Source organism: Ochrobactrum sp. SFR4 (assembly GCF_019730395.1).
In the GTDB taxonomy this organism is placed as follows: Bacteria; Pseudomonadota; Alphaproteobacteria; order Rhizobiales; family Rhizobiaceae; genus Pseudochrobactrum.
This window is the reverse complement of sequence record NZ_JAAPBB010000001.1, coordinates 57672-115342: the sequence shown is the minus strand read 5'-3', so window position 1 is coordinate 115342 and position 57671 is coordinate 57672. Positions and strand designations below refer to the sequence as shown.

53 protein-coding genes (2 of these 53 cut by a window edge) are annotated in these 57671 nt (G+C 52.7%); 32 read left to right on the top strand and 21 right to left on the bottom strand.

All coding sequences use genetic code 11. From position 1 onward, the window contains the following. Positions 1 to 78, bottom strand: the 5' end (the start) of a protein-coding gene (locus HBA93_RS00455; RefSeq protein WP_221721958.1) for a helix-turn-helix transcriptional regulator. The gene continues 1092 nt to the left of window position 1, outside the view; 78 of the gene's 1170 nt are visible here — the first part of the coding sequence; the start codon lies at positions 76 to 78; the stop codon falls past the left edge of the window. Between the two features lie 368 nt (positions 79 to 446). Between HBA93_RS00455 and HBA93_RS00450 the strand changes: the two genes are divergently transcribed. From HBA93_RS00450 to HBA93_RS00420, 7 genes are all read left to right on the top strand, one after another. Further along, complete coding sequence (locus tag HBA93_RS00450; protein WP_502910007.1) at positions 447 to 1421, top strand: UDP-glucuronic acid decarboxylase family protein; 975 nt, start codon at positions 447 to 449, stop codon at positions 1419 to 1421. Then, positions 1418 to 2404 (top strand): UDP-glucose 4-epimerase GalE, encoded by a 987-nt coding sequence (gene galE, locus HBA93_RS00445; RefSeq protein WP_122007643.1) that lies wholly within the window; start codon positions 1418 to 1420, stop codon positions 2402 to 2404. Before HBA93_RS00450 ends, galE begins: the two co-directional genes overlap by 4 nt. After that, the gene (locus tag HBA93_RS00440; protein WP_221721956.1) at positions 2401 to 4254 is read left to right on the top strand and encodes a glycosyltransferase family 2 protein; all 1854 of its coding nucleotides are present in this window, start codon (positions 2401 to 2403) and stop codon (positions 4252 to 4254) included. The genes galE and HBA93_RS00440 overlap by 4 nt, the downstream gene beginning before the upstream one ends. 140 nt (positions 4255 to 4394) lie before the next feature. Next, the gene (locus HBA93_RS00435) at positions 4395 to 5840 is read left to right on the top strand and encodes a UDP-glucose dehydrogenase family protein (RefSeq protein ID WP_221721955.1); all 1446 of its coding nucleotides are present in this window, start codon (positions 4395 to 4397) and stop codon (positions 5838 to 5840) included. Next, positions 5837 to 6442, top strand: coding sequence for a DUF995 domain-containing protein (locus HBA93_RS00430; protein ID WP_286201680.1), 606 nt, complete (start codon positions 5837 to 5839; stop codon positions 6440 to 6442). Before HBA93_RS00435 ends, HBA93_RS00430 begins: the two co-directional genes overlap by 4 nt. 15 nt (positions 6443 to 6457) lie before the next feature. Continuing rightward, on the top strand, positions 6458 to 7414 hold the full coding sequence (locus tag HBA93_RS00425; protein WP_221721954.1) for a glycoside hydrolase family 26 protein: 957 nt from the start codon (positions 6458 to 6460) through the stop codon (positions 7412 to 7414). Between the two features lie 31 nt (positions 7415 to 7445). Beyond that, positions 7446 to 7955: a DUF995 domain-containing protein gene (locus HBA93_RS00420; protein ID WP_221721953.1), complete on the top strand. Its 510-nt coding sequence runs from the start codon at positions 7446 to 7448 to the stop codon at positions 7953 to 7955. Positions 7956 to 7988: 33 nt separating this feature from the next. Here the strand turns inward: HBA93_RS00420 and HBA93_RS00415 are convergent, their stop codons facing one another. Continuing rightward, positions 7989 to 8366, bottom strand: coding sequence for a hypothetical protein (locus tag HBA93_RS00415; protein ID WP_221722203.1), 378 nt, complete (start codon positions 8364 to 8366; stop codon positions 7989 to 7991). Between the two features lie 824 nt (positions 8367 to 9190). Here HBA93_RS00415 and HBA93_RS00410 point away from each other — a divergent pair. From HBA93_RS00410 to tdh, 11 genes are all read left to right on the top strand, one after another. Further along, entirely contained in the window at positions 9191 to 10300 is a 1110-nt protein-coding gene (locus HBA93_RS00410) for an extracellular solute-binding protein (protein WP_022709484.1), read from the top strand. Between the two features lie 116 nt (positions 10301 to 10416). Continuing rightward, complete coding sequence (locus HBA93_RS00405) at positions 10417 to 11403, top strand: ABC transporter permease (protein WP_286201679.1); 987 nt, start codon at positions 10417 to 10419, stop codon at positions 11401 to 11403. After that, positions 11403 to 12197 (top strand): ABC transporter permease, encoded by a 795-nt coding sequence (locus HBA93_RS00400; RefSeq protein WP_022709486.1) that lies wholly within the window; start codon positions 11403 to 11405, stop codon positions 12195 to 12197. The genes HBA93_RS00405 and HBA93_RS00400 overlap by 1 nt, the downstream gene beginning before the upstream one ends. Then, on the top strand, positions 12197 to 13273 hold the full coding sequence (locus HBA93_RS00395) for an ABC transporter ATP-binding protein (protein ID WP_122092322.1): 1077 nt from the start codon (positions 12197 to 12199) through the stop codon (positions 13271 to 13273). The genes HBA93_RS00400 and HBA93_RS00395 overlap by 1 nt, the downstream gene beginning before the upstream one ends. A gap of 78 nt (positions 13274 to 13351) precedes the next feature. Further along, entirely contained in the window at positions 13352 to 14851 is a 1500-nt protein-coding gene (locus HBA93_RS00390) for an NAD(P)-binding domain-containing protein (RefSeq protein ID WP_221721952.1), read from the top strand. Next, positions 14851 to 15354 (top strand): CMD domain-containing protein, encoded by a 504-nt coding sequence (locus tag HBA93_RS00385; protein WP_221721951.1) that lies wholly within the window; start codon positions 14851 to 14853, stop codon positions 15352 to 15354. Before HBA93_RS00390 ends, HBA93_RS00385 begins: the two co-directional genes overlap by 1 nt. Next, entirely contained in the window at positions 15347 to 15922 is a 576-nt protein-coding gene (locus HBA93_RS00380) for a peroxidase-related enzyme (protein WP_221721950.1), read from the top strand. Before HBA93_RS00385 ends, HBA93_RS00380 begins: the two co-directional genes overlap by 8 nt. A 29-nt stretch (positions 15923 to 15951) precedes the next feature. Beyond that, complete coding sequence (locus tag HBA93_RS00375) at positions 15952 to 16557, top strand: helix-turn-helix domain-containing protein (RefSeq protein ID WP_121993936.1); 606 nt, start codon at positions 15952 to 15954, stop codon at positions 16555 to 16557. Positions 16558 to 16615: 58 nt separating this feature from the next. After that, complete coding sequence (locus HBA93_RS00370) at positions 16616 to 17698, top strand: NAD/NADP octopine/nopaline dehydrogenase family protein (protein ID WP_221722176.1); 1083 nt, start codon at positions 16616 to 16618, stop codon at positions 17696 to 17698. An 86-nt stretch (positions 17699 to 17784) separates the two neighbouring features. Beyond that, positions 17785 to 18972, top strand: a complete 1188-nt coding sequence (locus HBA93_RS00365) for a glycine C-acetyltransferase (RefSeq protein WP_116086659.1) — start codon at positions 17785 to 17787, stop codon at positions 18970 to 18972. Between the two features lie 10 nt (positions 18973 to 18982). Continuing rightward, positions 18983 to 20017 carry an L-threonine 3-dehydrogenase gene (tdh, locus tag HBA93_RS00360; RefSeq protein WP_121993938.1) on the top strand — a complete coding sequence of 345 codons (1035 nt, stop codon included), beginning with the start codon at positions 18983 to 18985 and terminating at the stop codon, positions 20015 to 20017. Between the two features lie 81 nt (positions 20018 to 20098). Here the strand turns inward: tdh and HBA93_RS00355 are convergent, their stop codons facing one another. Then, positions 20099 to 20758 (bottom strand): TetR/AcrR family transcriptional regulator, encoded by a 660-nt coding sequence (locus HBA93_RS00355; RefSeq protein WP_221721949.1) that lies wholly within the window; start codon positions 20756 to 20758, stop codon positions 20099 to 20101. Positions 20759 to 20904: 146 nt separating this feature from the next. Between HBA93_RS00355 and HBA93_RS00350 the strand changes: the two genes are divergently transcribed. The 7 genes from HBA93_RS00350 (at position 20905) to HBA93_RS00320 (ending at position 28384) form a co-directional block, all read left to right on the top strand. Continuing rightward, positions 20905 to 22416, top strand: coding sequence for an ABC transporter substrate-binding protein (locus HBA93_RS00350; RefSeq protein WP_121993940.1), 1512 nt, complete (start codon positions 20905 to 20907; stop codon positions 22414 to 22416). A 179-nt stretch (positions 22417 to 22595) separates the two neighbouring features. Continuing rightward, complete coding sequence (locus HBA93_RS00345; protein WP_022709497.1) at positions 22596 to 23600, top strand: ABC transporter permease; 1005 nt, start codon at positions 22596 to 22598, stop codon at positions 23598 to 23600. Positions 23601 to 23605: 5 nt separating this feature from the next. Continuing rightward, a complete protein-coding gene (locus tag HBA93_RS00340) occupies positions 23606 to 24460 on the top strand; it encodes an ABC transporter permease (protein WP_221721948.1) in 855 nt (284 codons plus the stop codon). 53 nt (positions 24461 to 24513) lie between these two features. After that, positions 24514 to 24873 (top strand): RidA family protein, encoded by a 360-nt coding sequence (locus HBA93_RS00335; protein WP_022709499.1) that lies wholly within the window; start codon positions 24514 to 24516, stop codon positions 24871 to 24873. A 40-nt stretch (positions 24874 to 24913) separates the two neighbouring features. Continuing rightward, positions 24914 to 25276, top strand: a complete 363-nt coding sequence (locus tag HBA93_RS00330; RefSeq protein WP_022709500.1) for a Rid family hydrolase — start codon at positions 24914 to 24916, stop codon at positions 25274 to 25276. A gap of 31 nt (positions 25277 to 25307) precedes the next feature. After that, positions 25308 to 27068 carry an ABC transporter ATP-binding protein gene (locus HBA93_RS00325; RefSeq protein WP_221721947.1) on the top strand — a complete coding sequence of 587 codons (1761 nt, stop codon included), beginning with the start codon at positions 25308 to 25310 and terminating at the stop codon, positions 27066 to 27068. A 113-nt stretch (positions 27069 to 27181) separates the two neighbouring features. Beyond that, a complete protein-coding gene (locus tag HBA93_RS00320; RefSeq protein WP_221721946.1) occupies positions 27182 to 28384 on the top strand; it encodes a cyanate transporter in 1203 nt (400 codons plus the stop codon). A 9-nt stretch (positions 28385 to 28393) separates the two neighbouring features. Here the strand turns inward: HBA93_RS00320 and HBA93_RS00315 are convergent, their stop codons facing one another. From HBA93_RS00315 to HBA93_RS00265, 11 genes are all read right to left on the bottom strand, one after another. Continuing rightward, entirely contained in the window at positions 28394 to 29077 is a 684-nt protein-coding gene (locus HBA93_RS00315; protein WP_122092311.1) for a phosphoribosyltransferase, read from the bottom strand. Continuing rightward, entirely contained in the window at positions 29064 to 30245 is a 1182-nt protein-coding gene (locus HBA93_RS00310; protein WP_221721945.1) for an amidohydrolase, read from the bottom strand. Before HBA93_RS00310 ends, HBA93_RS00315 begins: the two co-directional genes overlap by 14 nt. 5 nt (positions 30246 to 30250) lie before the next feature. Then, positions 30251 to 32032: an adenine deaminase gene (locus tag HBA93_RS00305; RefSeq protein ID WP_221721944.1), complete on the bottom strand. Its 1782-nt coding sequence runs from the start codon at positions 32030 to 32032 to the stop codon at positions 30251 to 30253. Next, a complete protein-coding gene (locus tag HBA93_RS00300) occupies positions 32029 to 32955 on the bottom strand; it encodes a nucleoside hydrolase (RefSeq protein ID WP_221721943.1) in 927 nt (308 codons plus the stop codon). Before HBA93_RS00300 ends, HBA93_RS00305 begins: the two co-directional genes overlap by 4 nt. Positions 32956 to 32963: 8 nt before the next feature. Further along, a complete protein-coding gene (locus HBA93_RS00295) occupies positions 32964 to 33986 on the bottom strand; it encodes an ABC transporter ATP-binding protein (RefSeq protein ID WP_221721942.1) in 1023 nt (340 codons plus the stop codon). Then, positions 33979 to 34776 carry an ABC transporter permease gene (locus HBA93_RS00290; RefSeq protein WP_075654281.1) on the bottom strand — a complete coding sequence of 266 codons (798 nt, stop codon included), beginning with the start codon at positions 34774 to 34776 and terminating at the stop codon, positions 33979 to 33981. Before HBA93_RS00290 ends, HBA93_RS00295 begins: the two co-directional genes overlap by 8 nt. After that, a complete protein-coding gene (locus HBA93_RS00285; protein ID WP_022709509.1) occupies positions 34773 to 35600 on the bottom strand; it encodes an ABC transporter permease in 828 nt (275 codons plus the stop codon). The genes HBA93_RS00290 and HBA93_RS00285 overlap by 4 nt, the downstream gene beginning before the upstream one ends. A 110-nt stretch (positions 35601 to 35710) precedes the next feature. Then, the gene (locus HBA93_RS00280; protein WP_221722175.1) at positions 35711 to 36727 is read right to left on the bottom strand and encodes an ABC transporter substrate-binding protein; all 1017 of its coding nucleotides are present in this window, start codon (positions 36725 to 36727) and stop codon (positions 35711 to 35713) included. A gap of 5 nt (positions 36728 to 36732) precedes the next feature. Beyond that, a complete protein-coding gene (locus tag HBA93_RS00275) occupies positions 36733 to 37782 on the bottom strand; it encodes a LacI family DNA-binding transcriptional regulator (RefSeq protein ID WP_221721941.1) in 1050 nt (349 codons plus the stop codon). 102 nt (positions 37783 to 37884) lie between these two features. Beyond that, on the bottom strand, positions 37885 to 39018 hold the full coding sequence (locus HBA93_RS00270) for a sterol desaturase family protein (protein ID WP_221721940.1): 1134 nt from the start codon (positions 39016 to 39018) through the stop codon (positions 37885 to 37887). Continuing rightward, complete coding sequence (locus HBA93_RS00265; RefSeq protein WP_221721939.1) at positions 39015 to 39635, bottom strand: phosphatase PAP2 family protein; 621 nt, start codon at positions 39633 to 39635, stop codon at positions 39015 to 39017. The genes HBA93_RS00270 and HBA93_RS00265 overlap by 4 nt, the downstream gene beginning before the upstream one ends. 176 nt (positions 39636 to 39811) lie before the next feature. On the opposite strand from HBA93_RS00265, the gene HBA93_RS00260 reads away from it, so the two are divergent. Genes HBA93_RS00260 through HBA93_RS00245 form a run of 4 tightly spaced genes read left to right on the top strand, consistent with a single transcriptional unit; the run spans position 39812 to position 43926 of the window. After that, on the top strand, positions 39812 to 40834 hold the full coding sequence (locus HBA93_RS00260) for a 3-oxoacyl-[acyl-carrier-protein] synthase III C-terminal domain-containing protein (RefSeq protein ID WP_221721938.1): 1023 nt from the start codon (positions 39812 to 39814) through the stop codon (positions 40832 to 40834). Beyond that, positions 40834 to 41811 (top strand): NAD-dependent epimerase/dehydratase family protein, encoded by a 978-nt coding sequence (locus HBA93_RS00255; protein ID WP_121993952.1) that lies wholly within the window; start codon positions 40834 to 40836, stop codon positions 41809 to 41811. Before HBA93_RS00260 ends, HBA93_RS00255 begins: the two co-directional genes overlap by 1 nt. After that, positions 41795 to 42655: an MBL fold metallo-hydrolase gene (locus tag HBA93_RS00250; protein ID WP_221721937.1), complete on the top strand. Its 861-nt coding sequence runs from the start codon at positions 41795 to 41797 to the stop codon at positions 42653 to 42655. The genes HBA93_RS00255 and HBA93_RS00250 overlap by 17 nt, the downstream gene beginning before the upstream one ends. Further along, positions 42652 to 43926 (top strand): F390 synthetase-related protein, encoded by a 1275-nt coding sequence (locus HBA93_RS00245; protein ID WP_221721936.1) that lies wholly within the window; start codon positions 42652 to 42654, stop codon positions 43924 to 43926. The genes HBA93_RS00250 and HBA93_RS00245 overlap by 4 nt, the downstream gene beginning before the upstream one ends. A gap of 34 nt (positions 43927 to 43960) precedes the next feature. On the opposite strand, the gene HBA93_RS00240 is transcribed toward HBA93_RS00245, so the two are convergent. Together HBA93_RS00240 and HBA93_RS00235 are read right to left on the bottom strand one after the other, a co-directional pair. After that, complete coding sequence (locus tag HBA93_RS00240; protein ID WP_221721935.1) at positions 43961 to 44773, bottom strand: arginase family protein; 813 nt, start codon at positions 44771 to 44773, stop codon at positions 43961 to 43963. Positions 44774 to 45063: 290 nt separating this feature from the next. Beyond that, on the bottom strand, positions 45064 to 46851 hold the full coding sequence (locus HBA93_RS00235; RefSeq protein WP_221721934.1) for a monovalent cation:proton antiporter-2 (CPA2) family protein: 1788 nt from the start codon (positions 46849 to 46851) through the stop codon (positions 45064 to 45066). A 330-nt stretch (positions 46852 to 47181) separates the two neighbouring features. On the opposite strand from HBA93_RS00235, the gene HBA93_RS00230 reads away from it, so the two are divergent. After that, a complete protein-coding gene (locus HBA93_RS00230) occupies positions 47182 to 47865 on the top strand; it encodes a lysozyme inhibitor LprI family protein (RefSeq protein ID WP_221721933.1) in 684 nt (227 codons plus the stop codon). 140 nt (positions 47866 to 48005) lie between these two features. Here HBA93_RS00230 and HBA93_RS00225 read toward each other — a convergent pair whose 3' ends face one another. The 5 genes from HBA93_RS00225 to HBA93_RS00205 all read right to left on the bottom strand — a co-directional run bounded on the left by HBA93_RS00225 (position 48006) and on the right by HBA93_RS00205 (position 56086). After that, positions 48006 to 50402: a TonB-dependent receptor gene (locus tag HBA93_RS00225; RefSeq protein WP_221721932.1), complete on the bottom strand. Its 2397-nt coding sequence runs from the start codon at positions 50400 to 50402 to the stop codon at positions 48006 to 48008. Between the two features lie 178 nt (positions 50403 to 50580). Further along, positions 50581 to 51540, bottom strand: coding sequence for a FecR family protein (locus tag HBA93_RS00220; RefSeq protein ID WP_221721931.1), 960 nt, complete (start codon positions 51538 to 51540; stop codon positions 50581 to 50583). After that, positions 51537 to 52067, bottom strand: coding sequence for an RNA polymerase sigma factor (locus HBA93_RS00215; RefSeq protein WP_121993961.1), 531 nt, complete (start codon positions 52065 to 52067; stop codon positions 51537 to 51539). Before HBA93_RS00215 ends, HBA93_RS00220 begins: the two co-directional genes overlap by 4 nt. 211 nt (positions 52068 to 52278) lie before the next feature. After that, complete coding sequence (locus HBA93_RS00210; protein WP_221721930.1) at positions 52279 to 54549, bottom strand: OmpA family protein; 2271 nt, start codon at positions 54547 to 54549, stop codon at positions 52279 to 52281. A gap of 205 nt (positions 54550 to 54754) precedes the next feature. Continuing rightward, on the bottom strand, positions 54755 to 56086 hold the full coding sequence (locus HBA93_RS00205) for an aminotransferase-like domain-containing protein (protein ID WP_221721929.1): 1332 nt from the start codon (positions 56084 to 56086) through the stop codon (positions 54755 to 54757). Positions 56087 to 56188: 102 nt separating this feature from the next. Here HBA93_RS00205 and HBA93_RS00200 point away from each other — a divergent pair, with 102 nt between their 5' ends. Both HBA93_RS00200 and HBA93_RS00195 read left to right on the top strand, forming a co-directional pair. Then, positions 56189 to 57151, top strand: a complete 963-nt coding sequence (locus HBA93_RS00200) for a substrate-binding domain-containing protein (protein ID WP_221721928.1) — start codon at positions 56189 to 56191, stop codon at positions 57149 to 57151. A gap of 46 nt (positions 57152 to 57197) precedes the next feature. Next, positions 57198 to 57671 carry the 5' portion of an ABC transporter substrate-binding protein gene (locus HBA93_RS00195; RefSeq protein WP_121993964.1) on the top strand. 411 nt of this gene lie beyond the right edge of the window, so the window shows 474 of its 885 coding nt (coding positions 1–474); its start codon is at positions 57198 to 57200; the stop codon falls past the right edge of the window.

Sequence of the window (57671 nt, the reverse complement as noted above, 5' to 3'; positions counted from 1 at the left end):
GCGCTCAACCTGCGGCCATGTTATTTCAGCTCTCAGCCGGTCAGTGTTTTCTTCCGGGGTGTCAGACTGCTTATGCATCCGCTTCCTCCCGTCCACTGCATCTCTTCGCAGTGAAAGCCCGTGAAATCTCTCAGCACATCATCTTCGGGCAATATCTTATCATATAAAATAAGAAATGTACGAAATGATAATTTTCAGGATGCAGCGATAACGACAATCCTTTGACGGAGCAGTATATAGTATATGAAAGTAATTTCGTTAAAATTCCGTTTATATTTTGAGTATTTTTAGTAAATTTACTTAAGTAATTTCATTAAATTTCTTTTTACATCAATGCAGATTTAAAGATGAATTTGATGGAGTTGAAGATGAGTGAACTTAATCAACACATTGGTAATCAGTCTGGCAGAACACCTGTACGTGAGCTTTATACTGTTCAGTCGGATATATTACATAAGCAGATTATTGTTACAGGCGGAGCCGGTTTTCTCGGTTCGCATCTCTGTGAGCGTCTTCTTCGTTCAGGCCATCGGGTTATCTGTGTTGATAATTTTTCAACCGGTAGCAAGCAGAATATTATGCATCTGCTTGGCTATGACACTTTCAGTGTTATTGACCATGATATTGTTGAGCCATTCGATCTGGAAGCGGATGAGATCTACAATCTCGCTTGTCCCGCATCGCCGCCGCATTATCAGGCCGACCCTGTGCATACAACGCTGACCAGTGTGCTAGGCGCGTATAATCTGCTGACACTGGCTGCCCGCTATAATGCCCGTATTTTTCAGGCATCAACATCAGAGGTTTATGGCGACCCGCATATTCATCCGCAGGTCGAAACCTATTGGGGCAATGTCAATCCGTTCGGCCCGCGCTCCTGCTATGATGAGGGAAAGCGCTGTGCGGAAACCCTGTTTTTCGACTTCCACAAAGCTTATGATACCGAAATAAAAATCGTCAGGATTTTCAATACTTTCGGTCCGCATATGCGGCCGGATGACGGGCGTGTGGTCTCCAATTTTATTGTTCAGGCGCTGAAAGGCGAAGACATTACGATTTACGGTGACGGCACGCAGACCCGTTCCTTCTGCTATGTGGATGACCTGATCGAAGGTTTTGTCCGTTTGATGGCGGCCGATGCATCTGTGACAGGACCGGTTAATCTGGGCAATCCCGGTGAGTTCATGATCGGTGAACTGGCGAAGATCGTGATTGATCTGACAGGCTCCCGCTCGCGTATTGTTCACCATCCGCTGCCTGTAGATGATCCGCGTCAGCGCCGTCCTGATATCTCGCTTGCAATGCGTGAACTGGGCTGGCAGCCGCAGGTGCAACTGACCGAAGGTCTGGAAAAGACAATCACCTATTTTGACAGTCGTCTGAGCCTCTCCGGATACAGATTACGGGAGATGGCCAGATGACAGCAAAGCGCATTCTGATTACGGGTGGTGCCGGTTATATCGGGAGCCATACAGCCAAGCTTCTGAAATTCCGGGGTATTGAGCCGGTTGTTTATGACAATTTATCCACGGGGCACCGGTCTTCCGTGCGCTATGGTCCTCTTGTTCAGGCGGATATTCTGGACACGATGCTGCTGACGGAAACGATCCTGCGCTATATGCCGGTTGCCGTTATTCATTTTGCCGCGTCTGCTTATGTTGGGGAATCCGTCACAGATCCTGCAAAATATTACCGTAATAATGTCTGCGGAACTTTGTCTTTACTGGATGCCTGTCGCGAGACAGGGCTGGATAAGGTTATCTTTTCTTCGAGTTGCGCCACTTATGGTGTGCCGGCAAATCTGCCGGTTGCGGAAACTGCCGCCCAGATCCCCGTCAGCCCTTATGGTCAAACCAAGCTGATTGCTGAACATATGCTGGCTGATTATGCCTCGGCCTTCGGGCTGCGTTATGTGGCTTTGCGCTATTTCAATGCCTGCGGCGCTGATCCGGAAGGTGAACTGGGAGAGTGGCATGATCCGGAAACCCATCTCATTCCGCGCGCGCTGTTGGCAGCAGCCGGAAAAATCGCGCAGCTTGAGATTTTCGGAGATGATTATGACACCGAAGACGGCACCTGTGTGCGGGATTATATTCATGTCACCGATCTCGCCCGCGCGCATGTTCTGGCTTACGACTATCTTGCCGGTGGCGGTGACAATCTTGCTGTCAATCTCGGTACAGGACGCGGCTCATCTATCCGCGAAATCCTTAGTACGATCGACAAGGTAACCGGTCATCCGGTTCCCGTTATTATCCGTCCGCGCCGTGCAGGCGATCCGCCGGCTCTTTATGCCGATCCCGCTCTTGCACGCCATATGCTCGGCTTTGAACCGCAATATTCGGATCTGGAAACAATCGTCCGGACTGCGGCTCCTTTCTTCGGACTGGAGGCGAGATCATGACACTTCCTGCCATCAACAGACAAAAGTCCTTCACGCTGAATGGTGAACCGCTGCTGGCATCCGTATTTCAGGGCTACAGACGGGCAGAATATATTGCCGGTGTTGCCATATGGCTGGCGGCTTTCATCTATTTCTGGGTCTGGTGGCTGCAGCCTGAACACCATGTGAGTGTATTCGGCAGTATTGTTGCAACGCTGGTGCTGGCCTGGCTCACATTACTGCCAGCCTATTTTCTGGGCATGTTTTATTTTGCGGTTAAGCCCGTCGGTGCATTGCGCATACCGGAGAACAGCCGGATTGCCATGGTTGTGACCAAGGCACCGTCGGAACCATTTTCAATTGTCGCTGAAACTTTGCTGGCGATGCTTGCGCAGACACAGGCGCATGATACCTGGCTTGCGGATGAAGACCCGTCACCGGAAACACTGGCATGGTGCCGCACGCACGGGGTTTTCGTATCGACACGTAAAGGCCGCGATGATTATCACCGGCAGACATGGCCGCGCCGTACGCGCTGCAAAGAAGGCAATCTTGCGTTTTTCTACGATCATTACGGCTATGCGCATTATGATTTTGTTGCGCAGCTTGATGCCGATCATGTGCCCGAACCGGATTATCTCTGGCAGATGTTGCGGCCATTCGCTGATCCGGCTGTCGGTTATGTTTCCGCACCCAGTATTTGCGACCGCAATGCTGCGGAAAGCTGGTCGGCATGCGGCAGGCTCTATGCCGAAGCCAATGTTCATGGTTCCTTGCAGGCAGGTTATAGCGGTGGTTTTGCGCCGATGTGCATCGGCTCGCATTATGCGGTGCGCACTGTAGCGCTCAAGGAAATTGGTGGTCTTGGGCCGGAACTTGCTGAAGATCATTCCACAACGCTGATGATGAACGCTTATGGCTGGCGTGGAGTTCATGCGATTGATGCGATTGCGCATGGCGACGGTCCCCGCACTTTCGGCGATCTGATTACACAGGAATTTCAGTGGGCACGCAGCATTGTAATGATCCTGCTGCAATATTCGCCGGATCTGATCCCGCGTCTGTCGCCGCGCCTGCGTTTCCAGTTTTTGTTTTCGCAGCTCTGGTATCCGCTGTTTTCGCTGCTCACAGCAACACTTTTTGCCATGCCGGTTATTGCGCTTATTCGCGGTGAGAATTTCGTGGCCGTCACTTATCCTGACTTTCTCACGCATTTTGTGCCGCTGTCGCTGATCCTGCTGGTTTTCGCCTATCGCTGGCGGGCAACCGGAACATTCCGGCCGCAAAATGGTAAAATTCTGAGCTGGGAGAGCGCGCTCTTTCTGCTCGCCCGCTGGCCTTGGGCACTGGCAGGCTCGGTTGCGGCATTACGCGACTGGATGACCGGATCTTTTGTGGATTTCCGCGTGACCCCGAAGGGAACATCCGAGGTTGATCCGCTGCCTTTCAGGGTTCTGGTTCCTTATGCCTTTGTTGCGCTCGGTTCCGTATCGGCGGTGTTTCTTGTACCGGATGCAGGCGAAAGCCGTGGCTTCTATCTGTTCGCCATTCTCAACAGCGTGACCTATGCGGTGCTGCTGATCGTGGTGCTGGTGCGGCACAGCGTGGAAAATAAAGTACGCATGACCACGCGCTATTACCGTCCGGCAGTGTTGGCGACCATTCTGTCTCTCATCCTTCTGCCCGGAATTGCGACCTTTGAACGGGGGCGTGAAAGCCTCGAAGTGCTTGCCTGGGGCGCAAAACATGTCCGGCTTTTTGATGAACGCTATTCGGCAGCCGGTGCCGGTGTCGGCGGACAGTCGCTGCGCATAACCACATTCAGACCGCATTGGCGCTCCGGCGCATCAACAAACATATCGGAAGATTAGAGCGTATCCCGAAAAGTGGGAACAGGTTTTCGGATAAGATACGCGCAAAAACAAAGAGATAGAGCATTTCATCGGATTTAATCAAAACTGAAATGCTCTAGGAAATTATAACAGGGAGGCGCCTCAGGGCGTTGCAGATCATGAAAATCACGATGATAGGAACCGGATATGTCGGCCTCGTCAGCGGCACCTGTTTTGCACATTGGGGCAATGACGTTATCTGTGTCGACAAGAATGCTGCAAAAATAGCCGGACTTAATCAGGGCATCCTGCCGATCTATGAACCGGAACTGGACGGGCTGGTTAGCAAATATCATCAGGCGGGACGTTTGTCTTTCACCTGTGATATGGCCGCTGCGGTCAAAGATGCGGATATTGTCTTTATCGCTGTCGGTACACCGGCGCGCGCCGGACACGGCGATGCGGACCTGTCATTCGTCTATATGGCTGCCAAGGAAATCGCACCGCATCTGGCGGAAGGTGCAGTGGTCGCGGTTAAGTCCACTGTGCCGGTCGGCACCGGTGATGCAGTTGACAAGATTATCGGCTCGGTGCGCCGCCGCGGCAGCTATTCGGTTGCCTCCAATCCTGAATTCCTGCGCGAAGGCGCAGCCATTCCTGATTTTCTGAAGCCGGATCGCGTGGTGATCGGTGTTGAGGATATGCATGCACAGACTGTGCTGATGCAGCTTTATCGCGATGTCTTTGCGCCGCATGATGTACCGGTTGTCGTAACCAGACGACGCACATCTGAGCTGATTAAATATGCTGCCAATGCATTTCTCGCGACCAAGATTACCTTCATGAATGAACTGGCCGACCTGTGTGAACTGGCAGGCAGTGATATCAGCGATCTGGCGCTGGGCATTGGTCTTGACCGGCGCATCGGCTCCAGTTTTTTGAATGCAGGCCCCGGCTATGGTGGTTCCTGCTTCCCGAAAGATACGCTGGCGCTGTTGCGCACCGCGCAGGATTACGGCGTTGCACTGCGGGTAGTCGAGGAAACCGTGACAGCGAATGAAGCACGCAAGCGTAAAATGGCGCTGAAGGTGCTTGATGCTGTCGGCGGTGATGTGGACGGGCTGACCATTGCGGTTCTTGGCCTGACATTCAAGCCGGATACGGATGATATGCGTGAAGCACCGTCCGTTCCTCTGATCGAGACTTTGCAGCGTTTCGGGGCAACGATACGCGCTTTTGATCCGGTGGGAATGCCGAATGCCGCGCAGATGCTGGATGATGTGGCTTTGATTGATGATCCTTATGAATGTGCACGCAATGCGGATGCCGTTGTCATCGTGACAGAATGGGATTGTATCCGCAGGCTGGATCTGACCCGCTTAAGAAAACGCATGAATGCACCCGTTCTTGTTGATCTGCGTAATGCTGTTTCTCAGGAGAGTGCAGAGGCAGCGGGCTTCCGTATCACGATGATTGGTAAACCTGCCCGATATCACAAGGAAGCACATTCTGCCGGCAAGGCAGCAAAGGAAACACAGCCTGTCCTTCAGGGACGGGGCGCAAGAGGCAGGCTTCACACCGGCAATGATGAAAAAGCCGGAACAGCAGGGAGAAGCAGGCTATGAGCAGAGATAACAACAAGATCAGAATTCAGAAATATGGTGCAGGCGTACACCGGTTTGGTGTTGTGCTGGCCGCACTGACAATGTTGGGTGTGCCCGTAATACCGGCCGGTGCCGCAGAACCGGTCAAAGTGCCCGCGCAGGCAAGAGCAATGACCGCTGCAGAGCTCTATGTGCTTTACCGGGATAAAACCTGGCAATGGCCGGACGGCGCAGGCCGCATGCAGGATAAAGACCGTGCCTTTATCGGCTGGTCAGGTTCAGGGGATGATACCCGCTGGGCTGAAGGGCGCTGGGTACTCAGTGATACAGGGCTGATGTGCCTGAAAGCCGACTGGTATGGCATTCAGGCAAAGCAGGGCAAAGAAGCCGGTAAAAGCTGCTTCCGCCACCGCATTTATGAAGACACGATTTATCAGAAGAAAGAACCTTCCGGCAGCTGGTATGTTTTTAAACATGCCAAAGCCGCAGACAGTGATGAGTTCAAAAAACTTGTTGCTGAGGACACTGTGAGCGCACAGCTGGCAAAGCTGCAGCCGCTCACACAACAGGCAGATGCCAAACAGCAACCGTTCTCTGCACAGGCTCCGAACGGTGCAAATTAAGGCAGGAGAAAGGCAATGGGTAAGATATCCAAAATCGTTGCATTGTCATTCGTCGGGGCCATGTTATCCGGTACTGCTTACGCCGCAAGCAGCACTCCGCTCGGTATCCCTAACGAGATGTCAGCAACCAAAGATCAGCCATCCACGAAGCGTCCGGTGATTACGCAGGCATCGGTCGGTTTCGGTGCGTATGATCCGCACGGGGACTTCGGGGATGATAAAAATTCAAAAATCGAACATCTGTTTCTGCCGTGGGAAGATGTCGAGCTGGGATCATTGACGCTTGCTGATGATTACGCGCTCAAACGCGGCCGCACGCTGCTGATTTCGGTCGAGCCATGGTCGTGGTCGCCGGACTGGCGTATTTCCTCACCGCAACTTTTGCAGAGTATTCTGAACGGGGAGCGGGATGTCTATATGGCTAAAGTCTGCACGGAAGCCGCAAAACTGAAAAGTCCGGTCATCATCCGTTGGGCGCAGGAAATGGATGAAACAGACAACCAGTTTACCTGGGCGCATTGGCAGCCTGATGAATATGTAAAGGCGTATCAGCGTATGGTGCGTGTGTGCAGGGAAAGCCTGCCAAATGCCAAATATATGTGGTCACCAAAAGGCAATGAGGGGCTTCAGGCCTTTTATCCCGGCGATGACTATGTTGATATTATTGGTCTTTCCGTCTTCGGTTACCAGAAATACGACCGTGCAACCAAGGGCGGGGATCAGACTTTCTCGGAACGTCTGGCACCGGGCTATGACCGTGTAAAAGGCTTTGGCAAGCCGATCTGGGTTGCCGAACTGGGCTATGACGGTGATGCCTCATATATCCGGAACTGGGCTGAGAATGTTGCCAGGACCCATCCGGAATTTCCTGAACTGAAAACCGTGGTTTATTTCAATGACCGTGAAGTTTATCCATGGCCGGACGGTTTCGGAAAGCCTGAATGGCGTGTTGTGAATGCACCAACCAACTGAATCACGCTGTCTGAGCGTGAGGGAGGCGATTATGTCAGTGTTTCGTACAATGACACTTATAACAGCGGTAGCCGGCGGATTGGGTTTGAGCGTCTCTGCTGGTTTTACGGCTCAGGCGGCATCAGGCGCAGACACGGCTAAGCCGCTCAGCAGTTCCGAAATCTACCGGATTTACAGCCATAATTCATGGATGTGGAAAGACGGAGCCGGTTATTTTGCCGTGTCAAAACGGCAATTCAAAGCATGGTCCGGCAGAGGCAGTAATGCTTCTGCCGGTCAGGGGATCTGGTTTATTACCGATCCCGGAAAATTATGTTTCCGTGTGACATGGTATGAAAAAGGTACCAGTTTTCCGGCAACAACCTGTTTCAGCCATCGCGAAAAGAACGGCGTGATTTATCAGCGAAAAGAGCCGGACGGTGACTGGTATATTTTCAGACACGCACCGGCAAGAAAAGGTGATGAAATCACCAAATTCCGCCGGGGCGATTATGCGAGCAGACAACTGGACCGCATGATGCCGGCTATGGCATCCAACTGACTATGAAGCTGGCGGCAGATAACCTGTTTGCCGTCAGCTTCTGTTAAAGCAGCGTGTTTTGCTGCCGAAACCGCTTGGTGTGCAGATATAAGGTGCACGTCCCAGATAATTTGCGGAAGCCATTTTGGCTGGTTTTGAAGAAGACGCTGATTTTGTAGCAGCAACACGCGGCGTGCGTTGCGTGCGCGGGGCTTTCATATCATCTGCTTTGGCGATGGCAGTGGTTTTTGCAGGCAGGCCATAACCGACTTTGGTGACAGACGTTGCCTGTGTCTCAGCGACATTATAACCAGTGCTGCATCCGGCAATGGCCAGACTACCGGCCAGAACGGCTGTAAGAGCGAGTGTTGCGGATTTGAAAGGCATGCGATGACGGTGACCCGCGAGGATCTTTGCGGAGAAGAGTTGCATTCGTGTGAACCTTTGTTCCGATGCCGTGACACAGGAACTTATAAACTGAATAAATTAATACGAAGTGATTAAGGTCTGGCGCAATTAGTAATTGAAGCAATGGCTAATTGAGTTAGATCTAAAGTTGTAAGGGTTTCATATAGTATCGGTCTTTGGAACCCAACCCCTTTTGTGAGAGTGTCACCTGACCACCGGACGGGTTTGAATTTTATAGCCCTGGTTTTTTTGTTTCTCAGGCGCGTTGAGTTAAAAATTTTGCAATTCAATAAGTTGCCTGCCCGCACTCGTTTTCTCTGCAGTCGGTGACCTCAGCGTATATGCAATGGATTTTTGTAGGGATGGTTTAATTTGCGTCGAAATGGCGCATGCAGGGCAGGAGATTCTCTATGCGAGATTTATCCGGTCTTATTGTTGAGTTATGCAGAAGCGGAAATTGCGGAAGAATTCCGCTATAAAAGATTTTTCAGTTTGGGTCGTGCAGAGCAGGACTGTCATTGTTTCGTGTAAACTATGTGTGGCTAAAAATGCGTTTTAAGTAAGATTCACCAATAAAATCATAATATTAAATCAAATGTTGTTTTGGTTTGTTTTTTAATTTTAAATGCTGTTTTTTATAGTCATTGATTAAAATGCTAAAAATTATTCCTCGATAATAAAGTCCTTGACATATTTCTGCTTTACCGGAATTATCCATTTTAGCGGACATTTTTCCACCGGATCCGATATTTCTGCCGAAGGGAAGCGGCGAAGTATTTTCAGTTGATCCTGTGGGTGAGCCTGATCTGCGCCTGATAATAAAAAACAAATATCTTCAGGGGAACATAATGAGGAAGACTCTTCTGGTTAACCGCCGGTCAGCGTTGAAGCTGGTTGCGGCAGGGACGGCTGTGCTGTCGTCACCATATATCATCAGACCGCGTCCGGCTTGGGCCGAAAATGGCGTTCTGAATGTTACAACCTATGACAAATTTCTGCCGCAGGACTTTCTGGATAAGTTCCAGAAGGATACCGGTATTGAAGTGCGCGTTCGTCTGACAGACGATCAGGGCAAGCAATACAACCTGCTGACTGCAGAAGGTGCCAATCCGTCAACCGACATCGTGACGGTTGCAGGGCACCGCTATAGCCAATTCATCCAGTCCAAGCTGATTTCTGCAATTGATACAGATAAAATCAGTAACTGGAAAAACCTTAATTCTGTCTATCAGGATGCCAAATGGGCACGCGTTGAGGACAAGCTCTGGGGTCTGCCAATTCTGGCCGGCTATGAGGGGCTTGCACGCAATACCGATTACGTTAAGGAAGCGGACAGTCTGGAGATCATGTTTGATCCGGAATATAAGGGGCAGACCTCTTATATCGTCAGCGACTTCCTGACACTGGCCATGCAGTATCTTGGCTATGACGGTGATTTTGTTAGCTATACGGATAATCGTGAGCTTGCACAAAAGGCCACCAATGATGCCCGCGATCTCCTGATTAAACACAAGGATATGGTGCGTAAATATTACGATGCCGGTTCCGAAGTGCAGCAGATGTTTATCAATGAAGATATTTATCTGGCGCATTCCTGGTCTGGCCCGGTTGCCAAGCTGATTATGGAAGGTCATCCGATCCAGCTTTCTGCACCGAAAGAAGGCACATTCGGCTTCGTTTACACGCTGAACATCGTCAATAACGCACCTAATCAGGAAAATGCCTATAAGCTGCTTAATGCAGTTCTGGCAGATCCTGCAGTCGGTGCATCGATGACCCGTCAGTCCGGTTACAGTTCCACCATCAACGGTGTGGCTGATCTTTTGAATGACCGTGAGAAAATGGCAGCAACCTTGCCGCAGAACCAGCTTGAGCGGGTTATTTTCTTCAGCTCCGTCAACCGCGATATGAAAAACGAACTGGTTGACCGTGCGACCGCTGAGGTCAAGGCCGCCTGACGGTTCTGCGTTCTGAATGAATGTTTGCGCCCGATCCGGCGCAAACATCCTTCCCGTAAAATGACTGTCTGATGAAACAGCACGACATGCGTCGCAGGGCTGAACAGGAAAGCTATATGTCTGACACCTCTATCAGGGACGATATTGGTATAAGCCAAAAAGCGGAAATGCCGCGCTATTCGACACGGATAGCAAAAGTCATGAATTCCGGCTTGTATCAGAAAACATTGGGAGCCGCGGTCAATTCGCGTTACGGACGCGTGATCCTGCTGGCAGGTTTTCCTCTGCTCTGGCTCATTTTTCTGCATGTCGGGCCGATTTATCAGATGCTGAAAATCAGCCTGATGTCGCAATATCCGCTGCCTGCGGGCAGTGAGCCGCAATATACGCTGGATAATTATGCGATCTTCTTTCAGGAGTCGATTTACTTCACACCCCTGATCCGCAGTTTCTTTTTCTCACTTTTTGCAACTGCGGCAACCCTGATCGTGGTTTATCCGGTCGCCTATTATGTTGCTAAAATTGTGCGTCCGGAAGGCCGCTCCAAAGCACTGTTGCTGCTGCTCGTCCCGTTCTGGGCAGGGGAGCTGATCCGCACATTCTCGGTCATTATGCTGCTGGCAAATCGTGGTGCGCTCAATGTTTTGCTGCGGGAAATCGGTCTGATCGACCGGCCGATCCAGATGCTTTACGGCCCGTTCTCCCTGACATTCGGTCTGATCTATCTCGTTTGTCTGTATATGTTGCTGCCACTTTATTCCGCAATTGAGAAAATCCCGTCCTCCTATCTCGATGCCGCTGCTGATCTTGGTGCAGGCCCGTGGACACGTTTCCGCAGAATTATCCTGCCTTTGTCCAAGGAAGGCATTATTTCGGGCTGCTCACTGGTCTTTCTTACGACAGTCGGTGTTTTCGCCACGCCGATGCTGCTTGGCGGGCCCGGTACGGTGATGTTCCCTGAAACCATCAGCGGTTTCTTCCACGGCGCAAGTAATAAATGGCCGGTAGGTGCGGCTTTTGCCATCATCATGCTGGTAACTGCTTTAACTGCAGCCGGAATTTTCATGCGCCTTGTCGGCGGCCGTAAACGGAGGGTGATCTGATGCGTAACCTGTTTCATGATGCACCGCGCACGGCTCTGACAGCAACCTATTGGGCTTTTGTCATCTATCTGATGCTGCCGCTGATGCTGATGATGGCGATGAGCTTTAAAGATGCCAGTTTCATCGCCTTTCCGATCAGCGAATGGACTTTTGACTGGTATGTCAAGGTCATGCAGGACAAGCAGTTTCTCGAAGCTGTTATCTATTCTGTTCTGATTGCTGCAGCGACCACGCTGGCGGCTACCACGATCGGCACATGGATTGCCATGCTGATTGTGGCGGAAGGGATTAAAGGTCAGGCAATTATTTTTGCGCTTGCCTGTCTGCCTGCTGTCGTGCCGGGGATGATCTCGGCGATTTCGATGCGCATTTTCATCTCGTCGATTGATATGCCGACCGGCACAGCCGCCATTATTCTGGGGCACACAGTGCACGCCGTGCCTTTTGTGGTGGTGATGGTGCTGACAAGACTGCGCACAATGCCGGGCAATCTGGTGGATGCGGCGCGTGATCTCGGTGCAGACAGTGTTGTGGCCTTCTTCCGGGTGACGCTGCCTTATCTCTGGCCTGCAATCATGGGCGGTATGATCTTTTGCGTGCTGCTGTCGATTGATGACTTTGTGCGCACCTTCTTTCTCGGTGGTTACAAACCGACGCTTCCGATGCTGATTTTCGCCAAAGTACAAGGCGGTATGTCTCCTGAAATCAATGCCATGGCAACGCTTGTCCTTTTGGTGACCGCAGCCGTCGGCCTCTATGCAGAATATAAAACCCGCCGTTCGAGGACACGCTAATGGAACCGATCGTTAAATTTGAGAATGTAACAAAAAGCTATGGTTCTTTTGTTGCGGTGGAAGAGCTTAACCTGACCATTGAAGCAGGCAAGTTCATCACATTGCTCGGGCCTTCCGGTTGCGGTAAATCCACCACTTTGCGCATGCTCGGCGGGTTTGAAACACCGACATCCGGCCGCATCATTATCGCAGGCAAAGACGTGACAAAGCTGCCGCCTAATAAGCGCGATGTGAATATTGTGTTTCAGGATTATGCGCTATTTCCGCATATGTCCGTTGCTAAGAATATTGCTTTCGGTCTGGAGCTTAAAGGCCGCGACAAGCACTTTATTCACAAGCGGGTGACCGAGTTGCTGGAGCTGGTACAGTTGCAGGATTATGCACATCGCCTGCCATCAGAACTTTCCGGCGGTCAGCGCCAGCGTGTGGCTCTGATGCGTGCGCTTGCGCCGGATCCGCAGGTGTTGCTGCTGGATGAGCCGCTCTCGGCGCTCGATGCGAAACTGCGCCAGCAGATGCAGATTGAGCTGAAATCCATTCAGGAAAAAACCGGCAAGACCTTTGTCTTTGTTACACATGATCAGGAAGAGGCACTCACAATGTCTGACCAGATTATTGTGATGAACAAAGGCCGCATTGAACAGATGGGTGATCCGCATACACTCTATCGTGCGCCGAAGAGCGTTTTTGTCGCCAACTTTATCGGTGAAACCAATCTGCTGCGCAGTCAGGTTTCCGGTGTTGAAAATGACATGCTGAAGCTGAACTGGAATGACAATATTCTGACGGCTCCGCGCGGCACTGCGAGCGTTTCAACGCAGGACGGTTATTTCATTGCTCTGCGCCCTGAAGCGATCCGCTGCACACAAACAGCACCGGAAAGTCAGAACCGTCTGAAAGGCCGCATCCGTCAGCTGGTATTTAAAGGCAATCATACATCTGTCTTTGTTGAGGTGGACGGCGGTACGGTTCTTAATGCGCTCAGCCATCCGGCAGACATCACCTCTTCCGTCGGGGATGATATCTGGGTCAGCTGGAAGCCGGAAAGCGCAACAGTCCTGCCTGTTTCGAACTGAGGTCATGCAGATCATTCCGGTCGCTTTGATGTGACCGGAACTTCATCATTATCTGAGAAAACCGGATGGAAATGAGTTATGCAATATAACGCGCAGGCGCCGCTTAAGGTTGCTGCTTCCACTCTTGAAGAATTGGAACTTCGTGTCCGCGATGATCTGGCCTGTCTTTGTTATCCGCCTGCAAACTGGGTGGAAACAACTGATGGTGCAGAGAAAGTGCATGATGTCGTGATTATCGGCGGCGGCATGTGCGGGCTCGTTGCCGGATTTTCACTGCTGGCGGGCGGCATCCGTAATATTCGTATTTTTGATCGCAGTCCTGAAGGTTTTGAAGGCCCGTGGCTGACTTATGCGCGTATGGAAACACTGCGCTCGCCAAAACAGCTGACAGGTCCTGCATATGGCATTGCTTCGCTGACATTCCGCTCGTGGTATGTGGCACAATTCGGCAATGATGCATGGGCTGAGATGGATAAAATCCCGCGCCCGATGTGGATGGACTATCTGCGCTGGTACCGGAAAGTTCTGTCTCTGCCGGTTGAGAATAATGTCGAGGTAAAATCCATCCTGCCGGAAGGGCCGCTGATGCGCCTGACACTGGCGGGCAGCGGTGCCAAGGAAGCGACAATTCTGGCGCGCAAAATTGTCATGGCGACAGGCCGTGACGGTATGGGGCATCCCAATATTCCGGATTTTGTAGCGGGGCTGGACAGGAAGTTCTGGGCGCATTCTTCTGATGCGATTGATTTTCAGGCACTGCGTTCCAAACGGGTGGTTGTGGTCGGTGTGGGAGCCTCTGCGGTAGATAATGCCGCTGAAGCGCTGGAAGCTGGTGCCAAAGAGGTGCGTCATCTTATCCGCCGCAAGGAAATGCCGCAGATCAACAAGCTGATGGGTATTGGCTCCTTTGGTTTTACGGCCGCTTTTTCCAAGCTGGATGACGCCCGACGCTGGCAGATCATGAATTATTCATTGCGCACCCAGACCCCTGCGCCGCGCGGCTCAACGCTGCGGGTCAGCCGTCATGACAATGCGTATTTTCATTTTAATGCCGGTGTGAAATCGGTCGAGCAGAGCGGTGATGAACTCATTATCACAACGCAGGACGGTAGCCGGCTGGTTACGGATTTCCTGATCCTCGGCACCGGCTTCACCGTTGACCCGCTGGCACGCAAAGAACTGGAAGCCTATGCGGATAAAATCCTGCTCTGGCGCGATTGCTATACACCTCCGGCCGGTGAGGCAAATAAAGAACTCGGCAATCATCCTTATCTCTCAGCGGATTTCTCTTTCCGCGAGAAAGAGGCGGGCACGGCTCCGTGGCTGGCTAATATCTACAGTTTCAATGCCGGTGCGGCGGCCAGTCTTGGCAAACTGAGCGGTGATATTCCGGGCATCAGCGAAGGGGCGGCCATTCTCGCCCGTGAAATTGCAGCCCGGCTTTATCAGGAAAATTTTGAGCAGCACTGGCAGGCTTTGCTGGATTACAGCACGCCGGAACTGCAGGGCGATGAGTGGAAAGCTTCACCTTTGCCGGATGCAGAGCAGATACAATCGCAACAGGCGGAGGAGGTATAATGACGGAAACTGCGGATATTCTTATCAGCGCCGCCGGTATCGGAGCCACGGATCCTCTGCGTGAGGTGCTGGCAGGCCGTGCGGATATTCTGGCGCTGACACAGCAAACCCATGACAGTGCCTTAATGCCTGCTGATGCGGGAGGGCTGTCCCGTGCCGAGCGTGCCGCTATTGCAGTGCGTGTTGCCAGACATAATCAGGACGAAGCGCTGACACAGCATTTCACAACTTTGCTGGAACAGGCGGACAATGCCGCAGAAGCGGCTCTTATCGCTGATCTGAATTTCAACGGTGGTGACGATCAGCGTTTGCAGGCTTTGATCCGGCATACGGATCTTGTGACGCGCGCTCCTAAAGATGCCACAGGTGCCGATATTGAAAAGCTGCGTCAGGCCGGTGTGAATGACGCTGATATTGTGCGGCTTTCGGAGCTTCTGGCATTTGTAAGCTATCAGCTACGTGTCGCAGCCGGTTTGCGTTTGATGAGAGGTTTACATGGGTAAGACCATTCATGAATTCACGACAACAGTGCCGGTCTGGAAACCCTATGTGACGCCGGTTGTGCTGGCGGATGCGATGCCGGAGCAGTTGGATGCGCTGAAAGTCACGCCGTCCAACACCAAGGTTTCTGACTATCTTCTGGTGCTGGCACATGATGCAGAAACGCTGAAACACCGGTCACCGCTGTTTAACGGCGTGATGTATAATCGCGGCGGCATGTCCCGTGCGGAGCGGGAAATCGGGGCAGTGGGAGCTTCGGTTGTAAACCAATGTATTTATTGCGCGGCGGTGCATGCAAGCCGCTATAATCAGCTGGCAAAGGAAGAGGATACCATTGCCGCCATTTTTAAGGATGGTGTGAATGCGGATATTGAACCGCGGCTGAAAGCAATTTTCAATTTTGCAGTTCGTCTGTCGGCCTGTCCGCCGCAGGCTGATGCAACCGACATGCAGGCGCTGACCGAAGCAGGGCTGGATCAGAATGAAATCCTCGATCTCATTCTGTCTGCATCACTTTTCGGCTGGGCAAACAGACTGATGCATACATTGGGAGAGCCTGTAGAGGAATAGGTCTGCGGCATAGTTTGAGGAGTGAGCAAATGAAGCAGCTGACACCACCGGAAATCGGGCCTCGTTTGCAGGCTTTGCGTAAAGAGCGAAAGCTTACACTGGCGGATCTCTCCGTTATGGCAGGCGTATCGCGTTCCATTCTTTCCGAGATCGAGCGCGGTAATGCCAATCCGACCTATGGCACGCTGTGGCATCTGACACAGGCACTTGGGGTTAATCTGGATTGCCTGATGGGCGGCGTGACCAATGAGCGGACAGATCAGATCCATCTGCTGCCCGGCAATCTGACGCCGACGATCCGCAGTCCGGACGGTACCTGTACTTTGCAGATTCTGGCGCCGGCCAGCATGATTGCACTGATCGAATGGTATCTTTTGACTTTTGACCTCAACGGCAAACTGGAGAGTGAGGCACATAGTCCGGGAACAATGGAGCATCTGCATTGCCTTGAGGGCGAAATCCACGTTTCCAACACAGCGTCGCAAACGGTGGTCAGGGCGGGTGAAACAGCCCGTTATTCGGCAGAGGTGCCGCATTGCCTGACCAGTATTGGCAGTCAGCCTGCCAAAGCCTTTCTGGTCGTTGCCTTTGCCGGTGTTAATGGCGGCTTTGGCAGCAATTTACGACCCAAATAACAAAATGCGGAACAACCGCAGAATAATTTGAATGATTATGAGTGAGGAACAAAAAACTATGCGGGTAGGGATTATTGGCGCCGGATCAATCGCGTTTGGTATGGCAGCATTTCTGGAACAGGCAGGCCACACAGCTATTCTTTGGTCACCATCGGGTGAGCGCACAAAAGCGCTGACCGCAGGGGAGGCGCTGACTGCTTCCGGTGCTGTGATTGGCACATTCCGGCCGCAGGTGGCAGCAGATGCGCGTGCACTGGCCGAAGGTTCTGATGTGCTTGTGGTGGCTCTGCCTGCCTACGGGCACAAGGCGGTGCTCGATGCTGTGGCACCTTATATTCGTACGGAACAGAGTGTTATTATCAGCTCTCATGCCTCCTTTGGTGCGCTTTATCTGTCCCGCCTTCTGGCTGCGCGTGATATCAGCGTGCCGGTCATTGCGTGGGGAACTACGGTTGTCTCAGGCCGTCAGCTGAGTCAGACGGAAGTGAATGTGAACACTGTACGCAAACGTATTGATCTTGCGACAGTGCCGGAGTCTCGCAGCGCAGAAGGGCTGGCGCTCTGCCAGACACTGTTCGGGGATCGTTTCGTGGATCGTGGCAGCCTGCTGGCCATCGCTTTGTCCAATCTCAATCCGCAAAACCACATGGGTATTGCACTGGGGAATATGACCCGTATGGAACGCGGTGAAAGCTGGAGTCAGGGGCAGAATGTAACACCGAATGTCGGACGTCTTCTGGAAGATTTGGATCAGGAGCGCATCAATGTTGCTACTGCTCTGGGGCTGCAAGTGCGGACAATCTTCGAGCATTTCCATCTTTCATTTCATGTTCCTGTCAGCTCGATTTCGCAGATGAATCAGGAAATGCATGCCGCAGGCAATGGCGGTTCCGGCCCGACCACAGCGGACAGCCGCTATGTCACGGAAGATGTGCCGTTCGGTCTGGTGATGACTGCCAGACTGGCTCGCCTTGCAGGTAAGCCTGCCGAATTGCATGAGGCAGGCGTTAAAATCTTCTCGGCAATGTACGGACGGGATTTTACTGCTGAAAACGATCTTTTGAACGCATTGAATATGGATGCGCTTTCCCTGTCTGACCTGACCGGACTTTGCAAAAATGGTTATGCAACCGGTCAATAACTGATCTGCATTCTGTCTGCCCTGCATCGGAAAAAACTGATAAAATGCGGGGCAGATGCCGGTATAATTGTGAGAGAGCTTCAAGCATGACACATGATTTTCTTCGACATCTCCGTTCCGAGCTGGATGGCCTGAAAACATCCGGCCTGTATAAAACCGAGCGTATTATTACCTCCAAACAGGCCGGTGAAATCGAAGTGGCCTCGGGAGATCGCGTTCTGAATTTTTGTGCCAATAATTATCTCGGACTGGCGGATAATGAAGAACTGACAGAATCTGCGAAACAGGCGCTCGACCGTTATGGCTACGGCATGGCCTCGGTGCGTTTTATCTGCGGGACGCAGGAAGAGCACAAACAGCTGGAAGACCGGATTTCCTCATTCCTCGGCATGGAAGATACTATTCTTTATTCTTCCTGTTTTGATGCGAATGGCGGGCTTTTTGAAACGCTGTTCGGTGAAGAAGACGCAATTATTTCTGATGCGCTGAACCATGCCTCGATTATTGACGGTATCCGTCTGTCGAAGGCAAAACGGTTCCGTTACGCCAATAATGATATGGCTGCGCTTGAAGAAGAGCTGAAGAAGGCGGAGGGTTCCCGCTTTAAACTGATCGCCACAGACGGCGTGTTCTCGATGGACGGGATTATTGCCAATCTGCAGGGCGTTTGTGATCTCGCGGACAAATATAATGCGATGGTCATGGTCGATGACAGCCATGCGGTTGGTTTTGTCGGCAAAAATGGTCGTGGCTCTGCTGAATATTGCGGCGTTGAAGGACGGATTGATATTATCACCGGCACACTCGGCAAGGCGCTTGGCGGTGCATCCGGCGGTTATACATCTGCCAAGGCTGAAACTGTGGAATGGCTGCGTCAGCGCTCACGGCCTTATCTGTTTTCCAACACACTTGCGCCGGTTATTGCTGCGGCATCGCTGAAAGTTTTTGATCTGATTGAAAACGGTGCGGAACTTCGTGCCCGTCTCGCTGCGAATGCAGAATTGTTCCGTCGTGAAATGACAAAGCTCGGCTTTACACTTGCCGGAGACGGCCACCCGATCATTCCGGTGATGCTGGGTGATGCGGCACTGGCACAGGAAATGGCCGCACGAATGCTTGAAAAAGGCGTCTATGTAACCGGCTTTTCGTTCCCTGTGGTACCGAAAGGTCAGGCGCGTATCCGTACACAAATGTCGGCAGCCCATTCGGAGCAGGATGTACGCAAAGCTATTGCGGTCTTTGAACAAACCGGCCGTGAATTAGGCATTATCTGAGGGAACTCCAATGACGAATATGATGAAAGCCCTGGTGAAAGCAAAGGCAGAACCGGGTCTGTGGATGGAGCGTGTTCCTGTTCCTGAGATCGGCCCGAATGATGTGCTGATTAAGGTCAAAAAATCCGCAATCTGCGGCACGGATGTGCATATATGGAACTGGGATCAGTGGGCGCAAAACACAGTGCCTGTGCCGATGGTTGTCGGTCATGAATTTATGGGCGAGATCGCAGAGATCGGCTCGGCTGTGACCAAATATAAAGTCGGCGAGCGGGTTTCGGGTGAGGGGCATATTGTGTGCGGCAAGTGCCGCAACTGCCGTGCGGGTCGTGGCCATCTGTGCCGCAATACGCTTGGTGTAGGTGTGCACCGCGCGGGTTCTTTCGGAGAGTTCATCTGCCTGCCGGAATATAATGTGGTGGCTATCCCGGATGAAGTGCCGGATGAAATCGCTGCTATTTTTGATCCTTTCGGCAATGCTGTGCATACGGCTTTGTCTTTCGATCTGATCGGCGAGGATGTGCTGGTTACCGGTGCAGGCCCGATCGGCATCATGGGGGCAATGGTTGCCAAACGTGCGGGCGCGCGCAAGGTTGTCATCACCGATATCAATCCGGTGCGGCTGGATCTGGCCAAAAAAGTCGGCATTGATTATGTGGTGGATGCCTCAAGAGAAAATCTTGATGACGTCATGAAATCCATCGGTATGACAGAAGGCTTTGATGTCGGGCTGGAAATGTCCGGTGCTGCACCTGCATTCCGCGATATGATCGACAAGATGAATAATGGCGGCAAGATCGCTATTCTCGGTATCGCCCCTGCCGGTTTTGAAATCGACTGGAACAAGGTCATTTTCAAAATGCTTAATCTGAAAGGTATTTACGGGCGGGAGATGTTTGAGACCTGGTACAAGATGATCGCCTTTGTTCAGGGCGGGCTTGATCTGTCTCCGGTTATTACCCACCGCATCAGGATTGATGAATTCCGCGACGGTTTCGAAGCCATGCGCTCCGGCAATTCCGGCAAAGTGGTCATGGACTGGTAAATACGGCTTACGCATTTTATGCTGCCGTCAGATTTTAGCGATCTGACGGCAGTTTTTGTTTTAAGATACTGTATGAAAGTCTTATTCAGCGCCTAGTCTCAGATATTTCTCAATCATATCAACAACGTGAAGACGGCGCGTGCGGATATTCTCCTCTGAGGATATATCGACGCCAAAAGTAACGGACAGCGTATATTGGCTGGAAAGATACATGAAGCTGAGAGAGACGATAGAAATATAAAGCTGGGTGGCATCGATCCCCGAGCGGAATATTCCTGCCGCAACACCACGGTCGAGTTGTGTCTGGATCGACTGAATAAACGGGCGTGACGAGCGCGGTATGCTCGGGATGGTACTGATGAACTCTCCCTGCAACAGGTTTTCGCCAAGTACGAGTTTGATAAAAGCGGGGGTGTCCCGCATATAATCAAAGGTGAATGCGGTCAGGGTTTTAATCGCATCCATCGGGTCGCGGTCGAGTATGCTCAGCTCCGCTTCCCTGCCGCGCAGCTGGTTGTAAACCTGTTCCAGAGCCGCTTTATACAGCGTCTCTTTGTTCTGGAAATAATGGTAAAGCATGCGGATATTACAGCCTGCACGCTCGACAATACGCGATGTGCTGGCACCGCTCAGGCCATATTCGCAAAATTCAACAATGGCTGATTCGAGAATAGCCTGGCTTGTGGCTTGGGCATTGCGCGAGCGCACAGCTTTGGAAGTGCTTATATCCACTTTACTCATTCTGTAATCCTCCGACGCTCTGACATTTCAGACCGTATATTTACGCATTTTGCAATGAGGGCAATTGACAAGAAAGTAAGTAATAGCTTACTTATTTAAAAAAAACTACTTCTTGTCACGCATGACATAAAAAGAGGAGGGGAAAGATGATTAAGGGAATTAAAAAGGCCCTGCTGTTGGGTGCTGCACTGGCTGTCAGTGTTGCGGGATCACCGGCACAGGCTCAAAAATCTGATCAAATCACTGTTGCGATTACCGAAGGTGTGACGGGTTATAATCCCTATGCGGATTCCGTTGTGCTGATCGGTTCGATCTGGTGTCAGATTTATGGCTGCCTGACGCGCTGGGATTTTGAACAGGCAAAATTCGTTCCGTTTCTGGCAGAGAGTCTTGAGCCTGAAGATGACCTGAACTGGATCCTGACTCTGCGTCCGGATCAGAAGCGTCATAACGGAGAGCCGGTTGTTATTGCAGATGTGATCCATTCGATGGAGCGCGCGCGGAACGACCCGCAGAGCATGTCTCAAGCCTCTGTCCAGTATATTAAAAATGTTGAAGCGCTTGATGATCTGCGTATGCGGATTACAACAACGCAAAAAATCTCCACGCTGCCGAATTATCTGGCATTCATGCAAATCACATCCAAATCCATCTATGACAAATACGGCGCGCAGGAAGCTGATCGTCAGCATCCGATTGGTGCAGGCCCGTATAAATTGGTGGAAGTCGGTATCGGCAGCCATATTGTGATTGAGCGCGTGGATGGCCATCCGATGGTCAGTGAGACAAATCCGAAGCGCATTCTTTACCGGATGATGACCGAGCCGGAACAGCGTGTGACCGCGCTGGCCAATGGAGAGGTGCAGATCGCGCAGGGAATTCCGCCGCAGCTGATAAACCGCGTGCAGCAAATGTCGAATGCGACAGTTGAAATGGTCGATTCCGCAGAAGCTATGTTCATTGCCATGAGTCCTGAAACCAAGCCATGGGATGATGCACGGGTGCGTAAAGCGGTATGTCATGCAATCAACCGTGAAGGTATTGCCCGCGCTATTCTCGGTAATCAGGCAACCTTACTGAACGGACCGGTCGGCGCAGGTCAGCTTGGCTATGACGCAGATTACAAAACACCGTTTGATTATAATCCGGAAAAAGCAAAGAGCTTGCTGGCAGAGGCCGGTGCAACCGGTGTTGCGGTTGATCTTTACACGCCGGTAGGACGCTATATTGCAGACCGCCAGATTACCGAGGCGATTATTCCGATGCTGGAAGAGGCGGGCTTTAAAGCAACGCTGAAGACACCGGAATGGGCAACTCTGTGGACGAATGTACAGCGCGGCGACACACCATTCTATTATATGGGGCGCGGCAATATGCTGGATCCGTCCCCTGCGCTGGCGCAATATTTTGAAACCGGTGCATCACCGCGTCTGAAATATTCCAATGCGGAAGTCGATAAGCTGCTGCAGGCCGAGCGTGAAGAATTTGACTTCACCAAACGGGTCTCCATGCTGAATAAAGCCATGGTGACAATCACGGAAGACGCTCCGGCTTGTTTCCTCTGGCTGCACCGACTGGCATGGGGTGTTTCCAAAAGCATCGATTTCAAACCGAGCAAAGCCGACCGCGTGAACGGCTGGGAAATCCACCTGCGCTGATTTCCGATGCGGATTTTCTGAAACCGGATAAGGGATATTCCTGTCCGGTTTCGGGAGCCGGCCGATCCGGTTGCACTGATCAGACTATGTACCCGTCTTTTTAATATTGCGTATTCCGCAGCCGGAAGTTTGCTTCCGCTTTGCCGTGGCATGCTCCGGTCAATTCCCGAGGATTTTCCATGTTGGGCTATACGCTGAAGCGCGTGTTGGGCACAATTCCTGTGCTCTTCATGGTGACACTTTTGATTTTTGTACTGATAAAACTCGCACCCGGCGATCCCGTGGATATGCTGGTCAGCGATGAGGTAACTGAAGAGATCCGGCAGAATATCCGTATTGCCTGGGGGCTTGATCAGCCTGTCTATATTCAGTATTTGACCTTTATCAAGAATGCACTGATGGGAGATCTGGGAGAATCCTTCCGCTATCGCGAACCTGTCATGGATCTCATTTTACAGCGTTTGCCGGCCAGTATTGAGCTTGCCATCTATTCCACACTGCTTGCCGTCATTCTGGGATTGCCGCTTGGTGTCTGGGCTGCCAGCAAGCCGAACTCCTTTGTCGATACGATCGGCTCAATCGGCGGATTTTTCGGTATCAGCCTGCCAAATTTCTGGCTGGGGATTCTCCTGATCCTGCTCTTTGCAGGTATGTTCAATCTCCTGCCATCGGGCGGGCGTGCAACATGGGGCATGGATGTTCCGGCTATTACAGGCTTCCTGACAATCGATGCGTTACTCGCAGGGCGCTGGGATGCGCTGTGGGATGCAGTGCGGCATCTGACATTGCCGGTTATCGTATTGGGCACCAATATGGCGGGCATCATCATGCAGATTACCCGTGCATCCGTGCTGGAAAATTTGCAGGAAGATTACGTCATGACCGCTCGAGCCAAAGGTATGTCGGCGCGTGTCGTTTTGTGGCGCCATGCTTTCCGTAATGCTCTGATTTCCGTTGTCACCATCATCGGGCTTGAATTCGGCACACTCATCAGCGGCGCGATCATTGTTGAGACGGTCTTCTCTTGGCCCGGCATCGGCTATCTGCTGCTGCAGGGCATAACCTTCCGCGATTTTCCGCTGATTACCGGCCTTGTCCTCGTCTACACCTCGCTTTTCGTTTTCATTAATCTCGTGATTGACATGATTTACACGATTGTCGATCCGCGTATCCGTCTGAGGTAATGCCGATGACTTTTCGCTTCAGTACAGAAAAACTCACAGAGATTGTCAGAACACCGAAAGCTGTTTTTGGTTTGGGTGTTGTCAGCCTGTTGTTGATCGCCAGCCTCTTTGCCCCTTTGCTGGCACCGTTTGATCCGAACAAGCAGGATCTGATGCTGGCTTTGATGCCGCCGCAACCGACCGGCCCGCATTTTCTCGGAACGGATCATGTCGGACGGGATCTGTTAAGCCGCATCATTTACGGCTCGCGCGTTTCACTGATTATTGCTGTTGCCGTGGTTATTTTCTCCGGTCTGGTTGGTGTCACACTCGGCGTGGTTTCCGGCTATTACGGCGGTCGTGTTGACTCTGTCATTCAGAAATTTCTGGAGGTCGTCTGGGCTTTCCCGCCCTTGCTGCTGGCGATTTCCATTGTCGCTTTCCTTGGCCAGAGCCTCGGCATTCTGATTATCGCGCTCGCCTCACAACGCTGGATTCCCTATTGCCGTCTGGCACGCGCCGAGGCACTGAGCTTGCGCGAACGGGATTTTGTTGTGGCCGCTAGGTCTCTCGGTGCGCGGGACGGTCACATCCTGTGGAAACATATTCTGCCTAATCTCATCCAGTCATCCCTGATTGTCGGTACTTTCGCCATGGCGACAGCGATTATTGCTGAATCAAGTCTCAGTTTTCTGGGACTGGGTGTGCCTGCATCAACACCGACATGGGGCGGAATGCTGGCGGATGCGCGCTCTTACATCAGCACATCCTGGTGGATGGCATTCTTCCCCGGCCTTTGCATCTTCACCACGGTGCTGGCCATCAATCTGCTTGGTGATGTTCTCAGAACGCATTTTGATCCTCGTCTGAGCACGAGATGATCTGAACTTCGTTATCCAAAAATTCTGTAACTTAAAAAGAAGGAACAACTACTTTGGTCGAACGTATTGAAATCTCAAAGACTGATGGCGCTCTGAAAAGCATGGCCGTTGTTCATAATGATATGGTGTTCTTGTCCGGTGTGCATGCAACCGACACAAGCGGCGATATCAAAGAGCAGACGAGGGAAGTGCTGCAGAAAATTGACCGGCTTCTGGAAACCGCAGGCTCTGATCACAAATCCATTTTCGTTGTTCATATCTGGCTGAAAGACATGCGCTATTTCGGCGCCATGAATTCTGTGTGGAATGAATGGGCTGACCCTGCCAACCCGCCGGCACGTACCTGCGTCAGCGGAGAGCTCTACCGTTCCGATGTGCTCGTGGAAGCTGTTGTGATTGCTTATCGCAGCTAAAACACAGACCGAACTCAAGCCTTAAGAACTGGAGAACCCTATGGAACTGAGAGAGCTTGGCCGGATCGACGGAGCAGGACATCAGCCGAGAATATGTCTCGGAAAAGCATCCGACAAACTGGCTTCGGTCTGTCTGACAGCACCGGATAAAGGGGGAGATGTCAAAGACCAGTCTTTGCAGATCCTGAATATTATTGATGACTATTTTCAGAGTGTCGGATCATCGCGAAAAGACATTCTGATGGTGCAGGTCTGGCTGTTCGATATCAGCGAATATGACGCTTTTTGCGAAGTGTGGAATGACTGGATTGATCCTGAAGGTGTTCCGGCATTGTCGGTTGTAACGGGACATGCGGCACGGCGTGACTGCGCCGTGGAAATTCGCGCTTACGCTGCTTGCTGAGACCATAAAAGCCTGTTTGCCGGAGATTATGATGACCGAAAAATTGCTCGAAATTTCTGACCTCGCTGTAAAGTTTAAGGGCATGGATGCCACAACTTTTGCTGTGAAAGGCATAGACCTTGCCATCGGGCGCGGGGAGATCGTGGCGCTGGTCGGTGAGTCCGGCTCCGGCAAATCGGTAACGGCCAAGTCGGTGATGCGGCTGGTCGGATTTATGGGCGGCACAATCACCGGCGGGCAGGCGCTGCTCTATGACAAAGCGGGACAGAGTGTTGATCTCTACGCGATGGAAGAAAAGCAGGTGCAGGCGCTGCGTGGTGATCGCATTGCTATGATCTTTCAGGAGCCGATGACTTCGCTTAATCCGGTTCTGACGATTGAGGCGCAACTGGCTGAGGTTGTTATCAGGCACCGGCAGGTGAGCAAGACTGAAGCGGGGCGTCTTGCATTGGAGGCGCTTAATCAGGTGCGCATTCCGGAAGCCGAGCGACGGTTGAAGCAATATCCCCATGAGCTGTCAGGCGGTATGCGCCAGCGTGTGATGATCGCCATGGCCATTCTGTGCAAGCCGGATTTGCTGATTGCTGATGAACCGACCACGGCACTGGATGTGACTGTGCAGGCGGAAATTCTGGCTCTGCTGAAAACTATTCAGCAGGAAACCGGCATGGCCATTCTGCTGATTACCCATGATATGGGGATCGTGGCCGAGATCGCCGACAAGGTTGTGGTGATGCTGAACGGAGCAATTGTTGAAAGAGGAGAGGTTCACGCTGTTTTCAACAATCCGCAGCATGAATATACCCGCCGCTTGCTGGATGCAGCACCCAAGCTTGGTGAGATGCGCGGTAATGATGCCTTTGTCGTTGAGAAAACATCGGATGCTGTACTGAGTGTGCGCAATCTCGTGACACGGTTTTCTGTGCGTCAGGGCATGTTTCAGCGCGTTGTTGCCAATGTTCACGCGGTGGAAAATGTCTCCTTTGAGCTGCGGGAAAAAGAAACCTTATCACTGGTTGGCGAAAGCGGTTGCGGTAAATCCACGACCGGCAAAGCGATCATGCAACTGATACAGGCCAATAGCGGTGAAATATGGCTGCAGGGGCGTAAACTGGGAGATATGAATGCCTCGGATATGCGTGAAACACGTAAACGTATCCAGATGGTTTTTCAGGATCCTTATGCGTCTTTGAACCCGCGTATGACAGTTGCGCAGATTGTTGCGGAACCGTTGCATATTCATGGTATGGGAACTGCCGCTGAAATACAGGCACGGGTTTTGCAATTGCTGGACAGGGTGGGGCTGACAAAAGCACATGCAGACCGCTATCCGCATCAGTTTTCCGGTGGTCAGCGGCAGCGTATCTGCATTGCTCGCGCATTGGCTCTGAACCCGAAGGTGATTATCGCCGATGAGCCGGTTTCCGCTCTGGATGTGTCCATTCAGGCGCAAATTCTGGACTTGCTGGAGGAAATTCAGGAGGAATATGCCATTTCCATCCTTTTCATTTCCCATGATATGGCGGTGGTTGAAAAAGTCAGCGATCGCATCGCGGTCATGTATCTGGGGGAGATTATCGAGATCGGCCCGCGTGATGCTGTCTTGAGTTCACCTGCACATCCTTATACGCGGCGTTTGCTGGATGCGGTGCCGATTGTGCATCCGGAGAAGCGTCGTGAACGCAAGCTTTTGTCCCGTGAGCTCAAAAGCCCGATCCGTCCGGTTGGCTATCAGCATGAGGCAATTCCGCTGAAGAGCGTCGGCTTTGAACATTACGCACGTATCAGCTGACATATAAGACAAGATTCCGGTAAAGCAGGCAGTTTTTCAGGGCGCTATGAGCGGGGTGCGTGGCTGCCTGCTTCACTATGCCTGCAGGCAAAACGATCAGGAGAAAGACGAATATGAAGGGAGGCAGAAATTATATTTTCCTGATGGCTGTTATTGTTGTGGCACTTAATCTCCGGCCTTTTATTGCGGCTATCGGCCCTCTCGCAGAAGATATCAGTCACGCAACCGGACTGAGCCATCACGGTATGGCGCTGTTGACACTGATACCTATGGCGCTGATGGGCTGTGTAGCATTTGCCGGTCCCGCATTGTTACGCACAGGTGAGATGCGCGGCATTCTTCTTGCGGCGCTGACCTGTATCACTGTCGGTACTTTGATGCGGCTGACTGTAACCACAGGGCCTGCATTGCTGATGACCGCAGCAATTATCGGCCTTGGCGTTGCGGCGGTGCAGGCGCTTTTTCCTGCAATTATCAAGCAGCGTTTTCCCGAGCATTTCGCCAATATTATGGGGCTATATTCCGCTATGCTACTGGCAGGCGGCGCGCTTGGTGCGCAATTGTCGCCTGTCATTGTGCAGCTGACCGGAACATGGCAGGCAGGCTTAGGTTATTTTGCAATCCTGGGACTTCTTGCAACTGTTCTGGTATGGGCGGTACTTCCTGCTTCTTCTTCAGTTCAGACCGGTAAAAGCCTGACAAAATTGTTCTCTCGTCCACGGACATGGTTGCTGATGATTGCATTCGGGCTGGTGAATGGCGGCTATTCATCCGTCATAGCCTGGCTTGCGCCTTATTATCAGGAAGCGGGGTGGAGTGTTACGGCAAGCGGTAGTCTGCTTGCCGTCATGGCGCTGTGTCAGGCTGTTTCCGCTCTGATTATGCCTGCTTTGGCGCACGGCAACAGCCGAGATCGCAGACCATGGCTGTGGCTGGCGCTGGCGATGCAGTTTACAGGATTTGCCGGTTTTTCTTTCGCACCTGCAAGTGCTCCGTTTCTTTATGTTGCTCTTGTCGGTGCCGGACTGGGGGGCTGTTTTTCACTGCTGCTGGTGGTGGCTCTGGAGCACATTCCTGACCCGTTACAGGCCGGAGCGCTTTCCGCAGTCATGCAGGGCGGGGGCTTTTTGCTGGCAGCCCTGCCGCCTTTGATTGTTTCCGTGCTTCATGAGCAGACCGGAAGTTTTGCTGCGGGCTGGAAATGGCACATGGTCAGCATTGCTATTGCGGCAATCCTGACCAGGCGTCTTGATCCTGAAACTTACAGTCCCGCTATGTTATTGCTGACTGAGCCCGTGAATGCATCGGACCTGTAAACGGCCTTGTCAGGCGGCGATTATCCAGCCGCCGTTGTCACCATGCTTCAGCATCGGTGTGGTGAAGCAGCCGCGTGTCATCTCTGCAAATTCAGTGCCGAGTTGCTCAAGCGGGGCACGCCAGCGCTGGGTTTGCAGCATAGCCGCACCGATAACAACCGGCTTAAGCGCACGGGAGTTCAGCAGATTGAGCGCCGCCACAATCGAAGTGCCGCTGGAGATCACATCGTCAACCAGAGCAATACGGCGACCATCAAGCAGTGGCAGCATACGCGGATCGATATAGAGCCGTTTAATCTGATCCGGTGTGGTGATGGAAGACAGCGGTACTGAGAGTTCTTCCTCATACCAGAATTTGCGCGAAGTCCCCAAAGGCACATAGCGGCTGTGGCCGAGTTTGCGTGCTACTTCACTGGCAAGGGTCAGACCCAGTGTCGGCAGGCCGACGATCACATCCGGCTCAAAGGCTTTGAGTTTAGTGGCCAGATCATCAGATAAAGCATCGACTACATCAAAGGCTGCCTGATTGACGATCAGAGATGCCAGCGCGTGTTGTTTATCCGAGAGAGGACGGATCGGCAGTTGCAACTGACGGCCGTCATCCAGCGTGGCCGGAAAGAAAGTCTCGTGTACGCCCTGCACATCAAATGTTTCAGGTGCATAGAGCTTTTGCCAGAATTCATGCGGTTGCATCATGGTCTCCTGACAATTCCTGCTCCACAAGGCGTGTCCAGAAACGCACGCCGTGTTCAATGGCATCGTCATTGAAGTCATAGGCAGTATTGTGATGCAGAGCACCGTCTACAGCAGGGCCGTTGCCGAGCCATACATAGCAACCCGGTGCCTCACCGGCGAAGAAGGCGAAATCATCACCTGCAGTCGAAGGCGGGAAACTGGTGCGCACTTTGCTGCCAAACACATCCTGTGCTGCACGTAATGCACGGGCTGTGGCGTCGGCATTGTTGACGACCGGCGGGATGCGGCGGATAAACTCATATTCGGCAACAATGCCATACATCATCGCAGTACCCTGCGCGAGACGGCCGATTTCCGTCTCAAGCTGATCACGGACATGCGGGGTATAAGCACGGGCCGTACCGCCGATTTCTACAATATCCGGAATAACATTAAGCGCCTTCGGATCACCCGCCTGCAAAGAGCAGGCGCTGACGACAGCCGGTTGCAACGGATCGACCACGCGGCCGATAATTGTCTGCAATGAGGCGATGAAAGTAGCCGCTGCCGTGACCGGATCTTTGCCGAGATGCGGCTTGGCACCATGGGTGCCGGTGCCGCGGAAGGTGACGCGCCAGCTGTCGGATGAGGCAAGTTGCGGGCCTTCAACCACAGCGATTTCATCAGGATCAAGGCCCGGCATATTATGCAGGCCATAGACAGCATCGCACGGAAAAAGGTTGAACAATCCTTCTTCAACCATGCGCTTGGCGCCACCACGCCCTTCTTCCGCAGGCTGGAAGATGAAATGCACAGTGCCGGAGAAGTTACGGCTTTTGGCCAGAGCGCGGGCTGCACCCAGCAAAAGTGTGGTGTGGCCGTCATGGCCGCAGGCATGCATTTTACCGGCGAATTTTGATTTATAAGGGCGATCCGCCACTTCCGGCATTGCCAGCGCATCCATATCGGCGCGCAGGCCAATGGTGCGGGTGCCGTTACCAATTTGCAAAGTGCCGACCACGCCTGTGCCGCCAAGACCGCGATGAATGGTGATACCTGCCTCTTCCAGAAGTTTGGCAACAATATCCGAGGTGCGCTCTTCTTCAAAACCGAGTTCAGGATGCGCATGCAGATTGCGGCGCAGCTCGGTCAGAAAAGCAATGTCGTCGAGGATAGGGTCTGTCATGGGTATTACTCTGTCACTTGCAAAATAGGGGAGGCCAGCACTTGTCCGGTTTTAACATCGGCAATGCCCTGATCAGTCTGGTGCGGACCGGCATTGCAGGCCAGTGTTGCACCAAAACAGGCTTTGAAAATGAGATAAGGCGGCTGCCAGTCGACCACATCATCCATAGCTGTGCGCAAAGCTGCAAACTGTGCGGCGACATCGGCCAGCGATGCCTCAGACACCAGGCCGGAGACTGGCAATGGCAGCAGAGCGGTGACTTTGCCATTTAGTGCAACAGCCATGCCGCCACCGGCAGCAATCACCGCATTGGCTGCGAGTGCCATGTCTTCTTCGTTGCCGCCAAAGACTGTGAGATTATGGCTGTCATGGGAAACTGTGGTGGCGAAAGCACCACGCCAGCTGCCCCATTCACGCAGAAAACCAACGCGCGGTTTCTCCTCTGCACGACCATGGCGATGGGCAACAGCAATCATAGTTGCACCTTGCGGCGGTACTACAAAACCATCGGCGACTTCCGTTTCCGCTTGTCCCCATTGGGTAAAGCGCGGGCGGTCAATGGTTGCCACAACAACACGCTTGGCATCGCTGCGAACGCGGAAATCATCGGCGCTTAATGCACTGATCTTCATGGACTGCAGGAACTCACCGGCACTGGTGCTGGTGAGGGCATGTGCGAGAATGCCGTTTTCAGCAGCTACGGTACCGTTGGTCATCACGGTCTGTGCAGTGAAGTCGGACAGGTTGTCGAAGATCACAATATCCGCACGGCGCCCTGCTGCAATCAGACCAAGGTCATCGCGGCCAAAGCGGCATGCTGCATTGAGCGTTGCCGCCTGCAATGCCCATTCCGGCTTCATACCGTAGCGCACGAGGCGGCGCACCACATCATCCAGACCACCGGCATTGAGCAGATCGTCGGGGAACACATCATCCGTGCAGAGTGTCACTGTTTGCGGCAGATGGCCGAGGCGGTTCAGTTCCTGCACAAATTCCGGCAACAGATGGTCGTGGGAGCCGCGCATCTCAATGGTGAGACCGGCGCGCAGTTTTTCCATCAGATCATGGCCGGAAACCAGCTCATGATCGGAGGTCACACCCGCAGCCATAAAGGCCGCGAGATCAGAGCCGGTGAGGCTGCGTGCATGGCCGCAAACCGGCTTGTCCGCTGCCAGCCCCGCATGGACAATGGCACTCATGCGCGGTTCGCCGTCAATGACATTGCGCATGGTCATGACCTCGGCAATGCCGCCGATTTCAGGGCGCGCCAGCAGGTTATTCAGCACGTCAGCGTCAAAATCTGCACCGGCCAGTTCCAGCCCCGGTGCGGATGGCACACAGGAAGGTGCCAGCATAATGGTGCGCAGCGGCAGATCACGGGTTGCCGCAATTGCCCAGTCGACACCGGCTACGCCATGCACATTACCGAATTCATGCGGATCCCAGACAATGGTTGTCACGCCACGCGGCACCACGGCATTCGCATAGGTGGCAGGGGTGATCATCGAGCTTTCAATATGCATATGCGTATCGATCAGACCCGGTGTGATATAACCGCCTTTGGCATCAATGATTTTTGCCGCATCTTTGCGGCTGTCCGGTGCATGAACGGAGGCAATCAGAGCGCCGGTAATGCCGATATCGGCACGGCGATGTTCGCCGGTCACCATATCAATGACGGTGCCGTTGATGATCAGGCAGTCAAATGCTTCCGCACCGCGCGCCGCAGCAGTTGCTCTAAGGCGCAGTTCAGGAGAACTCAGATCAAAAGGTTCTGCACGTGTCATGATTTGGCTGCCTCTGTCCTGAGGGTGTCGAGGATAATGCCGAGAATAGCTTCCGCGTTGCCGTCAGCTGCATAGGCCGCGTTGAAGGCGGCATGGCTGGAACGGGTTTCTACCACGGTGCGGCCGCGTGTCATCGAGCCGCAAAGTTCCGCACCAATGAACGCCCTGTCAAAACGTACCAGATCAGGACGGGCAAAAGCCACAGCTGCTGCCGGATCATAGAGCGCCATGGCTGTGCGGCCGCGCGAGATCGCAATATTGATAAAACCGCCGGTCATATCGGCAATCAAAGCGGCATTGGCACCACCGGCTGCACGGATCGGATGCACATCATCCGGTGTGGCGAGAATTTTACGGCAGAAATCAAGCTCTACCATTTTCAGTGGCAGCTCATGGGCAAGTACAATTGCCAGTGCTTCCGGATCGGCAAGAGCGTTGAACTCGGCTGAGGCCGTGTGGTTGCCTTTGCCAACGCCGCCGCCCATCCAGACCAGTTCGTCAATTCGTGCCGCCAGATCGGGGCGTGCCAGTGCCAGCGCTGCAATATTGGTGAGAGGGCCAAGTGCAAGAACGCGCTTGGTGCCGCAGGTATTTTCCAGCCAGTTACACAGGGCGGTGAAAGCACAGCCCTGTGTATTATCTTCACAGACGGGTAAGTTCAGACCGAGTGTCGGAATGCCGGTTTCACCGAGAATTCCGGCGGCAGTTTCAATCTCCGCCAGAACCGGTTTGTGTCGCCCGCGATAGATCGGAAAATCCCAGCCGAAAACCTGTGTCGCACCCGCCGCATTGCGGCAGACCTGACCAAGCTCCGTATTTCCGAAAATGAGAGATACACCGTCGATTTCAAGACCCAGATGTTTCACCACCAGAATGGCAGCGATATCATCAAAGCCCATATCCGTATCAATCCAGACACCCATACTGAAATTTACTCCCGCTCCAGAATTGCCGCCTGATCAATTGGCAAATCAAAGGCAACCTCATCGCCCAGTGCATAGGCAGGCAATGTGGCATCAACATCCGCTTTGACAGAGCCGAATGGTGTTTCCAGCACATATTCACGGGTGTTACCGGCAAATGCGGCGCCGCGCACAATACCTTTGAGCGGACCGGAACCAAGCGTGACGATCTTCGGGCGGAACGCCAGACCGGCAGCTTTCGGCAGTGGTGCATTGAGCGGCACTTCAGCAGTTTCGGAATAGAGTTTGCCGTCGCGGATCGCATAGACATTCTCGAAGCCGACAAAATCCGCCACAAAGCGCGATGCTGGATGATTATAGATCTCTTCCGGTGTGCCGATCTGTTCAATCGCACCGGCACGCATCACGACAATACGGTCGGCGAGCGCCAGCGCTTCTGCCTGATCATGGGTCACGAAGACCATGGTGACGCCGGTTTCCTGCTGCACGCGCTGCAATTCAGTGCGCATGTCGAGACGCAGACGCGCATCCAGATTGGACAGCGGCTCATCAAGCAGCAGCACTTTCGGTTCCATCACCATTGAACGGGCAAGGGCAACACGCTGCTGCTGACCACCGGATAATTCTGGCGGCTTACGGTCAGCGAATTTGGCCAGACCAACGGATTTCAAACCGCTTTCAACTTTCTGGCGCAATTCATCACCCTTGATGCCTTTGAGTTTGAGACCAAAAGCAACATTGTCGAACACGGTCAGATGCGGGAACAGCGCATAGGACTGAAACACCAGCCCGATTTCGCGTTTATTGGCGGCAACACGGGTAATGTCTTTGTCGTCAAGACGGATAGTACCGCCTGCCACATCCATCAGGCCTGCAATCGCACGCATGGTGGTGGTTTTACCGCAGCCCGAAGGGCCGAGCAGCGCCAGCAACTCACCTTTGTTGATTGTGAGATTGAGCTTATCCACGGCTGTGGTGTTGCCGTAACGAAGTGTCAACTGGTCGAGAGTAAGAAAGGCTTGATCAGACATAGCGGGAGAATCCTAGGAAACGTTCTGCGAGAAGGACAATGCCCATGGACAGAAAAGCAAGCAGAGAGGAGAGGGCAGCGATGGAAGGGTCAAAAACGATTTCCATATAGCCCAGCATATCGATTGGCAGGGTGCGCACACCGGGGCCGGAGAGGAACAGTGACACCGGCACCTGATTGAAGCTGGTGACAAAACCGAGAATGAAAGCGGAAAGAATACCGCCTTTGATATTCGGCATCACCACGCGGAAGAACGCACCGGCGCGCGAGCAGCCGAGCAGCACAGCCGCTTCTTCCATATCGGAACGCAGATTATTGAGGCTGGCAGACACCACGCGTACTGCATAAGGCAGCACCAGTGCTGTATGCGCCAGAAACAGCGCCAGCGTGATGGACATACCAACCGGCACCACGAAATAACGCAGCAGCGCCAGACCGACGATGATACCCGGCACAATGATCGGCGAAGAGACGATTGTGCGCACAGTTTCAGAAAACGGCATGTCATAGCGTGCCATCGCATAGGCTGCCGGTACGCCGAGTGCCAAAGCCACCAGAGTGCCGCCGACCGCCAGAACCATGGAGGTGACGAAGCTCTGCTGGAAACTCTCGATAGTAAAGACCTTATAGACCCATTTCAGCGAGAAACCCTGCGGCGGGAATGCCAGTGTGTCACCGGCTGAGAAAGAAGCGGCAACGATGATGAGGAACGGGCCGATCAGAAAGACAATGACGAGCCAGAGAACCAGATTGGCCGGATTAATCAGCCGTGAAAGCAAATTCGAGTTCATTTTTTGCCCTTCACTGTCGCAATACGCTTCAGAAGAATATTAGCGGCGAAACTCATCACCACGAGAATGAGTGCGATAACGCTGGCCGCAGCAAAATTATTGGATACGGTTACATGCTGATAGAGCAGTGTTTCCAGCATCAGAACCTTGGAGCCACCAAGAATGGCCGGTGTGATATAGGCGGTGAGCGAACCGGTGAAGACCAGTGTGCCGCCAACAACCAGACCTTCTTTGGTCAGCGGCAGAATGATTTTCCAGAAAACGGTAAACCAGCTTGCACCGAGCACGCGGGCTGCAGGCACCACATCTTTCGGCAGATTTTCCAGCGCACTGATCAGCGAGATTACCATCAGCGGCAGAAACAGCTGCAGCAGACCGATGAAGATCGCGGTTTCGGTGAACAGAATACGCAGTGGCGCATCGCTTAAACCCACAGCCTGCAATGCCTGATTGATAATACCGGTGCGGCCGAGAATAACGATCCACGCATAGGTACGGGCAACCGGCGAGATCATCATTGGCAGCATGATCAGACCGATCATCCGGCCTTTGGAATTGGCAGGCAGGCCGACAATCGCCCATGCGGTGGCATAGCCGATAATCGCGGCGACAACGGTTACTTCCAGCCCCAGCCGCAGGGTACGCCAGAACACGGTGCGGTTCATCGGCTCGGAGAAGAAATCAATCCATGGGGCAATTGTCCATCCTTCTGTCGATCTGAAACCTTCAGACAGCAGAAGAATAACTGGGACGAGGAAGACAAGTGCCGCGAAAAGCGCTGCCGGCAAGGCCAGCCACATGGCTTCGGTGCGGTTGTTGAACATAAGCTTTCCTATAAGACAGGTGGCCTAACCGGAGGCGGGATAATGCATCAAAAAAGAAAGCTGCCCGTGAACTGCAAATGTTACGGGCAGCTGCTGTTATTTGGGCCGGATTACTGGCCGATTTTGGCGTTCCATTCTTTCAGCCATGTGTCACGGTTGTCGAGAACGACATCAGACGGAATGAGCTGAAGGCTTTTAGCGGTTTCTTCGCCATAGGTAATGTTCTCAGCAACTTCGTCAGAAACCTTAACTTCCTTATTGGCAGGGCTGTCGACCAGCTTTTCAGCAATTTTGGTCTGAATTTCTGTTGAGAGCCAGAAGTCCATGAATTCCAGCGCCAGATCACGGTTCTTGGAATCTTTGGCAACGACCATCACATTCATGCCGCCGGTCTGGCCTTCTTTCGGTGTTGCCCAGCCGAGCGGCAGGTCAAGTTTGGTGAAAGGCGCCCAGGAGAAACGGCCGATTGGCGCTGCCCAGATTTCTTCCTGCTGCATCAGCTGCACGAGCTGCGAGGATTTGACGTAGAAAGTCACGATATCATCGGACTTTTCACCAACCGCAGCAATGGCGTTTTTCAGATCAGCTTCATTATGACCGAGGGATTTTTCCAGCATGTAAAGCGCTGTCGGGCCCTGATTGGTGGTCACATTCGGGAAAGCGATATGCGGTGCATATTCAGGCTTCAGCAGGTCTGCCCAGGATTCGATCTTCATCTTGTCGGTGCGGTAGACGATCGAGGTTGCGTAGAATGTGTAACCAACGCTCATGCCGTCTTTGTTCGGGTCTTTGGCAATATCGTAGAGCTTGTCAAAGTTGGACAGTTTGGCTGTGTCGATCTTGTCGATCAGACCGGCACGGGAGGCTTGCAGCGCATCCGCCATGGAAACAACAGCCATATCCACAACAGGGCTGGCTTTGTTGGCTTCCATTTTGGCCAGACGCTCTACGCTGTTGCCGGTTTCAACAACCAGTTTACAGCCACATTTTTCTTCAAAAGGCTTGTAGAGGATTTCTTTGAAATCATCCTGCGCAAAAGCGTAAACCGAAATGGTCAGGGTCTTGTCAGCGGCGTAAGACGCTGTGGTCAGAAGCGCCAGTGTGGATGCGGCGATGAGTTTCTTCAGCACTTTTAAAGTCCTTTTGCGGAAGTGGATGAGGATAGAATAGAACGGCATGTTTGGCGGGTAATCAGCGTCATTGGTACACGGGATGTGCCGAATGTCGGCACCGGCCCTTTGCGGCTTTCACTTTTGCCTTCAATAGCTTGCACCAGTGAAGCAATGGCAATTTCACCGATACGCGGCAAATCCATGCGCACGGTGGAAAGAGCAGGCGTAATGCCCGACGCCCAGAACAGGTCATCAAAACCAATAACACTGACATCATCCGGCACACGGTAACCACTGTGATAAAGCTCGGTCATCGCACGCAGGGCATGCACATCAGACACGGCGGCAATGGCCGTTGTGCCGGATGCAATTTTCTCATTAAGGCCGAGATGGGCGCCTTTGCCGAATTCAGCCTCGTGATGTTCGATCCACAGAACATCAATGTCTGTTTGTCTGCCTAATCCAGCACGAATACCGCCCAAACGGTCATTTTGCACGATAGAGGCCGGATTTTTGCCGATCAGCAACACTTTACGATGCCCGCCGGACACCAGATGCTGACCGACCAGTTCGCCGCCCTGCCAGTGATCCGCCGCAACCGTATTGCCAGGCGTTGAAGGGCTGTCGATCACCGCGACAGGAATATCCAGATCCGCAATGCGGGTGCCAAGACGCGGTACGATCACCAGACCATCGACACCATATTCAATCAGGCGGTTGATCGCCTCAGTCTGCAGACTGACATTAGCACGGGAATCCGCAATCAGAATACCATAACCGGCTGCCGCTGCCGCAGCTTCAATCGCCTGAGCAATCTGCGGAAACAGAGGATTGGCAATATCCGGCAATACCAGACCCAGCACACTGTTGCGTCCTGTGCGTAAAGCCCGCCCTGTATGGCTCGGGACATAACCCATCTGGGCAGCTTTTGTTTTAATGCGGGAGATAAGACTGGCCGATACGCGTCCTTTGCCGGACAAGGCATTGGACACCGTTGCAACTGACACGCCAAGAGCCTTAGCGACATCGCTAAGATTGACCGTTTGTTTTGGTTGCAGGGAATCGGACATAAGACGATCTTGATTAAACGATTAATCATCTTTCGATACGGCTTCTTCGCCGGAGAGTCAATGCGGCGGATACGGATGTTTTTACCGGATAGGTTGCAGGGATTATTTCAGGGTGTCAGCGCTGTTGATTGTGGCAGTGCGCCCCCAGCCTAATAATACTGCGGTACTGTGTGCGGCTAAGGCAGCCATAAAAGTCATCCAGAACAGGCCGTGCCATTGAAAGTAGAGGGCAAAACTGAGCAGCATCAGCCATGTAATCGCAAACCAGCCTAGAACTGCCCATTGTCTGCCCTCGCTGATACCGCCTAAAGCAATGGAGCCGGTTGCGAGGAAAATAAACAGCAAAGCCTGTTCTGTGACAGATTGACTAAGCTGATAGCCATAGAGCCAGATATAGCCGGTGACGAGCGCAAACAGGATGATCGCGCCGCTTAAGATAATAAAACCGGAACTGACAAAATCCGGCGCTTTCTGTTGTTTTTTCTCTCTGCGTGCCTGCAAATATTGGCGGAAAGGCTCATTGCTGGCAACAAACGGGTTATGAGAAGACTTGTTACCTTTTACGCCATAGGCGAAATCTGTTTCGGGCAGATCCGGGCGATAAGTGCCGAACAATTTGTCCCAGAACACAAAACTTCCTGCATAATTCGAGTCTGAATAGGCTCTGTCATCCACATGATGGATGCGGTGATGCGCGGGTGTGACCAGAATATATTCCAGAAAACCAAGCCTTGGTGTGAGAGCGCTGTGGTTCATCAACTGAATGGCATAATGCAGCACCGAAACCGTGATGAAGACGGACAGCGGAACGCCCAGCAGTGCCATGGGAATAAAGAAAGGAATGGAGGCGAGGGAGGAATACCATGAATTACGCACGGCCAGCGACAGATTGAAATGCTCTCCCTGATGATGCACCACATGCACGGCCCAGAGCAGCGCGAATTTATGATGCAGACGATGCAGCCAGTAAAAGCAGAAATCCCACATCAGAATAGCAAACAGCCACAGCCAGACCGGTGACCACTCCGACACAATATTCAGGCTGAAATTTGCAACGATAAAACCATAACAGGCAAGTTCCAGACCACGAAACAGCCAGAGCATCAGATGGCCGGAATTCAGGTTGAACACCACATCATGCCAGTCGATTTTTTCCTTGCCTGTTTTGCTCAGGATAATCATTTCACTGAGCACAAGGATAATCAGCAGAAAAATCGGAAAGGTAATAGCGATCATGTGGCGCGCCTCACAGCCATTTCCGCTCTGATATTCAGCACCCGTTGCGTGAGCAGGCCTGCACAAACAGCCAGAGCCGCACCGCCGAGCAGGTCTACAAATTGGTGGCGATGTAATTGCAGAATAGACACTGTAATCGCTGCGCCCCACAGTGCTATAACGGTACTGCGCAGAATATGTGTTCTTTGCCAGAGCGCGCAGACTGCCAGCATTGTGAGCGTCACATGCAGGGATGGCAGGCAGTTCTGCAATGAATCATATTGGATCAGCAATTTCAGAACCGAGGCGCTGAATGTATCCTGTGTAACCGGCGGAAACTGCATTGTTGTTGGCCAGAAAGTGAAAATGATCCCTGCGCCTAAGGCAGAAAGCTGCATGGATCTGGCCAGCCAGACCAACCGTGTTTGCGGGCAAAACAGATATGCCAACGCCACCAGCGGGAAAAAAGACAAGTATAGCCAGATGGCATTTGGGTCGAAATCAAACCACAGATCAATTGCGGACGGCTGCAGCATGATGGCCAATGCCTGATCCTGACTGCTGGTCAGGCTGTAAATCAACCCGACAGCACCCCATCCGGTCAGCATAGTCCAAAGGCGCAAATACAGCGAATTCATCCGGTCTCCTGCTCATTTCCCGTCTGCGAAACATGGTCTTTCGCTGAAGCACAGACCCGTTAAATAGCCTGACTTTGCCATCATTGTCACTAAACTCCGTTACAAAACGTCTCTTGACGGAGACGGGCTATCATGCGACCCCGTTAAGGAACACCATAATTTAATTGCGAGTATCAATGGCCATCGTTGAAAATGGTGCGGGAAGTCCCGGATTGAAACCAGGGTTGAAAATCGCAGGAACCGGCGCTTATCTGCCTGAAAAATGTGTTCTCTCCACGGAAATTGATGCGATGCTGGACTGGCCGTCCGGTACTGTGGAAAACCGCTTTGGCCTCAATGCCCGCTATGTGGCGCAAGGTGCGGAAACCAGTTCTTTCATGGCTGAGCAGGCCGCATTGCAGGCACTGGATGCTGCCGGTATTGCGCCGCAGGAACTTGATCTTATCCTTGGCGCCTGCGGGGTAATGGAGCAGGTTATTCCTTCAACCGCCACATTGGTTCAGCACCGGCTGGGTTTGGGGAAATCCGGTATTGCAGCTTATGATGTGAATGCAACCTGTCTCAGTTTTATTCAGGCGCTTGATCTTGCCGCTATGAAAATTCAACTGGGGCTTGCCCGCAATGTACTGATTTTTTCCGCAGATATTGCCTCAGTCGGTCTGGACTGGAATGAGCCGGATGTTGCCGCCATTTTTGGCGATGGTGCAGCGGCCGTTGTGCTGACAGCCGATGGCGAAGGTCTGCTTGCCAGCCGTTTTGAAACCTATTCGGAAGGGCGCGATGCCTGTGTGCTTGCTGGTGGCGGCACGCGGATATCAGCCGCGGTTGATCCGGTGGCGGCAGCGGATGCCTCTTACTTTCGCATGAACGGGCAGGCGGCTTTCCGCGTAACAGCGCGTTATCTGCCACGGTTTTTGAAGCGTTTATTCGCGCAAGGTGAACTGAATATTGCGGATATTGACTGCATTATTCCCCATCAGGCGAGCGGCCCGTCGCTGACACACGGGCTGGCACGGATCGGACTTCATCCGGATAAGGTTATTCAGACATTTTCGCGCTTCGGCAATCAGATCGCCACGTCCATTCCGATGGCACTCCATATGGCGGTGACAGAGCAACGGCTTAAGCGCAATGATCTGGTCTTGCTTGCCGGTACTTCGGCAGGGATTTCCATCGGCGGGACAATATTGCGGTATTAATGGCAAAGATATTGGTGACAGGGGCAACAGGATGCCTCGGCAACGCTCTGGCAAAATATCTGACTGCGCAGGGACATCAGGTTCTGGCGCAGGGGCGTGATGCGCATGCCGGTCAATTGCTGCACGCGCACGGGATTGAGTTTATCTCTTTTGACCTGCGCGCCAATTATCCGGCGCAAGCCTTTCAGCAGGTTGATATTGTCTTTCATTGCGCCGCTCTTTCAACAGCTTGGGGCAAAGCGGAAGATTTTCAGGCGATCAATGTAACCGCGACACAGCACCTGCTGGATGCTGCACGCAAAGCGGATGTGGCGCGGTTTGTCTTCGCATCTTCACCGAGTATTTATGCCAACGGAGAAGACCGGTTTAACCTGGCGGAAGATGCGGAATTGTCTGCAAATTTCCCCAGTCATTATGCCCGCACCAAATATGAAGCGGAATGTCTGGTGCTTGCCGCAGACCGGCAGGGAGCTATGCGCACCAGTGCCTTGCGTCCCAGAGCGATTTACGGCACCGGTGACCGCTCGCTGATGCCGCGTTTACTGCAGGCAATCCGCCGCGGGCGGGTGCCGATGATCGGCGGCGGGCAAAGCCGGATCGATATTACTCATGTGTCGGACGCAGCACAGGCTATGGCGTTGGCCGGTTTCAGTGAAAATGCCTGCGGTGAGGTTTTCAATATCACGTCCGGCAAGGCTTACAGTTTCTCGGAATTGCTTGCAGCAGTCTGTGCGTTAAACAGTGCTCATCCGCGTGAAATTCATATTTCCTATGGTAATGCTATGCGGCTGGCCAAAGGGCTGGAATTTTTGCATCGCATTTTCGCACCTGACCGCGAGCCGGTGCTGACCTGTCAGGCAGTGGCCTCGCTCGGTCGCAGTCTCACACTGGATATCAGTAAAGCACAGGAAAAACTGGGATACAGGCCGGCCGTGGCGATTGAGGACGGGATTAAAGATTATGCCGGCAATCTCTGAAACCATTCTGGATTTTACAGCTTTTCATGTCGGCTATTGCAGCGGGCCGCTGGCTATGACACAGCGCGGTGCATCGTGGCGCATCGGGCGCTTTCCTGCCGGTATTGCAGTGCTGCGTCATCCGGTGCGCGGCACTATTCTGTTTGATACGGGGTACGGTAGGCTGTTCGAAGAGGCAACGACACCTTTCCCCGAGCGGATTTATCGCTGGCTGACACCCGTTACCTTTGATGCTGATGACAGCCTGCCAAAACAGTTGCAAAAGCGTGGCATTGCTCAACCGGATCTTGTTTTTCTTTCGCATCTTCATGCCGATCATGTGTCGGGCCTGTTCGATCTGCCTGCGATGCCGCCGGTTATAACATCGCGTCAGGCGATTGAGAAACTGGCCGCGCCTCGTCTTGCGACTTTACAGGCGGGATGTCCGGCGCTCATCCGCGACAGACTGAAATCTCTGAATTTGCAGACCGTCGAGTCATTGCCTTGCGTCAACCTTGCAACTTACGGGCTTTCGGCTTTCGGCAATGGTTATGATCTTCTGGGCGATCAGTCCGCGCTGGTCGTGGAACTTCCGGGGCATGGCTTCGGTCAGACAGGTTTGTTTCTGCCTGCCACAACACAAGGCGCAATTTTTCTGGTGGCGGACGCGATCTGGAGCTTTGAAGCACTGAGACAAAACCGGTTGCCGCCGGATATGACTTTACGCCGTCTTGGCGACCGCAATGCTTTTATCGAGACCTTTGCAAAGCTGCGCGCATTTCATCTGGCCAATCCGCAGGTGCGGATTATGGCCTCGCATTGCATGGAAGCCTATCCTCTGAACAGTTGCGAGGAGAGAGGATGAACCCGCTTTCCGTCTTTTTTCGTGCCCGATATGGCAAGGGTTTTGCATCCCGTGAGGCGATTGCGCAGCATCAGCAAAAAGCATTTCAGCATTTGCGCCGCAATATCATGCCGCGTTCTCCTTTTTATGCGCCTTATGCCGGTAAGCCGCTGTCTGACTGGCCGTTGATGAATAAAGCTCTGATGATGGAGCATTTCACCGATATCAATACCGCCGGTATCACTAAGGAAGAAGCGCTGCATATTGCGCTGACCTCGGAGCAGGAACGTGATTTCGCACCGATGATCCGCAATATTGCTGTGGGGCTTTCCACCGGCACATCAGGACAACGCGGACTTTTTGCCTCGAATAAGCGCGAGCGGGCATTATGGGCCGCGCTGATGCTGGGACGTTTTTCACCGTCATTTCTGCAGCGGCAGCGTGTGTCCCTGTTTCTGCGCGCCAATAATATGCTTTATGAGCGGTTGGGCAATGCGCTGATCAGTTTTGAATTTTATGATCTGTTACAGTCATTTAACAGCCATTTGCAAAGGCTGGTGGATCAGCAGCCCACAGTGCTTATCGCACCGGCACAAATTCTTGGTTTGCTGGCGCAGGCGCAAAAGGAGCGGATAATCAATATCGCCCCGCGCTGTATTATCTCCGTGGCGGAAGTGCTGTCGCCGGAGGACAAAAGCGCGATTGAAGCGGTGTTTGGTGTGCGGGTCGATCAGGTCTATCAATGCACGGAAGGTGTTCTGGGCATGACCTGCCGTGCCGGTAACCTGCATCTCAATGAAACCTATATGCATATTGAGCGTGACATAATTGATGAAGCCAGCGGGGCTTTTGCGCCAATCATCACGGATCTGACCCGCGAGACACAGCCGGTGCTGAAATATCGTCTCGACGATATATTAATTCCCGATAATGAACCTTGTCCGTGCGGTTGCGCCAGTCTTCGTCTGAAGCGGATTGAGGGGCGTTGCGATGATATTCTCTATTGGCGCACAGCAGACGGCACATTGCGTATGATCCCGTCTGATCTTATCCGGCAGGCGGTGGCGACAGCCAGGGCGGGTATCAGCGATTATCGGGCTGTACAGCACGGGCAGCAACTTCTGGAAATATGGCTGGAAGCGGCCGATTATGAGCAGGCCTGTGCAGAAGTGACACGTAATTTGGCGGCACAGGCTGTGTCAGTGAAAGCGCAATTGCCGGAACTGCGCTTTCATGCAGGTATTCATACGCAATATGATCAGAAGCGACGGCGCGTCATCGCTAAGCCCTGAGACTGCTTGTGAGCAGCTCCAGCAGGTTGGATCTTTATCCTTTTGTGAATAAAGGAGTGACAATCTCCTTCAGGATGCCGAGCGCTGCGGCATTGGCCTGATCGTCGTCCGATGCTTCAAATTCCGCAAGTTCTATCCCTGCAATTTTCTCACGCGGCAGCGCTGCAAATAACGCGCGGAGCTGTTTCGGCAGCAGGCCGTTCTGCACTTTATACGCGGCAGGAACAAAGCCCGGTTCAAGCGCATCCCAGTCGACATGAATCCAGACCGGTGCATCGCCGGTGGCTTTCATAATGGCTTCCGGTGTTGCGTCGGATGGCGGAATAACTCTGACACCGGCTTTTTGCAGCAATGCAGCCTCTTCATCATCAATATCCCGTCCGCCGACAATAATCACCTGTTCCGGTCTCAAGCCGCTGCCTGAGCCACTGTCCCACAGGCCGCAGGCCGCAGCGACAACCATGCCGCCAAGATAGCCGGAGCCGGTTGTGACAGGGGTGTTGAAATCGCCATGGGCATCAATCCACAAAACCACACTGTCCGGCCGTTCGCGTGCAGCCACAGGCAGACTGGCGAGACTTGCTGAGCAGGTATTGGCAAGCAAAACCGGTATCCGGTTTTGGCGAAGGCTGTTTGCCACAGCATTGCTGATCGCGGTTAATGTGTCATGCGCCTGAGGCAGGCTCTCTGACCAGTCATCCTCTTTGGCCGGTGAAGGTGTTCCGACCGTGTTGACAGTTGCGGGTATGAGTTCCCCAACCATTGCGGCGGTGAGGGCGGCACCGGGAATTGCGCCGGATGTACGGTCGGCAATACGGCCCTGAGAAAGAATGATGTCGAAGGCCATATCCGGTCTCGCTTTTCATGGTAACGGAATTTGCTGTTGCGCATTTCTATAAGCGGGATAAATATTTGTCATCTTTAAACTTTTCCCAGAACAGCATATTCAGCGAACAGCAACGGCACGCCGTGACTGGTCAAATGGGGGGCGCCGGACGCGACAGCGCAGATACAGCTTGGGAAAGCCACTGTGTAATATGCGGCGGTTATATATTTCAAAGTCAGATGAATCTGAACCTGCGGGAAGTGAAACTAACCGCAGCGGGTTTCCGGTGAAGTCTGATGCCACGCTGACGCTTATTGAGGCGTATCTTCTCCGGTGCTTATTCTGGCCGGTTGGGTCAGCGGTTCCGGCACAGGGGCCCCGGTCAGCAATTGTTCGCGTCCGGAAAAAATGTCGCCCTGAACCTGTTCTGTCAGACGTTTGGCATCGCGGCTGCGGATATCATAAAGCGTATCAACCGCGCTTTCGTCATCAAGACCGAGTTGGCGCAGCCCTTCCATGCCGAAAAGCAGTGCGGATTCAAAAGTCTCACGCAATTCGAAATCAACACCGGCCTTACGCAATTCAATGGAATGGGTTCGGTCAAACGACCGCACCAGAAGTTTTGCAACGGGAAAATGCTGTTTAATCAGATCAACAATGTGATTGGTCACCTTGGGATCATCAATACAGATCATGATGATTTCAGCTTCATCTGCGCCGGAATGATGCAAAATGTCGAGCCGTGAGCCGTCGCCATAGAAAATTCTGAAGCCGAATTTTTGCGCTTCACGGATGCGGTTCGGGTCGGATTCAATGATGGCGACTTCTGTCTGATGTGCCAGCAGCAATTGCGACGTAATCTGTCCGAAACGCCCGAAGCCGATCAACAAAACCCTGCCTTTCAGATTGCAAACCGGCTCAACGCCGTCGAGGGAGGCGGCTTCCTGTTTCATAAACCGTGCGCCTGCCAGCAGGATCAGTGGCGTGACTGCCATGGACAGAATGATCACCGTTGAAAACAAAGCATTGTCACGGGCATTAATAAGGCCGTTGCCGAAAGCTGAAGTGTAGAGCACGAAAGCAAATTCACCGCCCTGCGCAAAGAGCAGGGTACGTTCCAGTGAGTGATGGTGGCCGGAGCCGAAAAGCCGTGCAACCGTATAAATTCCGACGGCTTTGGTAAGAATATAGGCAATCAAAAACAGAAGGATCGTCGGCCAGTCGGTTGCCACAATGCCGAGATCGAGTGACATGCCGACGGCAAGAAAAAACAGCCCCATTAAAAGCCCTTTAAAAGGCTCAATATCGCTTTCAATCTGGTGACGATAACTCGATCCGGAAAGCATAACACCAGCCAGAAAAGCACCCATCGCCATGGAGAGACCGCTGGCTTCCATCAGCAATGCGGCTCCGAGCACAACAATCAAAGCGCCGGCTGTCAGAACTTCGCGGGCGCGGGCGCGGGCCAGCAAGGCAAAAAACGGATCAAGCAACCATCGTCCGACGGCGATCAGCAGCAGAATGGCACCGACGGCAATTGCGATGCCGGTCAGGCCGCTGGCCTCCTGCTGCTGGGGTGCAAGAAAGGCCACCAGTGCCAGCAGGGGCACAATCATCAGATCTTCAAGCAACAGAATGGAAACGGCTTTTTGTCCTTCAGGCGTCGCGATCTCGCCGCGCTCTTGCAGCATTGACATGATGACGGCTGTCGACGACAGGACAAAACCGGCTCCGGCAATCAGGGCTGTGACGGGAGCAAGACCGAGAAGCATCCCGACACCGCTGAGAAGGGCAATACAGCCGAGAACCTGTGCCAATCCGAGGCCAAAAATCTGATGCCGCATCGTCCAGAGTTTGCCTGGACGCATCTCCAGTCCGATGACAAAGAGAAACATGACAACGCCGAGCTCGGAAAAATGCAGAATTGTAGCTGGGTCGGTAAACAGCCCCAGAACGGATGGTCCGACAAGTGCTCCGGCAGCGAAATAGCCAAGTACAGAGCCCAGACCAAGTCTGCGGAAAAGTGGCACAGCAGCTACACCTGCTGCGAGAAGCACGACTGCCGGTCCGAGTGTTTGTCCAAGCCCTTCTGTTGCCATAGACGCTCCGTCCCGAATGTTGGATTTTAAGTATTGCTTATATAAAAAGACATTATTTTTGTACTCTGGTCAATATAGTTACCGAAGGGGCTTCCCCTTCGGCAGGGTTCTGGCAGGAGGGAGTGCGGCTCTGATCCGCTTTTGCAGGAAACCATAATGCTTTTGCCTTTTTCAGCGATAGTAATTATGCCGGTAACTTCTTTGACTGTTGCTGGTGAAATTACGTAGTCGATTGTGATCGTGATGCAGTTTTATGGAAAATCATTTTTGTATAGGTTGAAGATATCCGGTCAGATGTCCGGTCCATATTTGCACTGAAGGGCTTTTATAATGCTGATTTCTTTTATGCATAAATCCGGCTGGGTGCTGGCGGCTTTAACTGCAGGTTTGATGACAGCTCAGGCTGCTACGCCTTCTTTTGATTGTGCAAAAGCATCCGGTGGTGCCGAGAAGGCTATTTGTGCATCTGCGGAGATTTCTGCAGCCGATAAGAAACTCGCTGAAACCTATGCGGAATTGCTGAAAAAACTGGACAATGAAGCGGCCGCAGCCCTGCGAAGTGACCAGAGGCAGTTCATTGCAGACAGAGATGAGCTTTTCAATCTGACCACACAAACGCAGGAGAGACTGGCCGAGCGGCTTGAGTTTACTCTGACCAACAGGGAGAAAATTCTCAGTGCTGTTGAAGCGGTGCCTCCGGCGGGATTACAAGGCATGTGGCGTAACAATAATGCGCTGCTCACAATTTCTGCTGACAAGGCCGGTAAGCTTACTTTCGACAGTAATGGCACTGAGCAGGTCACAGGCTATTGGACATGTAATGCTGAGGGTATTGTAGAGCCTCAGGGAGAAGCAAAAGGGAAAGTTGCAGTCGATGATGGCTGGAATATAGAACTGACCCGTGCAGGTTCAGTATTGAAGCTCACGGAAAGCGGGCCTTCCGGCACGCCGCCTTATTGCGGTTTGAACGGTGCAATGGCCGGTACGTATTTTTATGTGGGTGCTGCACATTAGAACGCTGTGCACCTCGTTGGGCGCACAAAACTCGCTCTGGCACTTTAAAATTATGCTTTAAGCTGCGAGTTGACACGGCAGTATCGTTTGGGGAGCGGAGCGCTGAAGTATCATCAGCGCTCCGTTCGTGTTTATGCGGGTCAGAAACGCAGTGTCATACCGCCGATAACTGTACGGCCACGGCCGAGTTTTTGTGCATCCATATATTGCGCGGGCTTGTAGGCCTGATTGGTGATATTCTCAATATTGAGGAAGAAGGTCGCATTTTCATTATACGTGTAGGAGGCATAGGCATCTGCAAGCATATAGCCTTCAACATCAATCAGCTGAGGGCCCATCGGTGGTTTCACCGCTTTGGTCTTGCCGACACGGCGGATTTGTCCGCCGATTGTCAGTTTTTCATCCAATGCGCGGAAACCGGCATTAATGGTCACAGTATAATCCGGCAGACCATTCAGTTCGCCAATACCAAAACCGCCCGACCACATGCCATAAGGCAGGTCTGTTTTGGTTTTTGAATAGGAAATACCGGCAAAAGCAAAACCGCTGTCATAATTGGCTTCCAGTTCAAAGCCTTTGATGCGGGTTTTGCCTGGTATATTGATGAATTTCAGCATCGGCATATTCTTCATCGAGTAAGGACCCGATGTGATGTAATTTTCAACATCATTGCTGAAATAATTAGCTTTCATGCGCAGCGCATCGCCGGAAGCCAGCACATCTTTTTCAAGCACATTCACACCGAATTCCCAACCCTTGCTGGTCTCGCCTTCAAGGTCAGGATTAGGGCTGGTCGGGTTCGGTGTCTTGCCATGTGCACCAGGGAAGAAAGCTTCAGTCACAGTCGGCGGACGGAAGGTCTTCGCATAGGTGCTGTAAAGCTGAATGCCGTCCACAGGTGTTACAGCCAGTGTTACCCGCGGGTTGAGGCTGCTGTCAGATCGGTCAATGTTTTCAAGCACAGTCTCGCTGCCGCGCTTCTGGGCGACGTCACCCTGCAGCCGGAATGTGTCGTAGTGGAAACCGGTTGTCAGATCGAACATGCCATAGGAGAAAGTTGCATCAGTAAACAGGCTGCCAATGCCGGTCTTGCCATCTCCGGGGCCGCCTGTGCCCCAGGACTGACCATTGGTCACATCATCATGGTAATAGGCGCCGCCATAGGTCAGTTTCAGCGCAACATCATTGGTCAGATCCAGATGGCTGCGATTGGTGATATTAATCCCCATACCCTTATCGCGGGTGAACTGCCCTGTATAATTTCCTTTCGTAAATCTGACCTGCGCATCATTATAATAGGCGTTGACGGTCAGGTCGATCAGGTCATTATCAGGTGTGAAATCATAGCGCGCCGTATAAGTCTGATTGCGATAGGTCTGTGGTTCACTGCGGAGTGTGGACTTGTTATTATACCAGACACCGCCCAGCAGCAGTTTATGATCCTCACCATTGCCAAATTCCAGTTTGGCAAGGCCGGATTTCAGATCTTCCTGCTGGTTGGGATTTGTCAGGCGACGCCCTTTTTCATCCACCCCGCTTTTGGGTGCACCGGAGTTGCGACGGTTGAAAGCACCCATAAAGCCGATACCGTTTTGCGTGCGTGCACCGGCTGCTGCCATTTTTGACCAGTCATAGGCGTTATTACCGAATTTAATGGTCGACATGGCACCGTAGGAATTGCCGGGCAAGATCACATCATCAATACCCAAAGTGCGGAAATTGGCCGCCCCGCCCAGCGTGCCGACACCGGCAGCTCCACTCAGAGAGCCGCGCCCCATATCCAGTCCTGCCAGCAGATCGCTGTCGATAAAGGCAGAGCCGCCGGACACACCATGTCCCATCACACGGATATTCTGGCGGGCACCGTCAATCATCATATTCACACGGCCATAGCCTTCCATTCCGCGTATATTGACCGCTACACCGGCGCCCGACATTGCCTTGCGGGTAAAGGTGCCTGCGGATGAGCGCAGGGCATTATCAATATTACCGGCATTTTTCTCCTGAAGTGTAGCCGCATCAACGGAGGTTACCGCTGCCGTTGTCTCGTAAGGAGCATCTTTGCCGGCAACCAGGCCGCTGACACTCGGCGTGCCGGTGCTGACAGTAATTACATTCAACTGCACATCCGCATCGCTTGCCTGTGCTGCATTCTGCACGCCGGGGCGGATCAGTGTGAAGGAGCGCGCATCATTGCGGCGATAGGAATAGCCCGTGCCGCTGAGCATTTGTGCAAGCGCCGCATCGACACTCAGCCTGCCTCGCACGGGTGCGGTGCGGATATTGGCGGGCAGGGTGCCGTCAACAAGGATATTCGTGCCGGTTTGGGCTGCAAAACGCACAATCGCGGAAGATAAAGGCTGTGCAGCAAGCGAAAAATCACGTTTTGCTTCTGTGGCTGCCGTCACCGTTGCTTCAGGTGCCTGCGCATGAGCTGCGGGCATAATGAGTGCAGCAACCGCTACAGAACAGGCCCAGATATGCGGACGCAAAATCATACGCTTTTTGAGGTTTCCGCTTTTTACCGGCAATGGCATTCCGTTTCTCCAGATCAGCAAACAGGTTCTGACTGTAAGACGGAAAACTTTTGTGATTTTCTGATAAGAATAATCATATTTTTTAAAATAATTTTGGAGAGCGCTTTAAGAGTAATTTTTTGCTCTAATTTTAAAGTGTTAGAGCGAGTTTTGTGTACCAGGTCTGGCACACGGCGCTCTATGCGCTGTAAATCAGTGTGCCCCACAGTGGTATATGACGGGTCTTAATCGGCAATGTCTGAGTGAGCTGCGTCAGAACCGTGTCGATGTCCTGAATATTGATGATCAGTGTCACCGGACGTTGCGCAAGGCTGCTATCCATTAATATCAGCTGTTCTGCCGACCAGCGATTGAGCACCTGAGCAATCTCGCTCAAAGGCCGGTCGATGAAAACCAGTCGTCCTTCCAGCCATGACAAATCAACCTGATCGTCCGCAGGTAGCGGGGTACTGATCTGTTGCTTTTCATAGGTGAGTTTTTGTCCCTGCTGCAAGGTGACAGACTGTGCAGCATAATCAATGCGCACTGCATGTTCGGTCACCAGAACTTCAGCCAGATCATTGAGCAAAGCAATATTGAATTTTGTGCCAAGCGCTGTCACGCGGCCGGAAGCTGCCTGAACACTGAAAGGTGCCTGACCGCGTGCAACACTGAAATAGGCTTCGCCGTGGTGCAGGATAATATTGCGCTGCGTCTCTGTTATTTTGACGGACAGAGCAGTGCCGCCGGACATATGAATTTGTGAACCATCCGCTAAGTCCACAATACGGCGCTCTCCGATGGTAGTTTGAAAATCCGGTGCGATTGTTTTCATCACGCCATAGCTGCCTGCACCAAAAGCGGCGAGCAACAACAGCTTGCCGAAATTACGCCGTTTCATGCGGTGTGTGGTCTTGCGTTTTTGTATCCGGTGCATCTGAGCTGTGCCTGCCCAGAGTATTTCTGCTTTTCTATAGGCTTCGGCATGGCGCGGATCAGCTGAAATCCAGCGCTGATGCGCGGCTATTGTCTCGGTATCGGCTTGTCCGTCGCTCAGCACAGTAAACCAGTCGATTGCTCTGCGCATCACCGGATCGAGTGCCTGTTCGGCCTCAGCGCTCCAGTGTTCATTGTCGCTGATGTGTGGTTTGGTGGTCATGCGCGTTTACCTGTCAGACCGTTTTCCGCCTGACTGACGCGATATTGCAGATGGATCATCACGCGGTTCATCTGGCTATAGGCAGTTTGCAGCGGCAGATGCAATTCACGGGCAATGTCAGCAAATGTCTTGCCATCAAGCCGCATGAGATAAATCCGGCGCGGAATATCCGGTACTTCCGATAATGCCTGTTCGAGTATGCGCATGAATTCAGCGCTTATCAAAATCTCATCGGCCAGCGGGGCAGGATCGGCAAATGTTTCACTTAACGCGGCGGTATGGCCTGCCAGCGGGTTCAGTTTCTGGCTGCGGGCATGGTCAGTCTGCAAATTTGCCGCTACGCGAAAAAGATAGGCTTTGTGATTATCGGGCAGGGTTGCAAATTTATTTTTACGCGCTGCTGTCATCAGGCGCAGAAACGTCTCCTGAGTCAGGTCTGCCGCCACATCCTGCGCAGCACCGCGACGGCGCAGAAAACGTTGCAGCTCTGCACTGTAATTTCTAAAAAGGTAGGTGAAGTTCCACATTATCAGGTCAAAAACTACCGCTGCCGCATAAAGGATTCTGTCAGGAATTTTATGCTGTGTAGTAAATATGACTTAAATAATCAAGTTAATCTATATAGTTGTTCAGGCTGTAATATGTGTGATCGCTCCGTTTAAAATGAGCGTCATCTCCGTAATTCGGTACAAACAAGCCGGTCGGGCATTGACGCCTGACCGGCTTGTTTTTTGCATTTTATTTGCGTGCAACAGGGCGGACCAATGGTGTCACGCGTCTGATGGTGACACGGCGATTTTCCTGCTCGGCAGCTTGCGTGCGGATTTTCAGGAAGCGTTCGCCATAACCTTGCGTTACGAGGTTTTCTGCCGGAATATCATAGACTTCTGTCAGCAGGCTGGCCACAGATTCCGCGCGCTGGTCGGACAGCACGAGATTTGAGCGGTCAGAACCGATAGCGTCTGTATGACCTTCAATGAAGAAGGTTTCACCGGGATCTTTGGCGAGCACTTTTTGCATTGCACTTGCAACTTTGCGCAGGGTTTTGGCCTGCGACAGTGAAACCTCGGCACTGCCGGTGGCAAAATGAATTGTATCGAGATCGATACGGCGCACCTTATCACGCAGACGCGCCGAGTGACGGACTTCATCAATCGTGTAGACGCGCTCAACACGCTCTACAGGCGGCTGAGCAAGGAAGTCGTAGAAATCGCGTTCCGGATCTGCGGCCACATCAATAATATAGTCACTGACAGGAATAGTCAGTCGCATCGGCGGCAGATCATATCCGACGTCGAAGATCGCTGCACGCGGGCTGTTATCATATTCAGGTGCATAGATCATCAGATATTCATTGCCGTCACGGTCGATACGTGAGCGCTGCAGAATGTCGCCGTAACGATCATAGATTGTTACGATCTCATAACCGCCGGGACGTACAATGGTTTCGCGCAAGCGGCCGCGCGGTAGTTCATCATAATATGAACGCTCGGCATCACGACGCAGGCGGGGGCGATCATCACCACGGACGAAGATGCGGTCGCCCGTCTCCAGAATGATGCGGTTGTCAACTTCCTCAACGACTTTCACATTGGTGATATTGTTGATTGTCGTGTTGTTAATAACGGTATTATTCACAACCGTATTGTTGATGATATTTGTGGTGTCCGGAACCACAAAAGCAGGTGCATCTTTGATGCGCGTGCCTTCTTCTTTGAGGTTGGATTCAATCTGCTTTGGCAGATTTTCAGAGATCGTGGCCGGAATTTCAACCTGAGCAGCGGCATCATTCACAGGCGGGGGCGTATTTTGCTCCTCGGCTGCACGCTGTTGTTCACGCTGTTTACGGCGCTCTTCTCTGGATTGGTTGCCGCCGTAATTATCTGCATCCTTATCACTGTCAAGAATGGCCGCTCCGTTTTCAACGGGCAGAACAATGGTTTCATCTGTGCTGGCAGGATCTTTGGCAATCTCCTGCTTTTGCTCAGGTGTGCGCTCGTCAATAATTTCAGCTTTAGGTTCGGCAGGCTGGTTGTTTTCAGGCTGCTGAACTTCCTGCTCCGGCTGTGGCTGCGGCACCTGCTGATCCGGTTGTTTGGCCGGTTTAGCCTCTTGTTCCTGAGGCTTTTCATCAGTTACAGGCGGTTGAACGGCAGGTTGCTCAGGTGTTGTCTGAGGTGCCGGCTGTTCTTCCGGTTGCTTTACAGGCTCCTGTTCGGTTGGCGCAGGAGGTGTTTCTTCGGATTGAGCAGGTTTCGGTTCAGGCTCCGGCTTAAGATCAGGCTTTGGTTCTGGCGCTGGCTTCGGCTCCGGGCTTTCCTTAGACTTGGATTGCTCTGCTGCCTCTTTAGCCTGCTTTTCTGCTTCTTCGTCTATAGCTTTTTGCTGGTCAGCATTTTTCTGCTGTTCGGCAGCGTCTTGCTGTGCCCGTTCTGCAGCCTGTTTTTGTTCTTCTGCCTGTCGGGCAGCCTCGTCCTGCGCCGCTTTTTTCTGCTCTTCAGCTACACGTTTCGCCTCGTCTTCGGTCGCGCGCTGTTGCTCGGCGGCACGTTGCTGTTCTGCGGCCTGTCGTTCAGCCTCTTCCTGAGCGGCTTTTTGCTGCTGTTCGGCTGCGCGTCTGGCTTCTTCTTCGGCTGCACGCTGTTGCTCAGCGGCACGTTGCTGTTCTGCGGCCTGTCGTTCAGCTTCTTCCTGAGCGGCTTTTTGCTGCTGTTCGGCTGCGCGTCTGGCTTCTTCTTCGGCCGCACGCTGTTGCTCAGCGGCACGTTGCTGTTCTGCGGCCTGCCGTTCAGCTTCTTCCTGAGCAGCCCTTTGCTGTTCTTCGGCTGCGCGCTGTTGTTCCTCAGCCTGTTGCTGGCGCAGCATCTGGTCGTCAGCCGGCTGTTCGCTGTTTTCCTGTGCAAGGATGATCGGTGCTTCAGATGTGCCTGCCTGAACAGGCTGCATCATGATGGAAGCCGAGAATGCCGGAAAAACAACTGTTGCGAGCAGTTTAGAACGAAAACTCATAATCCCTCTCCTTAGGAAGGCAGAAATTGCATAGGTTGCATTTCGTCAATTCCCGATCGAAATAACACTTAATTGCCGGTGCTTATTATTTGCTGATTTATGGCAAATTTCGGCGATATGAGGAAATGGTTAGTTCACGTTTTATGAACCTTTGCTGAATGTCAGAGAGCAGAGGTCTTATGAGTATAGAGAAGTCCGGCCGTTGCTAAGCCGGTTTGCCAGCGAGAAATGCGGCACGCGCGACATCCTCCACCTGATGATCCTGTAATGTGCTGGTTGCGATACGCACTGCGGTCAGTGGCCGGACAGAGAATTTGGAACCCGGTGCGACAGCAATATTGCGGGCGGCCAGTGTGATCATGGCAAATTGTTCGGATTCCACCGGCATCAGACAGCACAGACCATGATTGTCCGGAATTCTTTTGCCGTGAGCGGCCAATGCCTGCTGAAAATGGCTGGCACGCTGCCGGTAAATCTGCTTTGCCTGCTCCAGGCTGTGTTGCGTTGCCTCATCTTTGAGCAGCCATGCCACTGCCGATTGCAGAATACGGCTTGTCCAGCCGGAACTGAAGCTGCGATAAGACTGGATTTGTTCAACAAGACTGGCTGAACCGGAGAGAACTGCCAGACGCAAATCAGGGCCTAAAGTCTTGGAATAAGACAGAATATGTACCACCCGATCAGGGAAGCGTGTGCCGAGTGTCTGACGCGGTGCCATGGCAATATCGGCAACACCGTCATCTTCAATGATGAGTGTATCATGCCCTTCCAAAACATCACCCAGTGCCATCAGCCGCTCTTTGCTCATGCAATGGCTGGTCACGGAATGAACCCGTGGCTGAAACAGAAACGCGGCAGGTTTCTGCTCCAGAGCAGATGCCAGTGAAGAGGGGAGCGGGCCTTGATCATCACAGGTGACCGGAATGATTTTAGCACCAAAATCTTCAAGAATATCAAGCAGACGCATGGCTGTCGGATCTTCAATGGCGATGGATGATCCGGGCGTTACAAGGGCATGAATAAGCGTGTAAGTGGCGTTATAGCCTCCATTGGTGGCCAGAAAGGCTTCCGGCTCATAAGGCCAGTCACGGCGCACGGCTTCTTCAAGCTCAGGTAATATGCGCACACGCTGGTAGCTGTTGAGACCCTCCGCCTGTGCACCGTGGCGCAAAGCCTGTTCCAGTGATGGCAATAAAGCTGTGTCCGGTATGGCCATGGAGAGATCCAGCACATCATCGCCGTAATTGCCGAAGCTCATCAACCGTGCCGGTTTTGCTGCGAAATGATCACCGCTGACCCATGTGCCGTTGCGGCCCTTGCCATTGATAATCTTGAGCTTGCGCAATTCACTCAAGGCCTCGGAAATAGTGGCGGGGCTGATCCCCAGAACATAAGCCAGATCACGGATCGGCGGTAATTTAGTGCCGACCGGCAATGCGCCGCGTCTGATTAATCCTGCCATGTCGCGGGCAATGCCGCGCATCGTGCGGTCTTCAAGGTGGCGGGCAAACCACTCGCTGGAGAAATCAGGCACCATAACTATTTATCCGATTTAATGTTCAATAACATAATAACGTTTGATCGGTTCAATTTGAACATTTAACTTCATTTGTACAGAGGAAATTTTGAGGGAATATTTATGCCGGTTAAATTGCGTATCGCTGTGCGTGACTGGGATTATCTGACACCGCTGGCTTTGGGTGATGTGCGTTCTGACAAACTTGATGTGATTGTTGATCGTGTGGGCACGCTGGTTTCGCATCCGGGAGAAGATGAGGCTCATGAAGCGTCCGAAATGTCATTCAGCCGTTACGTATCTTTGCGTGATGAGGGTGATACCAGCATTACCGGCATTCCGAATTTCATCATGCGCGGTTTCCGTCATCGTTGCATCATCACCAGTACAGACAGCGGTATTACCGGTTTTGAACAGCTGAAAGACAAGAAGATCGGCGTCACCGGCTGGCGCGATTCCGGCAATACATGGACACGTGCGGCACTGAGCCGTCATGGTATCGGGGTTGAGGATGCTTATTGGTATGCAGGCCGTCTGACAGAAGCGCATCCGGTTACAGATCGTCTGGACGGTTTTGGCCGTGCAGGCCGGATTGAAGCTATGCCGGGTGAGCAACCGATGATGGATGCCCTGCGCGAGGGTGTGCTGGATGCGGTATTCACACCCTTTATGCCGGATGGTTATTTTGGCAAAAATTCCGGTTTCCGTCAGGTGCTGACCGATTTCCGCAGTGCGGAGCTGGCCTATTATAATGATGTCGGTTACGTGCCGGGCATGCATCTGATGGGTATCAAGCCGGAAATTCTGGCAGAACATCCGTGGGTGGCGCAGGAACTGAGCGATCTCTTGGATGAAAGCCAGCGCGTGTGGACGGCAAAGCGCCGCAAATATGCGGAAACCACGCCCTGGATGCTCGATGAATTGCTGAAATGCGCGCAGGATCTGCCGGAAAACTGGAATGTCAGCGGTATCGCTGCCAATGAAGCGATGATCAATGATTTCGCTGAGGAATTGCATTTGCAGGGTATTTTGCAGCGCAAACTGAGCGTTGAAGAACTGTTTCCGTTTTATGCGAACAAGGCGTGACGGCGTTAACTGTACATTGCGCCAACTGAACTATTGGGAGAGTGAGATGAAAAAAACTATACTGGCAGCTGCTGTATTTGGCAGCGTTTTTGCACAACAGGCTTTGGCTGAGGATGTGAAAATTCCGGAACAGGCATTGAATGAGGCGCTGCGCGCCCGTCTGCCGGAAGACATCATCAAGGCCGGTGTTATTAATGATGTGAATTCCGGTTCCTTCCCTCCTTACCAGATCATCAATGGTAAGGACGTGAACGGCGCTGCGACTGACATGACCGATGCACTCGGTCAGCTGCTCGGTATCAAAATCACCCATTCAACAGTCAGCGGTCTGCCATCGGTTCTGAGCGGTATTTCTGCCGGACGTTACCAGCTTGGCTTTGGGCCGAACGGTGATTTTCCGTCCCGTCAGGGCGCCAATGATTTTGTCGACTGGGTGCGTGAATATGTGGTTTTCGCAGTAAAGCACGGCAATCCGGAAGGCATCACATCGCTGGATACAGCCTGCGGCAAGCGTATCGCT

What these genes read in the sequence shown, in the direction of transcription:
- galE (WP_122007643.1), top strand. Translation starts at nt 1,418, where the DNA reads ATGACAGCAAAGCGCATTCTGATTACGGGTGGTGCCGGTTATATCGGG.
- HBA93_RS00440 (WP_221721956.1), top strand. Translation starts at nt 2,401, where the DNA reads ATGACACTTCCTGCCATCAACAGACAAAAGTCCTTCACGCTGAATGGT.
- HBA93_RS00435 (WP_221721955.1), top strand. Translation starts at nt 4,395, where the DNA reads ATGAAAATCACGATGATAGGAACCGGATATGTCGGCCTCGTCAGCGGC.
- HBA93_RS00430 (WP_286201680.1), top strand. Translation starts at nt 5,837, where the DNA reads ATGAGCAGAGATAACAACAAGATCAGAATTCAGAAATATGGTGCAGGC.
- HBA93_RS00425 (WP_221721954.1), top strand. Translation starts at nt 6,458, where the DNA reads ATGGGTAAGATATCCAAAATCGTTGCATTGTCATTCGTCGGGGCCATG.
- HBA93_RS00420 (WP_221721953.1), top strand. Translation starts at nt 7,446, where the DNA reads ATGTCAGTGTTTCGTACAATGACACTTATAACAGCGGTAGCCGGCGGA.
- HBA93_RS00415 (WP_221722203.1), bottom strand. Translation starts at nt 8,366, where the DNA reads ATGCAACTCTTCTCCGCAAAGATCCTCGCGGGTCACCGTCATCGCATG.
- HBA93_RS00410 (WP_022709484.1), top strand. Translation starts at nt 9,191, where the DNA reads ATGAGGAAGACTCTTCTGGTTAACCGCCGGTCAGCGTTGAAGCTGGTT.
- HBA93_RS00405 (WP_286201679.1), top strand. Translation starts at nt 10,417, where the DNA reads ATGTCTGACACCTCTATCAGGGACGATATTGGTATAAGCCAAAAAGCG.
- HBA93_RS00400 (WP_022709486.1), top strand. Translation starts at nt 11,403, where the DNA reads ATGCGTAACCTGTTTCATGATGCACCGCGCACGGCTCTGACAGCAACC.
- HBA93_RS00395 (WP_122092322.1), top strand. Translation starts at nt 12,197, where the DNA reads ATGGAACCGATCGTTAAATTTGAGAATGTAACAAAAAGCTATGGTTCT.
- HBA93_RS00390 (WP_221721952.1), top strand. Translation starts at nt 13,352, where the DNA reads ATGCAATATAACGCGCAGGCGCCGCTTAAGGTTGCTGCTTCCACTCTT.
- HBA93_RS00385 (WP_221721951.1), top strand. Translation starts at nt 14,851, where the DNA reads ATGACGGAAACTGCGGATATTCTTATCAGCGCCGCCGGTATCGGAGCC.
- HBA93_RS00380 (WP_221721950.1), top strand. Translation starts at nt 15,347, where the DNA reads ATGGGTAAGACCATTCATGAATTCACGACAACAGTGCCGGTCTGGAAA.
- HBA93_RS00375 (WP_121993936.1), top strand. Translation starts at nt 15,952, where the DNA reads ATGAAGCAGCTGACACCACCGGAAATCGGGCCTCGTTTGCAGGCTTTG.
- HBA93_RS00370 (WP_221722176.1), top strand. Translation starts at nt 16,616, where the DNA reads ATGCGGGTAGGGATTATTGGCGCCGGATCAATCGCGTTTGGTATGGCA.
- HBA93_RS00365 (WP_116086659.1), top strand. Translation starts at nt 17,785, where the DNA reads ATGACACATGATTTTCTTCGACATCTCCGTTCCGAGCTGGATGGCCTG.
- tdh (WP_121993938.1), top strand. Translation starts at nt 18,983, where the DNA reads ATGACGAATATGATGAAAGCCCTGGTGAAAGCAAAGGCAGAACCGGGT.
- HBA93_RS00355 (WP_221721949.1), bottom strand. Translation starts at nt 20,758, where the DNA reads ATGAGTAAAGTGGATATAAGCACTTCCAAAGCTGTGCGCTCGCGCAAT.
- HBA93_RS00350 (WP_121993940.1), top strand. Translation starts at nt 20,905, where the DNA reads ATGATTAAGGGAATTAAAAAGGCCCTGCTGTTGGGTGCTGCACTGGCT.
- HBA93_RS00345 (WP_022709497.1), top strand. Translation starts at nt 22,596, where the DNA reads ATGTTGGGCTATACGCTGAAGCGCGTGTTGGGCACAATTCCTGTGCTC.
- HBA93_RS00340 (WP_221721948.1), top strand. Translation starts at nt 23,606, where the DNA reads ATGACTTTTCGCTTCAGTACAGAAAAACTCACAGAGATTGTCAGAACA.
- HBA93_RS00330 (WP_022709500.1), top strand. Translation starts at nt 24,914, where the DNA reads ATGGAACTGAGAGAGCTTGGCCGGATCGACGGAGCAGGACATCAGCCG.
- HBA93_RS00325 (WP_221721947.1), top strand. Translation starts at nt 25,308, where the DNA reads ATGACCGAAAAATTGCTCGAAATTTCTGACCTCGCTGTAAAGTTTAAG.
- HBA93_RS00320 (WP_221721946.1), top strand. Translation starts at nt 27,182, where the DNA reads ATGAAGGGAGGCAGAAATTATATTTTCCTGATGGCTGTTATTGTTGTG.
- HBA93_RS00315 (WP_122092311.1), bottom strand. Translation starts at nt 29,077, where the DNA reads ATGCAACCGCATGAATTCTGGCAAAAGCTCTATGCACCTGAAACATTT.
- HBA93_RS00310 (WP_221721945.1), bottom strand. Translation starts at nt 30,245, where the DNA reads ATGACAGACCCTATCCTCGACGACATTGCTTTTCTGACCGAGCTGCGC.
- HBA93_RS00305 (WP_221721944.1), bottom strand. Translation starts at nt 32,032, where the DNA reads ATGACACGTGCAGAACCTTTTGATCTGAGTTCTCCTGAACTGCGCCTT.
- HBA93_RS00300 (WP_221721943.1), bottom strand. Translation starts at nt 32,955, where the DNA reads ATGGGTGTCTGGATTGATACGGATATGGGCTTTGATGATATCGCTGCC.
- HBA93_RS00295 (WP_221721942.1), bottom strand. Translation starts at nt 33,986, where the DNA reads ATGTCTGATCAAGCCTTTCTTACTCTCGACCAGTTGACACTTCGTTAC.
- HBA93_RS00290 (WP_075654281.1), bottom strand. Translation starts at nt 34,776, where the DNA reads ATGAACTCGAATTTGCTTTCACGGCTGATTAATCCGGCCAATCTGGTT.
- HBA93_RS00285 (WP_022709509.1), bottom strand. Translation starts at nt 35,600, where the DNA reads ATGTTCAACAACCGCACCGAAGCCATGTGGCTGGCCTTGCCGGCAGCG.
- HBA93_RS00275 (WP_221721941.1), bottom strand. Translation starts at nt 37,782, where the DNA reads ATGTCCGATTCCCTGCAACCAAAACAAACGGTCAATCTTAGCGATGTC.
- HBA93_RS00270 (WP_221721940.1), bottom strand. Translation starts at nt 39,018, where the DNA reads ATGATCGCTATTACCTTTCCGATTTTTCTGCTGATTATCCTTGTGCTC.
- HBA93_RS00265 (WP_221721939.1), bottom strand. Translation starts at nt 39,635, where the DNA reads ATGAATTCGCTGTATTTGCGCCTTTGGACTATGCTGACCGGATGGGGT.
- HBA93_RS00260 (WP_221721938.1), top strand. Translation starts at nt 39,812, where the DNA reads ATGGCCATCGTTGAAAATGGTGCGGGAAGTCCCGGATTGAAACCAGGG.
- HBA93_RS00255 (WP_121993952.1), top strand. Translation starts at nt 40,834, where the DNA reads ATGGCAAAGATATTGGTGACAGGGGCAACAGGATGCCTCGGCAACGCT.
- HBA93_RS00250 (WP_221721937.1), top strand. Translation starts at nt 41,795, where the DNA reads ATGCCGGCAATCTCTGAAACCATTCTGGATTTTACAGCTTTTCATGTC.
- HBA93_RS00245 (WP_221721936.1), top strand. Translation starts at nt 42,652, where the DNA reads ATGAACCCGCTTTCCGTCTTTTTTCGTGCCCGATATGGCAAGGGTTTT.
- HBA93_RS00240 (WP_221721935.1), bottom strand. Translation starts at nt 44,773, where the DNA reads ATGGCCTTCGACATCATTCTTTCTCAGGGCCGTATTGCCGACCGTACA.
- HBA93_RS00235 (WP_221721934.1), bottom strand. Translation starts at nt 46,851, where the DNA reads ATGGCAACAGAAGGGCTTGGACAAACACTCGGACCGGCAGTCGTGCTT.
- HBA93_RS00230 (WP_221721933.1), top strand. Translation starts at nt 47,182, where the DNA reads ATGCTGATTTCTTTTATGCATAAATCCGGCTGGGTGCTGGCGGCTTTA.
- HBA93_RS00225 (WP_221721932.1), bottom strand. Translation starts at nt 50,402, where the DNA reads ATGCCATTGCCGGTAAAAAGCGGAAACCTCAAAAAGCGTATGATTTTG.
- HBA93_RS00220 (WP_221721931.1), bottom strand. Translation starts at nt 51,540, where the DNA reads ATGACCACCAAACCACACATCAGCGACAATGAACACTGGAGCGCTGAG.
- HBA93_RS00215 (WP_121993961.1), bottom strand. Translation starts at nt 52,067, where the DNA reads ATGTGGAACTTCACCTACCTTTTTAGAAATTACAGTGCAGAGCTGCAA.
- HBA93_RS00210 (WP_221721930.1), bottom strand. Translation starts at nt 54,549, where the DNA reads ATGAGTTTTCGTTCTAAACTGCTCGCAACAGTTGTTTTTCCGGCATTC.
- HBA93_RS00205 (WP_221721929.1), bottom strand. Translation starts at nt 56,086, where the DNA reads ATGGTGCCTGATTTCTCCAGCGAGTGGTTTGCCCGCCACCTTGAAGAC.
- HBA93_RS00200 (WP_221721928.1), top strand. Translation starts at nt 56,189, where the DNA reads ATGCCGGTTAAATTGCGTATCGCTGTGCGTGACTGGGATTATCTGACA.